Source organism: Pseudomonas graminis, assembly GCF_900111735.1.
Classification (GTDB): domain Bacteria; phylum Pseudomonadota; class Gammaproteobacteria; order Pseudomonadales; family Pseudomonadaceae; genus Aquipseudomonas; species Aquipseudomonas graminis.
On sequence record NZ_FOHW01000027.1, the window covers coordinates 20,224 to 75,718 of the forward strand.

The window sequence follows — 55,495 nt, forward strand, 5'->3', positions numbered from 1 at the left end:
AACCTGTGTGAGCCGGCTTGCTGGCGAAGGCGGTGTGTCAGTCGAAATGGACGGCACAGGTAGACCGCATTCGCGGGCAAGCGCGCTCCCACAGGCGGGCGGGGTCAACGGTTAATCGTTGCGCATCGCCCCGAAATACGCGCAGCCGCGCTGAACCTGGCCATTGACCCGCAGTTCGGCGGTCAGGTGCTGCACCGAACCGTTTGACGGATCCACACAGCGCAGCGGCGCGACGTAGAGCTCGACGTGTTGGTTGTTGGCGTCGGTGATCAGGTTGAAGCGGCCCTCGGGCATCTGCTCTTCCATGTACGGCACGGCGAACGGCTCTTTGCCTTCGCGCTCCAGCACCAGACCCTTGCCGCTGGCGTTGAGGTTCCACTTCGGACCGTTGCCGCTGGCATGAATCGTCAGGCGCTTGAAGTTGGGGTCCTCGCAGGCGCCGCTCGGGCGCTCGACGCGGTAGAGCTGATAGATGTCAGCCTGACCGTCACTGCCCTGGGCCTTGCTCGCGACGAAGTTGCCGCGTACATCGGCGAACGCCTTGCCACTCTTGTCCACCACCGAAGCGGCTTCCTGCAGGACGCCGGTATTGCCCTTGTCGGTCACTGCATAGCGGCGTTGTTCGTTGCATGGGGCGAAGAACAGTTTGCCGCCGTCACCGCTGAGGGTGCCTTGCATGCGGATCATGCCGGCCGTCGACACCTTGCTGTCGCTGGACGACATGGGCATCAATTGGCAGCCGGCAAACAGGGGCAACAAGGCGAACATCAGGGCGGAACGAGCAGCGGACATGGGGCGGTCTCCAGACAAGTGCCGCCACGTTACTCAGCCTGCTCGCTCATCACAAGGGGCGATTAGCCGACGCGATACGTCTGTCCGGTTTGTAGCCCTTCGACACTTTTTGCGTACGCCAACGCTACATCGGCTGCCGGAACGGGTTTGAAGCCGCGAAAGTAAGGCGCGTAACTGCCCAAGGCTTCGACCAGCACAGTGGGACTGACCGAGTTGACGCGCATGCCGCGGGGCATCTCGATGGCGGCGGCCCGCACGAACGCGTCGATGGCGCCGTTGACCAGGCTGGCAGACGCTCCGGTGCGAATCGGATCGACGCTGGTAATGCCGGTGGTGAAGGTGAACGAGGCGCCGTCGTTCGCAAATTCCCGACCGATCAGCAACAGATTCACCTGACCCATCAGCTTGTCGCGCAGGCCCAGGGCGAAGGAATCGGCGGTCATTTCGCCGAGCGGCGCGAAGGTGACATTGCCCGCCGCGCAAATCAATGCGTCGAACGGGCCTGTCCGTTCGAATAGTTTGCGGATCGAGTCGCTGTCACTAATATCGACGTGCTCGTCTGCGCCGGTTCTGCCGATGCGAACGATCTCGTGGCGTGGCGCCAACTCTTTCTCGATCGCCGAGCCGATGGTGCCGCTGGCGCCAATCAATAGAATTTTCATGATGCGGTTTTCCCCTGGTATGGATCAGGCGCTCAGTGTGAGTCGCCTTTTCCCACCGATACAGAGGCTAAACGGCAATCCCGGTTTGTCAGAAAGGAAACAATCATGAGCGAAATGGACGACCTGGCCGCGTTCGCGATGCTGGTGGAGGCCAACAGCTTCACCCTGGCCGCGCAATGGCTGGACACCAGCACCAGCCAACTGTCCAAGCGCATCAGCAAACTGGAAAAAAACTTCGGCGTGACGCTGCTCCATCGCACCACCCGCAGCCTGACGTTGACCTCGGCGGGCGCCATTCTGCTACCAGAAGCCCGCGCGCTACTGGCCCAACGCGACCGCGTCCGCGACGCCATGGCGTACCTGAGCGAAAGCCTGATCGGCACGGTGCGCCTGACCGTGCCGGTGTCATTGGGGGAAACCGTCTTCGAAGGCCTGCTCAGCGAATTTGCCCACACCTACCCCGACGTTCAAGTGGAACTGGACCTCAACAACCACTTCCGCGACATGCGCCGGGACGGCTTCGACCTGGGCATACGTTCCAGCGTGGGCATCGATGAACGCCTTGTGGCCAAGCCGTTGCTGTCGTTACAGGAACTGACCTGCGCCAGCCCGGACTACCTTGCCAAAAATGGCACCCCGCACACACCGGAAGAACTGCGCGTGCATCGATGCCTGCTCAACAGCCACCACAGCGGCCGCGAATCGTGGGATTACCACCAGAAACACGAACTGACCCGAGTCAATGTCCGCGGCACCTTCGCCAGCAACCACTATGGCCTCCTGAAAAAAGCCGCCCTGGTCGGCGCCGGCATCGCCCGCCTGCCGTCGTACATGGTTCATGAGGAACTGAAAGAAGGGCGACTGCATTGGTTGCTGCGTGATTACCAGACGCCGGTCTCATCGCTGTACCTCGTCCACCCCTTTGAAGGACGACTGCCGAGGCGGGTAAAAGTCATGGCTGACTACCTGACCGAATGGTTCGAGCGCAGCACGGCGGTGCTGGAAAAGCTCTGACGGCTTGGACCACTCGCCCCGCTGCTCGGGCGATAACAGAGCTGACGCAGAGCGTCACAGGATGCATTCCCACGCGGAGCGGGGGAACGATCATCAACAAGTCGAGTGGGGGGCGATCAGACAGTTTTAAACAATCAAAATTGATGGCGCAGCCACTGGCCTCTTCCCGGCTAAAGCCGGTCCCACGAAAAGCGGCGGCGTACACCCAGTAGGACCGGCTTCAGCCGGGAAGCCGTTGCCGTTGCTTTTGATCTTCGTACACAGAAGGTCCAGTCACCGCCAATCGCGACTTGGGTGCAGGCTGAACGCAGGTCTCGTGGAGTGGGCCGAGCCGCATGGATGCGGCGAGAGCGCCGTCAGGACATGGATGTCCGTTCGGCGCGGGCCTACGGAGCGAGACCGGAGTGAAGGAACCCTGACGAAGGAAGGGCCAAACCAGGAGCACAAAGCCCTTGGTTACTTGGGGCTTTATCAAGTAACTCGCCGAAGGCGAAACGTCTGCCCCCAGGCAGACGCCCTTGATCTTGCTTAAGATTCAACCGCCGAGATAAGCATCCCGCACTTTCGGATCGACCAACAACTCCGCCCCCGACCCCTGCATCACCACCCGGCCATTCTCCAGAACATAAGCACGATCAGCGATCTTCAACGCCTGATTCGCATTCTGCTCCACCAGAAACACCGTCACCCCATCCCGCCGCAACTGCTCAACAATCTCGAAAATCTGCTGAATAATAATCGGCGCCAGACCCAGCGAAGGCTCATCCAGCAACAACAGCTTCGGCTTGCTCATCAACGCACGCCCGATCGCCAGCATCTGCTGCTCGCCGCCCGACATCGTGCCGCCGCGCTGATTGAACCGCTCTTTCAGACGCGGAAACAACTCAAGCACCTTATCCATCTGCACCTGATAATCGGCCTTGTCGGTAAAGAACCCGCCCATCGACAGATTCTCCTCCACCGTCAGACGCGCGAACACACGACGACCTTCTGGCACCACCGCAATGCTCTTGCGCATGATCACCGACGACTCCAGACCGACCAGCTCCTCACCCATATAACGGATGCTGCCACTGTGTGCGCGCGGCGAACCGCACAGCGTCATCAACAGCGTCGACTTGCCCGCGCCATTGGCGCCGATCAGCGTGACAATCTCACCCTGCTGCACATCGATGCTGACACCGTGCAATGCCTGGATCTTGCCGTAAAACGTGGAAACGTTATCGAACTGCAGCATTTACGCTTCCCCCAGATAGGCTTTGATCACTTCAGGATTGTCACGGATCTGCTCGGGCGTGCCATCGGCCAGCGGTGTGCCCTGATTGATCACCACGATATGGTCAGAAATGCTCATGACCAGCTTCATGTCGTGCTCGATCAGCAACACCGTCGCGTTGTGCTCATTGCGCAACACACCGATCAGCGCTTTCAGGTCTTCGGTTTCTTTCGGATTCAGACCGGCCGCCGGTTCGTCGAGCATCAGAATGCGCGGGCGCGTCATCATGCAGCGGGCGATTTCCAGACGGCGCTGCTGACCGTAGGCCAGGGTGCCGGCAGGGCGGTTGGCGAATTCCTTCAGATCGACCGCTTCGAGCCAGTGCTCGGCGTACTCCATCGCCTCGCGCTCGCTCTTGCGATACGCGGGAGTCTTGAACAGGCCGGACAGGAAGTTGGTGTTGAGATGGCGATGCTGGGCCACCAGCAGGTTCTCCACCGCCGTCATCTCTTTGAACAGGCGCACGTTCTGGAACGTACGCACCACGCCTTTACGGGCGATTTCATGACCAGCCAGGCCTTGAATAGGCTCGCCGTCCAGCAGAATCGTCCCGGAGGAGGGTTTGTAGAAGCCCGTCAGGCAGTTGAACACGGTGGTCTTACCGGCGCCGTTCGGGCCGATCATCGACACAACCTGTTTCTCGTGGACGGTCAGACCGACACCGTTGACGGCCAGCAGACCGCCAAAGCGCATGCACAAGCCGGACGCTTGCAGAAGTGGACGGCTCATCAGCGCTCCCCCTTGAGTTTCATGACGGGACGCTGCATCGGCAGGAAGCCCTGGGGACGCCAGATCATCATCAGCACCATCAAGGCGCCGAAGCCGAGCATCCGGTATTCGCTGAATTCGCGAAGCAGTTCAGGCAACAGAATCATCACAACCGCGGCGAGGATCACGCCCAGCTGCGAGCCCATGCCACCCAGGACCACGATGGCGAGGATGATCGCCGACTCCAGAAAGGTGAACGACTCCGGCGTGATCAAACCCTGGCGCGCGGCGAAGAAACTGCCGGCGAAACCGGCGAATGCAGCGCCGAGGGTAAAGGCCGACAGCTTGATGATGGTCGGATTCAGACCCAGCGCGCGGCAGGCGATTTCGTCTTCACGCAGGGCTTCCCAAGCGCGGCCGATGGGCATGCGCAACAACCGGTTGATCACGAACAGCGCCAACAGCGCCAGCAGCAAGGCGATCAGGTAGAGGAAGATCACCTTGTTGATGGAGTTGTAGGGCAGGCCAAAGTATTCGTGGAACGTCTGCATGCCTTCTGCAGCCTTGCGCTCGAACGACAGGCCGAACAGCGTTGGCTTTTCGATGTTGCTGATGCCGTTGGGGCCGCCGGTGATGTCGGTCAGGTTACGCAGGAACAGGCGAATGATTTCGCCGAAACCCAGCGTCACGATGGCCAGATAGTCCCCGCGCAAGCGCAGAACCGGAAAGCCCAGCAGGAAGCCAAACGTCGCCGACGCCAGCCCCGCCAGCGGCAGGCAGATCCAGAAACCGAAGCCAAAGTAGTGCTGCAGCAGGGCGTAGGTGTACGCGCCCACGGCGTAGAAACCGACGTAGCCCAAATCGAGCAGACCGGCCAGACCCACCACGATGTTCAGGCCCAGGCCGAGCATCACGTAGATCAGGATCAGGGTCGCGATGTCCACCGCGCCGCGCGAGCCGAAGAACGGCCACACCAGCGCAGCGATCACCAGCGCGCCGAGGAACCAGCGCTGGGTCGAAGGCAGGGTCAGAAAGTTGCTGGTCTTGTCGGACATCAGCGGTTTCTGCGGACGCGAACGCCACATGGCGCTGATCTGTTCGTTGAACAGCACGCGCAGGAACATCAGAAACGCAGCGGCTAAAATCACCAGCACGGTGGTGGTACTGGCGCCGACCACCACGAGATTGATCCCGACGATGTCCAGTTTGAGCCCGAGGATCGGGTAAGCGACGGCCAGCACCAGCACTGCGCTGAAGAGGGCCGATTTGAGATTCCTGGTCATACTTTTTCAACCTCCGGACGGCCGAGCAGGCCGGTTGGCCGGAACAACAACACCAATACGAGAAGACCGAACGCCACCACATCCTTGTACTGGTCGCCAAAGATGTCGGCGCCAAAGGCTTCGGCGATGCCCAGCACCAGACCGCCGAGCATCGCGCCCGGGATACTGCCGATGCCGCCCAGTACCGCGGCGGTAAAGGCTTTGATGCCGACGAGGAAACCGGCGTTGGGGTTGATCACGCCGTACTGCATGCTCAGCAGGACCGCAGCGACCGCCGCCAGGGCGGCGCCGATGACAAAGGTCAGGGCGATGATGTTGTTGGTGTTGATCCCCAGCAGGTTGGCCATCTTGATGTCTTCGGCGCAGGCACGGCAGGCGCGACCCAGGCGAGAGCGGGAGATGAACCAGGTCAGACCGAGCATGGCCACCAGCGTAACGATGAAGATCAGGATCTGCATGTACGAGATCACCACTTCATGGTTGCTGCCGGGGCCGAAAACGAAGTTCCCGGGAATGAGGTTGGGGATCGATTTGTCTTTTGAGTCCTGCGACAACAGCACGGTGTTCTGCAGGAAAATCGACATGCCGATGGCGGAAATCAGAGGGATCAAACGGTTGCTGCCGCGCAGCGGGCGATAGGCAACTCGCTCGATGGCGTAACCGTAGGCGCTGGTCACCACAATACTCGCGACGAAGGCTGCGGTGATCAGCAGGGGCAGGCTGTCCAGGCCAAGCATGGTCAGACCGGCGAGGGCGATAAACGCCACATACGACCCGATCATATACACCTCGCCGTGGGCGAAGTTGATCATGCCGATGATGCCGTAAACCATGGTGTAGCCGATGGCAATCAAGGCGTAAGTGCTGCCAATGGTCAACCCATTAACCAGCTGTTGAAGAAAGTGATAGATATCTATCGGCATTGCTGAGTGCTCCTAAAAACCTGCCTGGTGTTTCACTGGTGAAGTCTTTTCCCGCTCGCGCGTCGTGATCTACGTCCGCGTCCGGCACGAGCCCAGTGGTTCACTGGTGCGGTTTCAAGATGTTCAGGGATCGGAATTCTTGTGAAATTCGCTGCCCGGCTAAAACAAAGCCCACTGCGGTTGCAGTGGGCTTCGGGTAAGCATGAAGGCTGCGTTATTTCACAGGGGCTTCAGTCTTGGTGCCATCTTTGTGCCAGGTGTAAACGACGAATTTGAAGTCTTTCAAGTCACCCTTGGCGTCGAAACTCAGGTCGCCAGTCGGGGTCTTGAAGGTACCGGCGTGGATGGCTTCAGCCACTTTCGCGGTGTCTTCGGACTTGGCGGTCTTGATCGCGTCGGCGATCACTTCCACGGCGGCGTAGGCCGGGAACACGAACGGACCGCTCGGGTCTTCTTTCTTCGCGGCGAATGCATCAACCAGCGCCTTGTTGGAAGGATCCTGGTCGAAGGATTTCGGCAGGGTGACCAGCAGACCTTCGGACGCATCCTGAGCGATCTGCGAAATGGACGCATTGCCCACGCCTTCCGGACCCATGAAGCCGGCTTTCAGGCCCTTTTCCTGTGCCTGACGCAGGATCAGACCCAGTTCAGGGTGGTAGCCGCCGTAGTAGACGAAGTCGACATTGGCTTGCTTCATCTTGGCGATCAGCGATGAGAAGTCTTTGTCGCCGGCATTGATGCCTTCGAACAGGGCGACTTTCACGCCGTCTTTTTCCAGGGTCTGTTTCACCGCGGTGGCGATGCCTTCACCGTACTGCTGTTTGTCATGGATGACCGCAACGATTTTCGGCTTGACCTGCTTGGCGATGTAGTCGCCGGCGGCCGGGCCTTGGGCGCTGTCCAGGCCGATGGTGCGGAAAATCAGTTTGTAACCGCGAGCGGTGATTTCCGGGCTGGTGGCTGCCGGGGTCACCATGATGATGCCTTCGTCTTCGTAGATGTCGGAAGCGGGCTGAGTGGAGCTGGAGCAGAGGTGACCGACCACGAACTTGACGCCGTCATTGACCACTTTGTTGGCGACGGCGACCGCTTGTTTCGGGTCGCAGGCATCATCGTATTCAACGGCTTCAAGCTTTTTGCCGTCCACGCCGCCTTTGGCGTTGATCTGCTCGATGGCCATCTTGGCACCGCTGAACTGCATGTCGCCGTATTGGGCCACAGCGCCGGTTTTAGGGCCGGCGATGCCGATCTTGATCGTGTCAGCTGCGAACGAGTGACTGGCAACCCCCGCCAGAACCAGTGCGGCAAACAGCTTGGAAATCTGATTAATACCCTTAGTCATGATGCTCCACTCTTGCGTTGTAGTTTTTATAATCCTGACGGCCAAAGCTGCAGGACCGGATTGAATCTCCAGGCCGCACCCCCAGCAACTGTACCGGAACAGTTTAGAGCGCCGGTCGAGCGCTTGAATAGCTGGCTGCGGGGGGCAAAACCTGTGGGTGTCGCTTAATCGACAGAAAGATACATAATCAAGCCGGCTGTTTCGCCCCCGTGGAGCGGCGAACCGGTCGGCTTGCGCGAACTTCCCTGCAATCAATCACTTGAATCCGGGTTTGTCGGTACGAAAGGCGGCGCTATCATTGCGTCGATTTCCAATACGGTGAAAACCCATGACGCAAGAACCTAGCACCCTCTATGCCAAACTGCTCGGCGAAACCGCTTCGATTACCTGGAAAGAATTGCAACCGTTCTTTGCAAAGGGTGCCCTGTTGTGGGTCGAGCCGACGCTGGATTTGATTGCCGTGGCGCAGGCATTTGCCGAGAACAGCGAGGCCCAGGTGGCCGCGTGGGTGAGCAGCGGGGAGGTCGGCAAGGTCTCTGAATCAAAGGCTCTGGATCTTTTGGAGCGCGATCCGCCGCTGTGGGCAGTGGTCGTCGCGCCTTGGGTGTTGATCCACGAAAGGGCGTAAGGCTGTTCTCCGCTCTAAAATGGTGCGTCGAATGATGGCGAAGTGGGTAGGGCGGTAACTCCCGGTGTGTGGCCGGTAGCGGAAACCCTCACCGACCGCGTGCTTCCTGTGCAAAAAGCGGTAACTCCCGGCGGGATGGTTTGGCGGGTCTTGCATGGGCCGGTATCAGCGGGGCGAATGTTCACAGACAGAGTGCCAAGGGGTAACTAGATTTCAGGCACGCCGGAAGCGTCAGCCGCGACAGCCTCCGATAACAAGAAAGAGATCGCCCCATGGATCAATCGACTCAGGCAAGGAACGCTTGGCGCGTTCTGTTTCTGCTGTTTCTGGCCAACCTCTTCAATTTTTTCGACCGCACGATCCCCGCGATTATCATCGAGCCCATTCGCAAGGAATGGCTGCTGAGCGACTTTCAGCTGGGCATCATCGGCACGGCATTCACGCTGGTGTACGCGGTCGCCGGTTTGCCTTTGGGCCGCATGGCTGACAACGGCTCGCGGCGCAAGTTGATGGGTTGGGGCCTGGCGGTGTGGAGTGGGCTGACGGCGGTGAATGGCCTGGTCGGCAGCTTCTGGGGGTTTCTGCTGGTGCGCATGGGCGTGGGTATCGGCGAGGCCAGCTACGCACCCGCGGCCAACTCGTTGATCGGCGATCTGTTCCCGGCCCACCGCCGTGCCCGGGCGATGGGCATTTTCATGCTCGGCCTGCCGCTGGGCCTGCTGCTGGCGTTTTTCACCATCGGCGCGATGGTCCAGGCGTTCGGCAGTTGGCGCGCGCCGTTCTTCATCGCCGCGGTGCCGGGGCTGGTTCTGGCGGTGTTCATGTTCTTCATTCGCGAGCCGGCCCGGGGCGCTGCCGAAAGCGTGGCCATTTCCCAGGAGAAAATCCACCGGCCGATCCGCCGCTTACTGTCGATCCCCACGTTTCGCTGGCTGGTGCTCGCCGGTCTGGCGTTCAACTTCGCCACCTACGCGTGCAACTCGTTCATGGTGTCGATGCTGCAGCGTTATTTTTTACTGCCCTTGCAGGAGGCCGCGATGGCCACCGGCATGATCGTCGGCGTGACCGGTCTCGTTGGCCTGACCGTCGGCGGCTGGGTCGCGGACAAGCTGCATCAGCGCTGGAGCAACGGGCGCCTGATGTTTGCCGCCATGAGCATGGTGGTCGCGACGCTGTGCACCGGTTATGCGCTGCACGCCGGGCGTATCGAGATCGGCGTGTTCGTCGGGGTGTTCAGCCTTGGCTGGCTGTTCTCCTACAACTTTTACACCTGCGTTTACACCGCCATTCAGGACGTGGTGCAGCCCCGGCTGCGCGCCACGGCCATGGCGCTGTTTTTTGCCGGCCTGTATCTGCTGGGCGGCGGGTTGGGGCCGGTGGTGGTGGGCCTGCTGTCGGACCATTTCGCCCACTCGGCCATGTACGCCGCGCAGGTCGAGCAGATGACCGAACCGTTCAAGGCGGTGGGGCTGCACGATGCGATGTACTTGATACCGGTGGCGTTGTTTTTCGCGCTGGTGTTTCTGGCGAAGGCGTCGACGTGTTTCAGCGTCGATGCGCAAAGGATGCGCGAGGGGATGGTGGCGGATGAGCCGGTGGGGCAGGGGGTGAAGCCGTCGGTGGCGTAGATGTCAGGTGGAGTGCGGACCTGTAGGAGCGTGGCTTGTCCCGCGATCGCGGTGTGTCAATTACAGATGCGGTAACTGACACACCGCAATCGCGGGCAAGCGCGCTCCTACAGGTTTTGTGTTCGCCGCAGATTCGCGGCGAACCTGTTTACCCCGCCACCAGCACCCGAATCGCTTCCAGACGCAGGGCGGCTTTTTCCAGCATGGCCAGGCCTTGCTCACGTTGTTCGCGCAACGCCGCCAGTTCGCTGTCGCGGACCGTCGGGTTGACCGCTTGCAGAGCCGTCAGCCGCGCCAGCTCTTCTTCGGTGTCTGCCGCCAGACGTCGCTGCGCTTCCGCCACACGTTCAGCGTGCTTCGGCGCGATCTTGCTTTCGGCGGCGTTGATCTGCGGATTGAGCACGTCACGCTGGGCCTGAATGAACTTGTTGGCGCTGGCCCGGGGCACGCTCTCCAGCTGGCCGTTCAGGGTGGTGAAAGACACACGCCCCGACAGGTCGTTGCCATTGCCATCCAGCAGGCAACGCAGCGCAGCCGGCGGCAGGTAGCGGCCCAGCTGCAGCGAGCGCGGCGCGACCACTTCACTGACGTAAAGCAATTCCAGCAACACGGTGCCAGGTTTCAGCGCCTTGTTCTTGATCAATGCCACGGCGGTGTTGCCCATCGAACCGGACAGCACCAGATCCATGCCGCCCTGCACCATCGGGTGTTCCCAGGTGATGAACTGCATGTCTTCGCGGGCCAGCGCCTGATTGCGGTCGTAGGTGATGGTCACACCTTCGTCGTCGCCCAGCGGGAAGCTGGCGTCGAGCATCTTCTCGCTCGGACGCAGGATCAGCGCGTTCTCCGAATGGTCCTCGCTGTCGATGCCGAACGCGTCGAACAGGGTTTCCATGTAGATCGGCAGAGTGAACTGGTCATCCTGCTCGAGGATGGCTTCCACCAGTGCCTCGCCTTCGCCCGCACCACCGGAATTCAGCTCCAGCAGACGGTCGCGGCCGGTGTGCAGTTCGCTTTCAAGGCGTACGCGTTCGTCGCGGGCCTCGTTCACCAAGGCCTGCCAGTCGTCCTCGTCACCGCCATCGAGCTGCGGTAACAGGCGCGGACCGAACGTATGTTGCAACGCGTTACCGGTAGGGCAGGTGTTAAGGAAAGCGTTGAGCGCTTCGTGATACCACTGGAACAGCCGCTCTTGCGGGCTGGTTTCCAGGTACGGCACGTGCAGCTCGATGATGTGCTTCTGGCCGATCCGGTCCAGACGACCGATACGCTGCTCCAGCAGGTCCGGGTGCGCAGGCAGATCGAATAGCACCAGATGATGGGAGAACTGGAAGTTGCGGCCTTCACTGCCGATTTCCGAACAGATCAGCACTTGGGCGCCGAACTCTTCGTCGGCGAAGTAGGCCGCCGCGCGGTCACGCTCGAGGATGTTCATGCCTTCGTGGAAGACTGTCGCCGGGATGCCGGAGCGAACGCGCAGCGCGTCTTCCAGGTCCATCGCGGTTTCGGCGTGGGCGCAGATGACCAGCACCTTCACGCGCTTGAGCATTTTCAGGGTGTCGATCAGCCAGTCAACGCGCGGATCGAAACGCCACCAGCGTTCTTCTTCACTGCTCTCGCCAGTGGCCTGGAAGCTGACTTCCGGGTACAGATCGGCGTGTTCGCCAATCGGTAGCTCCAGGTACTCAGCCGGGCAGGGCAGGGGATACGGGTGCAGTTTGCGCTCCGGGAACCCTTGCACGGCGGCGCGGGTGTTACGGAACAGCACGCGGCCGGTGCCGTGACGGTCAAGCAGTTCACGGATCAGACGGGCACTGGCTTCGGCGTCACCGGCAGCAACAGCGGTCAGCAGTGCTTCGGCTTCGGCCCCGAGGAAGCCACGGATGGTCTCGTTGGCTTTCGGCGACAACGTGCCTTTGTCCAGCAGCTCCTGAACGGCTTCGGCCACCGGGCGATAGTTTTCGCTTTCGGCGCGGAAGGCGTGCAGGTCATGAAAACGGTTCGGGTCCAGCAGGCGCAGACGGGCGAAGTGGCTGTCCTGGCCGAGCTGTTCGGGGGTTGCCGTCAGCAGCAGCACCCCGGGAATCACTTCAGCGAGTTGCTCGACCAGCGAGTATTCGCGGCTGGCCTTTTCTTCGTGCCAGACCAGGTGGTGGGCCTCGTCGACGACCAGCAGGTCCCAGCCCGCCGCGAACAGCGCATCCTGGGCTTTCTCGTCTTCAACCAGCCATTCCAGCGACACCAGCGCCAGTTGCGTGTCTTCGAACGGGTTGCTGGCATCGCTCTCGATGAAGCGCTCGGCGTCGAACAGCGCGACCTGCAGGTTGAAGCGGCGGCGCATTTCCACCAGCCACTGGTGCTGCAGGTTTTCCGGCACCAGGATCAGCACGCGGTTGGCGCGGCCCGACAGCAACTGGCGATGGATGACCAGACCGGCTTCGATGGTTTTACCCAGACCCACTTCGTCCGCCAGCAAGACCCGCGGCGCGATACGGTCAGCGACTTCACGGGCGATGTGCAGCTGGTGTGCGATCGGTTGCGCGCGCACGCCGCCCAGGCCCCAGAGCGAGGATTGCAACTGGCGGCTGGTGTGTTCGAGGGTGTGATAACGCAGGGAGAACCACGGCAGGGGGTCGATCTGCCCGGCAAACAGGCGGTCGGTGGCCAGGCGGAACTGGATGAAGTTCGACAGCTGGGTTTCCGGCAGGGTCACCGGCTGGTTTTGCGCGTTGAGGCCGTGGTAGACCAGCAGGCCGTCGACGTCGTCGACTTCGCGCACCGTCATCTTCCAGTTTTCGAAGTGGGTGATGGTGTCACCCGGCGAGAAGCGCACCCGCGTCAGCGGGGCATTGCGCAAAGCATACTGGCGCGTGTCGCCAGTGGCCGGATAGAGCACGGTCAACAAGCGGCCGTCCTGTGCCAGAACGGTGCCCAAACCCAGCTCGGCTTCGCTGTCGCTAATCCAGCGTTGCCCCGGTTGATACTGCTGCGACATGCTGCCTGACTCCCGCCTTGAAAAAGCCCACTATGTTAACGGAACAAGGCGCCCAGGCCAAAGCCACATTGTAAAAACCCCCGGATATAGTGGGCGGCGTACCTGAGGCGGGCACTTGCTGCGAAAAACATAGTCGAAACTCGCGCTTGAATCGGCTCAAGTCGACGAAACGGCAGCCGACAGCTTGATAACAGGAGACCATTACCATGCTGCCACCGCTGATCCCACTGAGCGCGGCCCCCGTGACTTCGCAGCTGGACCCGGTCAAACCCACCCCGGACATCCCGCCGGTAACGCCGACTCAAAAGAGTTCGAGCGAAACCAATATCGACATGGGCGAACGTGACCGCGAGCAGGCCGAATTGCTGCTGCGCGAAGAACAACGCCGCCATCAACGCCGCCGCAGCGACCGGCGCGTGGCTGACCGCCACCCCGACCTTCAAGAAGGCCCGGCCATCCCCGGCGATTTCCTCAACGCCGACGACACCGTGCCGGTTGTGCCGATCATCGACGACGAGCCGCGCCAGGGGCTGTGGGTCGACCTGAAAGTCTGAGGCGCTGGTCAGCGCCGCCTCGATTGCGCATTATTGGCGGCAACAGGTATTCACGAGCGATACGCGATGAGCGATGACGAAAAACTGGTAGACCTGAGCGCCGAACGCGCCAAGCGTGTGCACGACCTCAATGACAAACGGCTGAACGAAGTCCGAAGCGCTTTCGAGCAGGCCATGCCGCTGGGCAAGGGCAAGAAGAAAGCCAAGAGCAAACCGAAGAAACGCTGAACTGCCTGCCGTTCGTCCCCCGTCTGCCGGCTGCTGTATGCGATTCACGCCGGCATTGACCTGAGTCAATTTCTTCCGCTACCCCTCTGGTTAACCTGCGCCTATCAAACAGGCCCGGGCAGAAGGAGTGCGCATGTTTCTCGACCACGCAGTGATAGCCGGCGTCATGACGGTGGGGCTGATGATGGTGATTTACTCGAGCGTCGGACTGTTCATCTGGAGAGACTCACCCCGGCGCGGCAGACGCTGAGTTTTCTATAAAAGAGCACGCAAGGCATTTTGGGCAACTTCGGTTGCCCATTTTTTTGCGTGCTGATTGCTGCGGCGCCAGCTGCCGGATCCGGAATAAAAATGCTCTGCCCGCGCCGTCTCCCTCAACTCGGATAAGTACACCCTGCAGGAGCCGGCTTGCTGGCGAACGCATTTGTTCAGACGCTGGATGGGCGACTGCCAGATCGGGTTCGCCAGCAAGCCGGCTCAGAACCGCGTCAGCCGACGGTGATGGGCGGCAACTCGGCCAGGGTCACAGTCTGCAGCTTGCGTGGCGCGAGGATTTCGGCCTCGCCATCGACCACCAGTTCATCGTTCTGATTGAACACGCGGGTGGCGATGCGCACCCGGAATTTCGGCAGTTTCTCGAGGATTTCCAGGCGCACGGTCAAGGTGTCGCCGATCTTCACCGGCTTCTGGAAGGTCATTTGCTGACCCAGGTAAATCGTGCCCGGGCCAGGCAGTTCACAGGCCACCGCCGCGCTGATCAATGCGCCGCTGAACATACCGTGGGCGATGCGATCCTTGAACATGCTTTTGGCCGCGAACTCGGCGTCCAGGTGCACCGGGTTGCGGTCGCCGGACATTTCGGCAAACAGCTGGATGTGACGTTCTTCGACGGTTTGGCTGTAGCTGGCGGTCTGGCCGACTTCAAGGGCTTCGTACGGCGTGTTGGTGACTTGGGTCATGGGGTGTCCTGTGACAGTTGGGAAAGATGAACCACTGACGTCATTCGCTGCGGCGCGGCCTTGGCTGCTGCAGCGCCTGTTCAAGCCAGGCAAGCAGGTCACGGGTGACTTCTTCACGATTGATCTCCAGGAAAATCTCGTGACGCGCCTGCGGATAGACTTTCAGCGTAACAAACGGGTGGTCGGTGCCGCTCAGAGCGTCGGCCAGATGCGTGAGACGCTTGCCATCGCTCACCGGATCACATTCGCCCCCAATAATCAGGATCGGCAGTCCGGGATCGATCTGCGCCAGGTTCGAACGCTTGCTGATCTGCTGCAGGCCGCCGAGCAGGTCCAGCCACAACTGATTGGTGCAGCGAAAGCCACACAGCGGGTCGTTGCCGTACGCGTCAACCTCGACCGGGTCGCGGTTGAGCCAGTCATAGCAGGTGCGTACAGGCTTGAAGCGTTTGTTGAACGAGCCAAACGACAGGTGTTCGATCAACGCGCTGCGCCCCGTCGGCCCTTGCCGCCAGCGTTCAAAACGAGCAACCAGCGCCGCAGAGCGGTAGAACGTGACCGGATGGTAATTCGAGCCGCTGAGAATCGCCCCCTGCACACTGGCGCTGTGGTGCAGCAAATACCCCTGGGCGATGTAACTGCCCATGCTGTGACCGAGCAGGAAAACCGGCACGCCCGGATGGCGCACTGCAATCGACGCTTTGAGCGTGGCGAGGTCGCCGACCACTTTGTTCCAGCCGTCCTGATCGGCGTAATGACCCAGGGTGCCGTGGGAGGCCGAATGGCCGTGGCCCCGTTGATCGGCGGCATACAGGGCGAAACCTGCCCGCATCAATGCCACGCCCAGTCTGTCATAGCGCCCGCCATGCTCAGCCATCCCGTGGGAAAGCATGACCACCGCCCGGGCGTTGCCCATCGGCCTCCAGGCACGCACATAGAGACGAGAGTGATCTTGAGCGTCCAGCCAAAAAGCTTCGTGTTCCATCGCGTTTTCCTGGCCCCTGTAAAAAGTTGTCTCAAAAAACGCAGTGGCGAGCGCTTTGCTTGAGTGTATAGCGGTAGCCGGATGGCAGGCTGGTTACCCGCAAGATTCACACCGGTGATGACGTGGCGACGACTATTTGCCTTCTATGCCATAGCTGCTAACGTCCGGCAAACGCCCGTTTAAATACCACGGGGCCAGTACACTCAGGTAAGAGGATAAAAACAACATGCAACCTGAATTCTGGAACGACAAGCGTCCCGCTGGCGTTCTTTCTGAGGTGGATCTTCAGGCGTACACATCGGTGGTCGAGGTGTTCGAACGCAGTTGCCGCCAGTACGCCGATCGGCCGGCCTACAGCAACATGGGTGTCACCCTGAGCTACGCAGAGCTTGAGCGCCAATCGGCGGCGTTCGCCGGTTACCTTCAACAGCAGACTGACCTCAAACCCGGCGACCGCATCGCCGTGCAGATGCCCAACCTGATCCAGTACCCCATTGCCGTGTTCGGTGCCATGCGCGCCGGCCTGATCGTCGTCAACACCAACCCGCTGTACACCGCCCGGGAAATGCGCCATCAGTTCAAGGATTCCGGCGCGCGCGCACTGGTCTATCTCAACGTCTTCGGCAAGAACGTGCAGGAAGTGCTGCCGGACACCGACATCCAGTACCTTATCGAAGTGAAGATGGGCGACATGCAGTCGGCCGCCAAAGGCTGGCTGATCAACACCGTGGTCGAAAAGGTCAAGAAGCTGGTGCCGGCCTACCATCTGCCGCAGGCGATCCCGTTCAAACGTGCTCTAAAACTGGGCAAGGGCGATCGTCTGCAACGGGTGCCGTTGGCGCTGGACGACGTCGCTGTGCTGCAGTACACCGGCGGCACCACCGGTTCGCCGAAAGGCGCGATGCTGACCCATGGCAATCTGGTCGCCAACATGCAGCAGGTCTACGCCTGCATGCTGCAGCATGGGCCGGACGGGCTGCCGATCTTCAAGCAGGGCAGCGAGATCATGGTGGCGCCGCTGCCGCTTTATCACATCTATGCGTTCACCTGTAATTGCATGTGCATGATGGTCAGCGGCAATCACAACCTGCTGATCACCAACCCGCGGGACATCGGCGGCTTCATCAAAGAGCTGAAGAAGTGGAAGTTCTCGGCAATGATCGGGCTCAACACGCTGTTCGTGGCGCTGATGGACCATCCCGAATTCAAGAAACTCGATTTTTCAACGTTGCGCCTGACCAACTCCGGCGGCACCGCGCTGGTTAAAGCCACCGCCGAGCGCTGGCTGCAATTGACCGGCTGCTCGATCGTCGAGGGCTATGGCTTGACCGAAACCTCTCCCGTCGCCACCGCCAACCCCTATGGCACTCAGTCCAGGCTGGGCACGGTGGGCATGCCGGTGCCGGGCACCACGGCGAAGGTCATCAGCGACGACGGGGTTGAGCTGCCCCTGGGTGAGCGCGGCGAGCTGTGCCTCAAGGGGCCGCAAATCATGCTCGGCTACTGGAACAAGCCAGAGGCCACCGCCGAGGTGCTGGACGGCGAGGGCTGGCTGAAAACCGGCGATGTCGCGGTGATCGACCCGGACGGGTTCATCCGCATCGTGGACCGCAAGAAAGACCTGATCATCGTCTCGGGCTTCAACGTCTACCCGAACGAGATCGAGGACGTGGTCTCGCGGCACCCGAAAGTGGCGAACTGTGCGGTGATCGGCGTTCCGGACGACCGATCGGGCGAAGCTGTGAAGCTGTTCGTAGTGCCGAGGGATGCAACCCTGACCAGCGAGGAGTTGAAGGCATACTGCAAGGAGAACTTCACCGGCTACAAGATTCCCAAGCAGATCGTGCTGCGTGAGTCGTTGCCGATGACGCCTGTGGGGAAAATCCTGCGGCGTGAGTTGCGGGATATCGCCTGATCCGGCATTGCCTGATCCCTGAGCTTTAGCCACAGCTTTTTACCTGGCAAAAACGGCGTGATGATCACGCCGTTTTTTTGCCCGGCAGTTTGTTGCGGGGGGTTATCGGATCGCGTAAATGAACATCACCACGTAGGAGATTTCCGACATTTAGGTTCATTGCTCTAAACGTGACCGTGAAATATTCAAGAGTCAGCTATGTGACTGGAGAGCCCGTTTTTGGCTCTAGGCGGCCCTTGGCAAAGCTGATACGCTCGCCCCGCTTTTTGTACCATCGGTCAACAAAAAGTGGTTACTACAAAATTCCAAACACAAGAAATCATCGCATTAAGCGGTGTGTAGAAACGCTGTTGCTGAGGAGTCGGCTTTTATGCTCGAAAACTTCTGGAAGGATAAATATCCGACAGGTATCGCTGCCGATATCGATCCGGATCAGTATCCGAACGTACAGGCCGTATTGAAACAGTCCTGCGAGCGTTTCGCCAACAAACCTGCGTTCAGCAACCTGGGCAAGACCCTCACCTACGGCGAAATGTACGCGCTGTCCGGTGCCTTCGCTGCGTATCTGCAACAGCACACCGACCTGCAACCGGGCGATCGCATCGCCGTGCAGCTGCCCAACGTGCTGCAGTACCCGGTCGCGGTGTTCGGCGCCATTCGTGCCGGGCTCATCGTGGTCAACACCAACCCGCTGTACACCGCGCGGGAAATGGAACATCAATTCAACGACTCCGGCGCCAAGGCGCTTGTCTGCCTGGCGAACATGGCGCACCTGGCTGAAAAGGTCGTGCCCAAGACCGGCGTCAAGCACATCATCGTCACCGAAGTTGCCGACCTGCTGCCGCCGCTCAAGCGCCTGCTGGTCAACAGCGTCATCAAGTACGTGAAGAAGATGGTCCCGCCGTTCCATTTGCCCAAGGCAGTCAAATTCAACGACGTACTGGCCAAGGGGCACGGTCAGCCGGTGCAGGATGTGTCGCCGAACGGTGACGACGTCGCGGTGCTGCAATACACCGGCGGCACCACCGGCGTGGCCAAGGGCGCGATGCTCACCCACCGCAACCTGATCGCCAATATGCTGCAGTGCCGGGCGCTGATGGCGGCCAACCTCAACGAAGGCACGGAGATCCTGATCACGCCGTTGCCGCTGTACCACATCTATGCGTTCACCTTTCACTGCATGGCGATGATGCTGAGCGGCAACCATAACGTGCTGATCAGCAACCCGCGCGATCTGTCGGCGATGGTGAAAGAGCTGTCGAAGTGGAAGTTTTCCGGCTTCGTCGGGCTCAATACGCTATTCGTGGCGCTGTGCAACAACGCTGACTTCCGTAACCTCGATTTCTCCTCGCTGAAACTCACCCTCTCGGGCGGCATGGCCCTGCAAACCGCGGCGGCCGAGCGCTGGAAAGAAGTCACCGGCTGTTCTATCTGCGAAGGTTATGGCATGACCGAAACCAGCCCTGTGGCCTCTGTTAACCCTTTTCAGAAGATCCAGATGGGCACCATCGGCATTCCCGTGCCCTCGACCCTGTGCAAGACCATCAACGATGCGGGCGAAGAGCTGCCGTTGGGCGAAGTGGGCGAGCTGTGCATCAAGGGCCCCCAGGTGATGAAGGGCTACTGGCAAAACCAGGCCGCCACCGACGAGATGCTCGATGCCGACGGTTGGTTGAAGACCGGCGACATCGCGATCATCCAGCCGGATGGCTACATGCGCATTGTTGATCGCAAGAAAGACATGATCCTGGTCTCCGGCTTCAACGTGTACCCGAACGAACTGGAAGACGTGCTGGCGACCCTGCCGGGCGTTCTGCAGTGCGCGGCCATCGGTATCCCGGACGAGAAATCCGGTGAGGCGATCAAGCTGTTCGTGGTGTGCAAGCCGGGCACGACCCTGAGCAAGGATCAAGTCATGCAGCACATGCGCGCCAACGTCACGGCTTATAAAGTGCCGCGCAGCGTGGAATTCCGCGACGCCCTGCCGACCACCAACGTTGGCAAGATCCTGCGCCGCGAACTGCGCGACGAAGAATTGAAAAGACTGGCACTGAAAAAGCCCGCCTGAGTCAGTCCTGACCACCACAGACCCCGGCAGCGTGGTCGGCCTAACGGCCTCGGGTTTCGCCTTCGGCGAGTTACTTGATAAAGCCCCAAGTAACCAAGGGCTTTTGCTCCTGGTTGGGCCCCGACTTCGTCGGGGTTCCTTCACTCCGGTCCCGCTCCGTGGGCCCGCGCCGAACGGACATCCATGTCCTGACGGCGCTCTCGCCGCATCCATGCGGCTCGGCCCACTCCGCGAAACCTGCGTTCAGCCTGCACCCAAGTCGCGTTTGGCAGTGACTGGACTTTTTGCGTCCGAAGATCAAAAGCAGATCACAAGCTTCCCGGCTAAAGCCGGTCCCACAGACCTACTGCGCACCCACTGTAGGATCGGCTTCAGCCGGGAAGAGGCTGGTGTGATCGCCACATATTTTACTGGATGCACGCCCTGCTTTTAGTGGGACCGGCTTTAGCCGGGAAGAGGCCTGCATGACCGTCATTAATTTTTTGGCATAAACCCTCCGTGTGGAAGCCGTCACGACCTCGTGGGAGCGACCGGGGTGGCGCTCCACATTGCGCGCGAGGACTTACACCCTGCCCGTGAATGCCTTTGCGCCACAGACCTGCCTCCACCCCATCAAATCTGCGACAATCCGCGCCCTGCATTCAGATAGAAAGATTCCGCGCCCTGATGACCGACGATTCGACCTCCATCGACCAACTCTTCAAGAACCTCGACCACGCGATGATCAGCGATCGTCATCGCTTGCGCCGGCAATTGCATGAGCTGCGCAAGAAACCGGACGAGACGAAGCTGGCGCAGTGGGTTGAGCGCGTGCAGGCATCGTGCGCCCGTGTGGTGAGTCGCGCGCAAAGCGTGCCGACCATGCGCTACGACGAAAACCTGCCGATCGCCGCCAAGCGCGACGAGATCAAGAAGGCGCTGCTGGAACATCAGGTGTTGATCATCGCCGGCGAAACCGGCTCGGGCAAAACCACTCAGTTGCCGAAAATCTGCCTGGAAATCGGTCGCGGGCAGCACGGACTGATCGGCCACACCCAGCCACGTCGAATCGCAGCACGCAGCGTCGGCAGCCGGGTCGCCGAAGAAATCGGCACGCCGCTGGGCGGGCTGGTGGGGTACCAGGTGCGCTTCGAAGACCAGAGCGACGAAAACACCCTGATCAAGCTGATGACCGACGGCATCCTGCTCGCCGAAACCCAGCACGACCGCTTTCTTGAGCGCTACGACACGATCATCGTCGACGAAGCCCACGAACGCAGCCTGAACATCGACTTCCTCCTCGGCTACCTGAAAACCCTGCTGCCCCGTCGCCCGGACCTGAAGGTCATCATCACCTCGGCGACCATCGACCTCGAACGTTTCTCGGAGCATTTCGACAAGGCGCCGGTCATCGAAGTCTCGGGCCGCACTTTCCCGGTGGAGACGTGGTACCGGCCGATGACCGCCCAGCAGGACGAAGAGGGCAACAGCATCGAGGAAGACCTGACCGTCGATCAGGCGATTCTCGCCACGCTGGACGAGCTGGCCGCCTTCGAACGCAGCGAGCGCAAGTCCCCCGGCGATGTGCTGGTGTTTCTGCCCGGCGAGCGAGAGATTCGTGACGCCGCTGAAATGCTGCGCAAGGCGCAACTCAAGCACACCGAAATCCTGCCGCTGTATGCGCGCCTGTCGCCGGCCGAACAGCAGCGAATTTTCCAGTCGCACCCGGGCCGTCGTGTGGTGCTGGCGACCAACGTTGCCGAAACCTCGCTGACCGTGCCGGGCATTCGCTACGTCATCGACACTGGCACCGCGCGCATCAGCCGCTACAGCTACCGCGCCAAGGTGCAGCGTCTGCCCATCGAAGCGATTTCCCAGGCCAGCGCCAACCAGCGCAAGGGCCGTTGCGGCCGGGTCGAGCCGGGCCTGTGCGTGCGGCTGTATAGCGAAGAAGATTTCCTCTCGCGGCCTGAATTCACCGATCCGGAAATTCTGCGCACCAACCTCGCGGCGGTCATCCTGCAGATGCTCCACCTGCGACTGGGCCAGATCACCGATTTCCCGTTCATCGAGCCGCCGGATGGCAAGGCGATCAGCGACGGCTTCAACCTGTTGCAGGAGCTGTCAGCGGTCGATCGCGAGAACAACCTGACGCCCATGGGCCGTCAACTGGCGCGCCTGCCGGTGGACCCGCGCATGGGCCGCATGTTGCTCGAAGCGGCGAAGCAGGGCAGCTTGCAGGAAGTGCTGATCGTTGCCAGCGCAATGTCAATTCAGGACCCCCGCGAGCGTCCGCCGGAGCGTCAGCAGGCCGCCGATCAGGCCCACGCCCAGTGGAAAGATCAGGACTCCGACTTCGCCGGGCTGGTCAATCTGTGGCGCGGTTTCGAAGAGCAGCGCCAGGCCCTGACCGCCAGTCCGCTGCGTAATTGGTGCCGTCGTAATTTCCTCAACTACCTGCGCCTGCGCGAATGGCGTGACTCCCATCGTCAACTGAGTTTGATCTGCCGCGACCTGCAACTGACGGTCAACAAAGAGCCGGCCGATTTCCCGAAATTTCACAAGGCGGTGCTCTCGGGCCTGCTCAGCCAGATCGGCCAGAAGACCGAAGACGGCGACTACATGGGCGCGCGTCAGCGGCGGTTCTGGGTGCATCCGTCGTCGGGGCTGGGCCGCAAGCGCCCGCAATGGATCATGGCCGCCGAGCTGGTGGAAACCACCAAGCTGTATGCGCGCATGGTGGCGAAAATCGAGCCGGACTGGATCGAGCCGCTTGCCGGGCACTTGATCAAGAAAAACCACTTCGAACCCCATTGGGAGAAGAAGCGCGGCCAGGTCGTTGCCTTCGAGCAGATCACCCTGTTCGGCCTTATCGTCGTTGGGCGTCGTCCGGTGCATTTCGGGCCGATCGATCCGGCGGTGTCCCGCGAGTTCTTCATCCGCGAAGGGCTGGTGCGCGGTGAAATCCAGTCCCGGGCCAAATGCCTCTCAGCCAATGCCAAATTGCTGGAGCAGCTCGACGAACTGGAAGCCAAGGCACGTCGGCGCGACATTCTGGCCGACGAAGAAACGCTGTACCGCTACTACGACGAACGCTTGCCGGCGGAGATTCACCAGACCGCGACGTTCGACGCCTGGTACCGGATGGAGAGCCAGAAGAACCCGCAGTTGCTGATCATGCGCGAGGAAGATGTGCTCGCCCGAGAGGCCAGCGAGGTCACCGCCAATCAGTACCCGGACACCTTGAGAATTGGCGAACTGACCTTATCGCTGACTTATCACTTCGAACCGAACCATCCGCGCGACGGCGTGACCCTGCGGGTGCCGGCGCCGCTGTTGCTGTCGTTGCCGGCCGAGCGCCTGGAATGGCTGGTGCCAGGGCTGCTGGAAACCAAATGCGTGGCGCTGGTGCGCAACCTGCCCAAGGCGCTGCGCAAGAATTTCGTGCCGGTGCCGGACTTTGTCAAAGCCGCCTTGCAGCGGATGGTCTTCGCCGAAGGCTCGTTGCCTCAGGCACTGGGCCGCGAGTTGTTGCGCATGACTGGCGTGCGGGTGACCGACGAAGCGTGGGCCGAAGCGGCGCAACAGGTGGAAAGCCACCTGAAAATGAACCTTGAAGTGGTCGATGCCAACGGCAAGTTCCTCGGCGAAGGCCGTGAGCTGGATGAGCTGACCGCGCGGTTCGCCGAGGCCGGTCAGGCTGCATTGGCGGTGCCCCAATCGGCGAAAGGCCAGCAGCCGGTCGAGGCCAAGGGCTTTGCCGCGGTGGCCGAAAAGACTCAGCAGAAGATCGCCGGGCTGTCGATGACGGTGTATCCGGCGCTGGTGGAAGAGGGCGGTGCGGTCAAGGAAGGGCGTTTCTCGACCCAGGCCGAGGCCGAATATCAGCACCGTCGAGCGCTGCAACGGCTGTTGTTGCAGCAACTGGCCGAGCCGACCAAGTTCCTGCGCAGCAAGCTGCCCGGCCAGACCGAGCTGGCGTTGCTGTACCGCGACCTGGGTCGGGTCGATGCGCTGATCGAAGACATCCTGCTGGCGAGCCTCGACAGCTGCATCCTTGAGGGTGAAGCGACGTTGCCCCGAGACGGCGCCGGCCTGCTGTCGCTGGCCGAGCGCAAGCGTGGCGGTCTGACCGAACATGCGGAGCGGCTGGCAAGGCTCACGCTTGAGATTCTCAAGCTGTGGCATGGCCTGCAAAAGCGCTTCAAGGGCAAGATCGATCTGGCCCAGGCCGTGGCCCTGAACGACATCAAAGGCCAGCTGAGCAAGCTGGTGTATCCCGGCTTCGTCCGCGAAACCCCGGCGTTGTGGCTCAAGGAACTGCCGCGTTACCTCAAGGCCGTCGAACTCCGTCTTGAGAAACTCGGCAGCCAGGCACAGAAGGACCGGGTCTGGAGTATCGAACTGGGCAATCTCTGGGCGCAGTACCAGACCCGCGCCGACAAACATGCTCAGGAAGGCAAGCGCGATCCGGAACTGGTGGTGTATCGCTGGTGGATGGAGGAATACCGCGTCTCGCTGTTCGCGCAGCAGCTGGGGACGAAAGTGCCGATCTCTGACAAGCGCCTGAACAAGCAGTGGACCCAGGTCGAGGGGTGATTTCCTCCGCGCGGCGGCTTGCTTCTGCCGAAGGCGTAGGAGCGTGGCTTGTCCCGCGATCTGGTGCGCAGCATCAGCCCAGCCGGAAATCCGGTTTTGGCGGGCGATACACGACCCCCAGGTTTACGGCCGCTGCGCGACCGATCGCGGGACAAGCCACGCTCCTACAGTGAGCGTCACGCGTGTACGTTTACCCCGATAGCGCGAAATGGCGGCCGTTATGGCAAACTTCGCGGCTAAACTTCATAGCGTCATAAAACATCCGTCGTCCGCCAAGCGGGTTGCTGCCTCGTTGCATTGGGACCTTCGTTCCAGATCGCCAACGCCCCCGCTTGTGCTGGCTGTTCAGCTGCTGCCTTCAATGAGCTGCTTTTATCTCGAGAGGAACGACCGTGTACGAAGTCGTGATCAGTGGCACCGGGCTTTTCACCCCCGCCAACAGTATTTCCAACGATGAGCTGGTGCAGTCTTTCAACACTTACGTTGCCCGGTTTAACGCCGAAAATGCCGCCGCTATCGAAGCGGGAGAGATTCAGGCACTGACGGAATCCAACGCGGCGTTCATCGAAAAAGCCAGCGGCATCAAAAGCCGGTACGTGATGGACAAGGACGGCATTCTCGACCCCCAGCGCATGAAGCCGCGCCTGCCCGAGCGCTCCAATGACGAATGGTCGATCCTCTGCGAGATGGGCGTTGCGGCGGCCAAGCAGGCCCTGCAGCGCGCTGGCAAAACTGCAGCCGACATCGACGGCGTGATTGTCGCCTGTTCGAATCTGCAACGCGCGTACCCGGCGATCTCCATCGAAATCCAGGCGGCGCTGGGCGTTCAGGGCTTCGGCTTTGACATGAACGTGGCGTGCTCATCGGCCACGTTCGGCATTCAGGCAGCATGCAACAGCGTCAAGCTGGGCCAGGCCCGCGCGCTGTTGGTCATCAGCCCGGAGATCTGCACCGCTCACCTCAATTTCCGCGACCGTGACAGCCACTTCATCTTCGGTGATGCCGCCACGGCGGTGGTGGTCGAGCGCGCTGACCTGGCGACCTCAAAGCATCAGTTCGACATCGTCGGCACCAAGCTGCTGACCACGTTCTCCAACAACATCCGCAACAACTTCGGTTTCCTCAACCGCACGGCGGAAGAGGGCGAAGGCAAGTCGGACAAGCTGTTCGTGCAGGAAGGCCGCAAGGTGTTCCGCGACGTCTGCCCGATGGTCGCCGAACTGGTGGCTGCGCACCTGGACGAGAACCAGCTGAATATCGGCGACGTGCAACGGTTCTGGCTGCATCAGGCCAACCTGAGCATGAACCACCTGATCGTGAAAAAACTGCTGGGCCGTGACGCCTCGGTCGAAGAAGCACCGGTGATCCTCGACCGCTACGCCAACACCAGCTCCGCAGGTTCGGTGATCGCGTTTCACGAGTACCAGGACTACCTGCCAAGCGGCGCGCTGGGTGTGCTCAGCTCGTTCGGCGCCGGGTATTCGATTGGTAGCGTGATTCTGCGCAAGAAATAACGCTCGCGGAATGACCGCGGTTGCTGACGTAGGCGCGTGGCTTGTCCCGCGATCTGGCGCGCAGCGGCAGCAACACAATGAATGCGGTGTGTCAGCAAGAATGGCGTGGCGAGGTTTAACGACTGCTGCGTAGCCGATCGCTGGACAAGCCACGCTCCTACAGAGTTCGGCGTATGGCATCGCAACAAAAAAGCCCGGCGTTGCTCTGTCGGAACGGATGAGGGGGATCCGACAGGGCAACGGCGGGCTTGAGTTCTGTAGCAGCTTCAAACGGCAGGAGCACGCCGCTTGAAGCTTTCAGCTTGTAACTTGCAGCAGTCTCTCTTAAAACTTCGCCAGCACGTCCAGTTGCAGCGTGTTGGCATCCTGATCACGCGGCAGCGCAGAAGTCGCGAAGTCCGCTTTGGTCAGGAAGTACGTCGCGCCGACCGCGAAGTTCTTGTCGATGTCGTAGGAAATGGCCAGCTTGTGACCGCGCGAACCGGTAGTGCCGTTGGCGAAGTCGGAGTCGGTGAAAGCACCCACCACAGCGTTACGCTGGGTATCGCGGTAGTTGTAGTCCAGACCGAAACCGAACACCTTGGTTTTCACACCGGCCAACCAGGCGGTGTCTTCGTCGCTGTTGGTGGCGCTGTTGACCACGTACTGACCGTACAGGCCGACCGGTACCACGAAGCCTGTCAGGTCCAGTTGACCGAAGCCTTCATACAGGCGGAAGTCGGTGGTGTTGTTGCCGTTGATGCTCAAGCCACAGAACGTGGTGCTGGTGCTGGCAGCGGCCGGATTACAGTCGTTGGAGTTTTCGTAGTTGTAGACCGAACCGCCGACCGTCATCTTCACGTTGTCAGTGATGGCGATTCGCGTACCCAACTGAGCCGCGTTCAGGCGCAGGTCGTTCTTGAACTGCGTCCCTTCACCGCTGATGTTGTCCTTGAGGGTGTAAGTACCGGCGCTGCCGAACAGCTCGAAGCCCTTGTTGATCGGCAGGCTGTAAGTGGCAGCCAGACCTTCAGGGTTGATGTCGTTGTCCCAGATCACGTCGCCTTCGCTGACCCATGGCTGAGCCATCTTGCCGGCGATGACGTGCAGGTTCTGGATGGCAGTCGGGTGGTAGTCGATGAAGCCCTGATCCAGCCACAGGTCTTTCTTGGTGAAGTAGTCGTTCTGGTCAACGTTGGTCGAGTTGGCCTTGTTATCGCCACCGGTGGCGATGCGGATACCGGTGCTGACCTGCGGGTTGATCTCGCTGTAGGCGCCGAGACGCACACGGATACGCTGACGGTTTTTGTCCTGGCTGTTGTTCTGGTCGTCGATCTTGACCGTCTCTTGTCGAACGCGGACGTCGCCTTTGAATTGAGTCTTTGCTGCCCAGGCCACTTTCTGTTCGAAGGCAGACAGTTCGGAGGACTTGGCAGTGGTAGCGGCGGCGATCTGGTCGGACGTGGCTTTCTGGGCCTGTTGCTGAGCCAGCTGGTCTTTGGTCAGCTCGGTTTGCAGTTCGGCGTATTGGGCAGGTGAAATCGAGCCGTTGGCCTTGAGCATGTCGAGCAGTTTTGCGTCGACTGCGGCACTGGCCGGAACGCTCATGGCCAGCAGCACACCACCACACAGGGCTGCCGCAGTTTTCGTGTAAGCAAGACGCATATCAATCTCCGTAATCGAGAAGGGATGACCGAATCATCCGGGGATCAACCGACCAAAGGCGGGCGGGGAAAAGTCCGAATCCTTAGAACCTCTGGCTCTAAAAACAGGCGCCAGTATTGCCAGCGTTTATGACGAAACAGTGGCGAAGTGATGTCATGTCGATGACATGTGAAAATTTCGTTGGACCTGCGGGCTAGAGCGGCGGCGTGCGTAAATTCATGTGCAGCACTTATGAATAGGTGATACTTCGCAACACGTTGCGTGACCTGGAGTGGCGAGATGTCGTTACACCGTTTGGATAAGTTGTCGGACCTTGCACCTGAACAGTGGGACGCCCTGATACCTGGCGACTCGCCCTTTCTGCGCCATGGCTTTCTCAGTTCGCTGGAAGACAGCGGCAGCCTCGGGCCGCGTTCCGGCTGGCGCGCCGAGCACTTGCTGCACTACGAGGGTGAGCGACTCATCGCTGCTCTGCCGGCGTACCGCAAGTGGCACTCTTACGGCGAATACGTGTTTGATCACGCCTGGGCCGACGCCTGCCGTCGTGCCGGTCTGGCCTATTACCCCAAGCTGTTGGTGGCCGTGCCGTTCAGCCCGGTAAGCGGGCCGCGCTTGTTGGCGAAGACGCCCGAAGATGGCCGCGAACTGCTCGCCTGCCTGCCGGGCTATGCCCAGGGCGAGGAGCTGTCCAGCGTTCACGTCAACTTCACCGACCCGGTTGCCGACGCCTTGCTTGCCGAACAACCCGGCTGGCTGCAGCGCATCGGCTGTCAGTACCACTGGCAGAACCGAGGCTATCGGGATTTTCAGGATTTCCTCGACGCCTTGAGCTCACGCAAGCGCAAGCAGATGCGTAAAGAGCGCGAGCAAGTGGCAGGGCAGGGCTTTGATTTCGACTGGCTCGAAGGGCACGAGCTGAGCGAGGCGCATTGGGATTTCGTCTACGCCTGCTATTCCAATACCTACGAGGTGCGTGGGCAAACGCCCTACCTCACGCGGGAGTTCTTCAGCCTGGTCGCCGAGCGCATGCCCGAGGCGATTCGCGTGGTGCTGGCGCGACAGGGCTCACGCCCGGTGGCAATGGCGTTCAGCCTGATCGGCGGCGACAGTTTTTACGGCCGCTACTGGGGCTGCCTGGCCGAGTTCGACCGGCTGCACTTCGAGACCTGTTTCTATCAGGGCATGGATTACGCGATCGCCCACGGCTTCAAGCGCTTCGACGCCGGCGCCCAAGGGGAGCACAAGTTGATACGCGGCTTCGAGCCGGTCATCACCCACTCGTGGCACTACCTGGCGCACCCGGGATTACGAGAAGCGGTAGCGGATTTTCTGACCCAGGAACGGGCGGGGATCCTGGCCTACGCCGAAGAAGCGCGCGGGGCGTTGCCGTATCGGCAAGCCGAGTAGATTCAGCGGGCGGCGAATCCACCTACCGATCTGAATCCAACACAGGTGCGAGGTTTTGACCGGGATCAACTGTAGGAGCGCGCTTGCCCGCGATTGCGGTGGGTCAGCTGAATACCCGGTGGCTGACACACTGCGTTCGCGGGCAAGCGCGCTCCTACAAGTGATTTGCGCCCTCCGTTAATCCGCGCTCCTGTGGGTGATCCGCGCTTGACGCCCAACTCGCAGGTGGGAAATCGCAGGGTCATATGGAGCGGATCGAGTTCTGCTTCTGCCCGAAGGGCGTAGGAGTGCGCTTGCTCGCGATTGCGATGGGTCAGCTGAATATCCGGTGGCTGACACACTGCGTTCGCGGGCAAGCGCGCTCCTACAGGTGATTTGCGCCCTCCGTTAATCCGCGCCTCTGTGGGTGATCCGCGTTGGGCGACCACCCCGCAGGTGTGAAATCGCAGGGTCATATGGAGCGGATCGAGTTCTGCTTCTGCCCGAAGGGCGTAGGAGCGCGCTTGCCCGCGATTGCGGTGGGTCAGCCAGATATCCAGTGGCTGACACTCTGCGTTCGCGGGCAAGCGCGCTCCTACAGGGATTTTGTGTCGTTTATTAGTTCGGCGACCGTCTTGGGGATGGCTGGCGAAGGTGATTGTTCAGCCACCTCAGAGGCGAATGACAGATTGGGTTCGCCAGCAAGCCGGCTCCTACGGTTCGCGCGGTGTCTTGATCAATCGACCCCGACAAACCCGCCGGTCTGATGCGCCCACAACCGCGCGTACAAACCTTTGTGCGCCAGCAGCTCGGCGTGGGTTCCGCTCTCAGCGATGACGCCGTTCTCCAGCACGATCAGACGATCCATCCGCGCGATGGTCGACAGCCGGTGAGCGATCGCGATCACCGTCTTGCCCTGCATCAGGGTTTCCAGGCTCTCCTGAATCGCCGCTTCCACTTCCGAGTCCAGCGCTGAGGTTGCTTCGTCCATGATCAGGATCGGCGCGTCCTTGAGCAGCACGCGGGTGATGGCGATGCGCTGACGCTGACCGCCGGACAGCTTCACGCCGCGCTCGCCAACATGTGCGTCCAGCCCGGTGCGGCCTTCGGAATCCGTTAGCAGCGGAATGAACTCGTCGGCGCGGGCCTTGCGCATGGCTTCCCACAATTCAGCGTCGGTCGCATCGGGTTTGCCATAAAGCAGGTTGTCGCGGATCGAGCGGTGCAACAGCGACGTGTCCTGGGTGATCATGCCAATGTGTGAGCGCAGGCTTTCCTGAGCGACGTGGGAAATGTCCTGATCGTCGATCAGGATCCGCCCGCCTTGTACGTCGTACAGGCGTAGGAGGAGGTTAACCAAAGTCGATTTACCCGCGCCCGACGGCCCGATCAAACCAATTTTCTCGCCCGCCTTGATGTCCAGGTTCAGGCCATGAATCACGCCCTTGCCCTTGCCGTACTGGAAGTTGAGGTCCTGGAATTTCACCTCGCCTCGGCTGACGGCCAGTTTCGGCGCAGCGTCCCGATCGGTAATGCCCACTGGCTGCGCGATGCTCTGCAGACCGTCCTGGACCATGCCGATGTTTTCGAAAATGCCGTTGACCACCCACATGATCCAGCCGGACATGTTGACGATCCGAATCGCCAGACCGGTCGCCAGCGCAATCGCGCCCACGGAAATCAAAGACTGGGTCCACAACCACAAGGCCAGGCCCGTGGTGGTGACAATCAGAATGCCGTTGAGCGTGGTGATCACGGTGTCCATTTCGGTGATCACGCGGCCTGCCAGCTGGGTTTTCTCGGTCTGTTCGCTGATCGCTTCGCGGGCGTACTGCTGCTCCGAATTGGTGTGGGCGAACAACTTGAGCGTCGCGATGTTGGTGTAGCCATCGACGATGCGGCCCATCAGTTTCGAACGCGCGTCTGAAGAAATGACCGACCGAGCCTTCACCCGCGGCACGAAGTACCACAGCGCCAGAATGAACGCGATGATCCAGCTCAGCAGCGGAATCATCAGGCGCCAGTCAGCCTCGGCAAACAGCACCAGCGCGCTGATCGAATAGATCAGCACGTGCCACAACGCGTCCACCGACTGCACCGCCGAGTCACGCAGCGCGTTGCCTGTCTGGACGATGCGTTGGGCGATGCGCCCGGCGAAGTCGTTCTGGAAGAAATTCAGGCTCTGCTTGAGCACGTAACTGTGGTTCTGCCAGTTGATCATGCTGGTCATGCCGGGGCTGATGGTCTGATGCACCAGCAGGTCATGCAGGGCAACAAAGATAGGCCGCAGCACCAGCGCGACGACGACCATCCACGTCAGCTCGAACGCATGTTCGCGGAAGAAATTCGGGTTGGGCGTGCCCTGGGCAAGGTCGATGATGCGGCTCAGGTAGCTGAACAGCGAGACTTCGATCAGCGCGCCGATCAGTCCGACCACCAGCAGCGCGGCAAAGCTGGGCCACACCTGACGCAGGTAATACAGATAGAACGAGGCGACGGTGTTGGGCGGGGCGGCGGTGGGGGCTTCGCGGAATATATCGATCAGCTGTTCGAAACGGCGATAGAGCATTGGCAATGACGCCCACGCTTGAGCGGGCTCTCCTTTGGATGGGGATTGGATACAGCGGCTTGAGAGCAGCTCGGGATAGTCATCCGATCAGACCACATGGAAACGCGATTGCTCACGCTGAATCAAGGGGCCCGGTCCTTAAAATGCAAAAGCCGGGCAGGCGCCCGGCTTTTAGGCTTGCGGCAAGCTTAGTTCACGCGCTTGGCCGTCTTGATCAGGATCGGGTCAAGCGGCACGTTCTGCATTCCGCCCTTGTTGCCGGCCTGCGCATTGACGATCTGGTCAACGACGTCCATGCCCTTGACGACTTTGCCGAACACCGCGTAGCCGTAGTCACGGGCGCCGTGGTCGAGCATCGCGTTGTCCTTAACGTTGATGAAAAACTGGCTGGTGGCCGAATTCACTTCCGAGGTCCGTGCCATGGCGACAGTGCCGCGCACGTTGTGCAGGCCGTTATCGGCTTCGTTCTTGATCGGGTCGTTGGTGGGCTTCTGTTGCATCTGCGCGGTGAAGCCGCCGCCCTGAGCCATAAAGCCCGGGATGACGCGGTGGAAAATGGTGTTGTTGTAGAAGTTGCTGTCGACGTACTTGAGGAAGTTCTGGGTGCTGACGGGCGCCTTGTCCTGGTTCAGCTCGATTTCCACATCGCCGAAGCTGGTGTTCAGCACAACGTGAGGCGCCGGAGCGGCCATCAAATGACCGGCGAACAACACGGCAGCGGCGGAGAGGGCAATTTTCTTCAGCATGGGCAGAGTCCTGAAATTGATGTCGACTGCGAAAAAACAGGACGTAAGGGAAGCACGTTTGCGGGAATTTGGACAGTGGGGGCGTGGCGTTCCTCGTTTTACTGGGACCGGCTTCCGCCATCCCAGTGATTGCACGCATTGTTCTTGTGGGACCGGCTTCAGCCGGGAAGGGGCCAGTGTGAATACCCTCACCCTTGCGGTGCGACGCCCGACGCTTTCCCGGCTAAAGCCAGTCCTACTGATTAACGCTTTCTTCACAGCGTCTGCTGCTGGACTGAGGGGACTGATTTATTTACAGCGCTTCACCGTAAATTAATCTGTCCCCGGATAGAGCCTATTCAAAGCATCTGCTGCGGCGCCGGGAAGGGCGCATCCAGCGGCGCGGTGTCGAAACTCTGAATCAGATCAATCAGGATCTGCGTCGCAGGTCCCAGAGGTTTGTCCTTGCTGGAGTAAAGAAAAAACGTAGGGTGTCGGCTGCCGCCTTTGTCCAGCGGCAGGATTTTCAGCAGCCCATCTTGAATCTCCCGCTCAATGATGTGGCGGGGCAGCCAGGCAAAGCCCAGCCCGCTGCTCACGAACGCAGCAGCCGTCGCAAGGCTCCCGACCGTCCAGCGCTGTTCGGCACCGAGCCAGCCGACGTCGCGCGGCTGATTGCGCCCGGAATCACGAATCACCACCTGCAACTGACTTTCCAAGTCCTGAAAATTCAGCTCGCGTTGCAACTGATGCAGGGCATGCCCGGGGTGAGCGACGGCGACGAACTCCACCTTGCTCATCTCATTGCCGAGATAACCCGGAATGCTGAAGCCGCTGATGGCGAGATCGGCTACACCTTCCAGCAACACTTCCTCGACGCCCGACAGCACTTCCTCACGCAGCCGCACCCGACATCCGCGGCTCTGCGGCATAAAGGCTGTCAGGGCCCGGACCAGTCGCGTGTTCGGGTACGCAGCGTCGACCACCAACCGCACCTCGGCCTCCCAGCCCTGTTCCATGTGGTGGGCCAGGTCTTCCAGCTGGCTGGCGTTCTTCACCAGTTGCCGCGAGCGCCGCAACAACACCTCACCGGCCTCGGTCAGCACGGCTTTGCGGCCGTCGATGCGCAACAGCGGAACGCCGAGCTGGTCCTGCATCCTGGCGACGGTGTAGCTGACCGACGACTGCGAGCGGTGCAGCGCTTCGGCGGCCTGCGCGAAGCCGCCATGGTCGACAACGGCTTGCAGCGTGCGCCATTGATCAAGGGTGACGCGGGGCGCTTTCATCTCTCGCTCCTGTTGTCCTAAGCTGGCGGTCCCTGAATGGAGACTGCCCCATGAAAAGAATCTGTTGTGTGCTGCTGGCGATGCTGCCGATGAGCGCGTTCGCCTACCCCATCGACGTCGAGAAAGACATCAAGGGCGTGCAGGTCGACTACAACAGTCATGACGTCGCCTACGACATCGGCAACATCACCCTGAATAACTTTGGCGATGTCCCGGCCAAGTGCAGCGTGGTCTTTCGCAACGGTCCGGAAGCCCCGCGCACGCGCCGGGTCCAGGTCGCGCCAAAGAGCAGCACCGAAGTGACCGCCAAGTTCACCCGCGACATCGTCAAGCTGCGCATCTCCCTGAGCTGCGAGCCTCTGTAACCCGCGCGTCAGACTCGACGGAGCGTACTTCGGCTTCGGCGATAAAACAAATTCTTAGATGGGTTCGGGTCGATAGTCGGCTTCTTTGATCGAGACGCCGGCCGCAGAGAGGGCAGGGAGATGTGCGTTCTCGTACTGTAATGACATGCACCACGTCTCTTAATCGCCCGTTAATCCCGCCGCCCGATGATGCTCGCGTTCATCGACACTCCATTGGCACTCCTTCGCTCCTGAGTGCATTGCCCGATCGACCTGCAGGAATGCGCCGGGTCGATCGGGTTTTTTCTTTCCGGGTCAGACAACGCCGCAAACGGTGGACCCGCCGACCCGTTCAATAGACACGCCATGGCCAACCGGCTAAGGTCGCCGCCTTCAAAAAAGGGGCGACCATGGGCTATCTACTTTTCGTGACGCTGATTCAAGCGTTTTCCTTCAGCCTGATCGGCGTCTATCTGGCCGGGCACGTCGACAGCTACTTCGCCGTGCTGCTTCGCGTCGTGCTGGCCGGTCTTGTCTTCATCCCGCTCACACGCTGGCGTAGGGTCGAGCCGTCATTCATGCGCGGCATGCTGTTGATCGGTGCGCTTCAGTTCGGCGTCACCTACGTCTGCCTGTACCTGAGCTTTCGCGTGCTGACGGTCCCCGAAGTGCTGCTGTTTACCATCCTGACGCCGCTCCACGTCACGCTGATCGAGGATGCCCTCAATCGGCGCTTCAATCCGTGGGGCCTGTTGGCGGCATTGGTCGCGGTGCTCGGTGCGGTGATCATCCGCTACGACCGGGTTGATCCGAATTTCCTCGGCGGCTTTCTGCTGCTGCAAGTGGCGAACTTCACCTACGCGGCGGGCCAGGTGCTCTACAAACACCTGGTGGCCCGCCATCCCAGCGATCTGCCGCACTACCGCCGCTTCGGCTATTTCTACCTCGGTGCCCTGGCCGTGGCGTTGCCGGCGTTTCTGCTGTTCGGCAATCCGCAGCATTTGCCGGATGCGCCTCAACAGTGGGTGGTGTTGCTGTTCCTCGGCCTGTGTTCCACCGCGCTCGGCATGTACTGGTGGAACAAAGGTGCGTGCCTGGTCAACGGCGCCACATTGGCGGTGATGAATAACCTGCACGTGCCGGTGGGGCTGCTGATCAATCTGTTGATCTGGGGGCAGAACGAGGACTTGGGCAAGCTGTTTTTGGGCGGGCTGGTGATTGTTTCATCGGTGTGGATCAGTCGCCGCGGTCTTGTTCAACGCCGGGCTGTTCTCTGAAACAGCCGGGTTAGACGCCCGCGTCAATGACATTAACGAGGGTGATGTTAGATATCTTCATGCTTGGTTTTTCATGTTGGGTTCAACCGAATAGATTGGCCCCAACGAAACGACTTAACCAACTTACCAGCAACTATCCGGAGATCTACATCATGAAAAAGTCCATCGCTTTCGGCTTCGCATTGTCCATCCTGGCTACGGGTTCTGCATTCGCCAGCTCAGAGCACATTAACCAACGCGCTATTGTTAACGCTTCCAGCGCTACCGTTCTGGACAGCAAAGTCGCCAGCAAAGAGGCCGTCAAGCCTTTCGCTATCCAGATTTCCGGCACCGTGACCGTTGCTGAAAACCGCAAAGAGTTTGGTTCTAGCTACCAGCGTGATCGTTAATTCCTTGGGTGTTACAAGACTCAAAATAAAAGCCCGGCAGATGCCGGGCTTTTTTTTGTTTTAATTTCTTTTTATTCATGAGCGCGTCGGCTATCGCCCGGCGCTTCAGCACGATTCTCCAGACTGTAATCTCGCATCACGTCAGCAATGCGCAGGTGGTAATCATCGAATACTTGCCTACGCCCCGTAAGTTGCGCCGCACGATGCAACTCAAGGCCGCGCCACCGTTTAATGGCTTCCTCATCACGCCAAAATGACAGCGACAGAACTTTTCCTGGCTCACTCAGGCTCTGATAACGCTCCACTGAAATGAACCCATCCAAACCTTCCAGCAATGGCTTCAGTTCAGCCGCAAGATCAAGATACCGCTGGTATTGCTCCTCATGTGGCCACGCTTCAAAAATAACGGCGATCATTGTTGAGTCTCCCGGCTGCAATGGAAATAAGGAATCCGAGCATTGAGCGAGGGCAAGTAGCGCCATTGATGAGCGCGGACAGCGGTGGTGGGCTGTCTACGCAATAGCTCTGAAACCGCTTCAGAGGCAATACACAAAGCGAGTTGCTGGCCTGGGCATTCATGTCTGCCTGAGCCAAAGCTGAATATTCGACGGTGTGACCGTGTGAGCAAAAAGTTGTCAGGATCCGGGTTTGCGCAAGGATCCCTGTTCGCCGAAGCCAGTAACAAAAGAACCGTATCCCCGGCCTTCAGGACGCTGCCTTCGATAACACACTGTTCGGCAACGAACCGCCGTGTGTTTTGTATGGGGCAGTCGTGGCGCGCCGCCTCGGCTACCCACTCTGCAATACGCGCCGGTTGTTGAGGGGGTTCAAACAGGTCGGGGTTACGATGAATTGCTATGAGGGTGTTGCCGATCAAGCCTGCGGTGGCCTCGCAGGTCTGTGACAACAGGCCGATCAGATTAGCGATCAATGCGTCTCTGTCTCTCCAGCCCGTCACGTCACATTCCCTCAACACGTGGCTCATGAAGCGACTTCTTTCATCCTCGCAAAGCAGCAACTCTGCGAACAGTTGACTCAACCGAGTCGCTCCGGCATCGGCCTCATCCAGCTTGGTCTTGTCGCTTAAGGGGGAAAGGCAGCCCACAAAATTCTGGGTCAGGGTAACAACTTCACGTAACTGAGTGAAAGGAACGCCCATCAAGGTTGCCATGACGGATACGGGCAACGTCCACATCAATTCATTGAGGGCGTCGACCGGGGTATTGAGGGACTCGAACACCTGCGACACAATTTCTGCGATGTTTTCGTCATGCACAGAAGCCAAAGCGGGCGCAATGGCCATTCTTGGACACTGGTGTTCAGCTCCCTCGTTCATGCGCATGAGACGACCGAAAATACGACCCGCGGCGCCCTGTGCAATTGCGAGAGGAACCGGCTCATCAAGAGGACGGACTCGACAGTCCGAATGTTTCAGAATGGCCTCTACGGCACTGGCATCACTGGCGATCCACAGGCGTAGATCTGCATCGAACAACAGCCCCTTTCGTTGCCTTAAACCTGCGTAATAAATATAAGGGTCGGCATGGCTGGCTGCTTCAAACGGCGTCATTTCTGAAAGTCCTGTTCACAAAGAACGGCTAATATCCGGCACTGCGCACGTTAACGATTCGTTCAGGAACGAAATATGGACTCCCCAGGCAATGACACCGCCATTTCAAGGGTCGCCGGCGCAATCGCCGAACCAGCAAGGACGAAGATGCTCTGTTCGTTGATGGATGGGCATGCACGTACAAGCACAGAAATGGCTGTCATCGGCGACGTAAGTGCCTCTACCGCAAGCGCGCATTTGGCAAGGCTCAAAGAGGACGGGCTGGTGAAGCTGCACACGCAGGGCAGGCATCGGTATTACAGTCTGGCGGACGCAGACGTGGCCAGAGCGATTGAGGCCCTCATGGTGATCAGTCAGAAGCCGGAAACCCGGTTCGTCCCGAATACCCCGGGTCGACTGCAAATCGCACGAACCTGTTATGACCACATGGCGGGTTCATTGGCTGTAAAACTGCACGATTGTTTCCTCGAGTCAGGCTGGCTGACCATGTCAGCCCCTGACGACGGTAATTATCAACTCACTGTCAGCGGCGAAAAAGCGATGGCCGACCTGGGGCTCGATGTGGAGACAGTCAGGGCGCAGCGACGTCGCTTCGCCTGCTCATGCCTGGATTGGAGCATGCGCCGCCCGCATCTCGCCGGAGCACTGGGTGCCGCCTTCCTGCACATAGCGACCAGCCGCAAATGGGTTATTCAAGACCTTGACAGTAGGGCACTGGCGTTGACGCCAAACGGAAAGAAAGAGTTCTCCGTTCGATTCGGGGTCAGCACTGAAAACAATGCGCCTTAGCTGTGCTTGGGCGTTAAGCGCTGCCCGGTTGCTGCAGACTTTGATTCGACGACATCTTCTCCAACCCAATCCGTAAATCCGCCCCGCTTGGCTGTTGATAAACCCCCAGCCCGAACTCCGGCAGCACGGCCAGCAGGTAATCAAAAATATCCCCCTGAATGCGCTCGTAGTCACCCCAACTGGTGGTGCGGGTGAAGCAGTAGATTTCCAGCGGAACGCCCTGGGCCGTGGCCTCCATCTGGCGGACCATGCAGGTCATGTCCGGGTGGATATCGACGTGGCTTTTCAAGTACGCCAGCGCGTAGGCGCGGAACGTGCCGATGTTGGTGATACGGCGGCGATTGGCCGACATTTCTGCGACGTTGCCCTGGGCTTCATTCCACGCTTTGAGCTCGGCTTTTTTGCGGCCCATGTAGTCGGTCAACAGGCGAACCTGGGTCAGCTTCTGTTCTTCTTCATCGGAGACGAAGCGCACGCCGCTGGCATCGATGAACAGGCTGCGCTTGATCCTGCGCCCGCCGGACTGCTGCATCCCGCGCCAGTTCTTGAACGACTCGGACATCAAGCGCCAGGTTGGGATCGAGACGATAGTCTTGTCGAAATTCTGCACCTTCACGGTGTGAAGCGTGATATCCACCACGTCGCCGTCGGCACCGACCTGTGGCATCTCGATCCAGTCGCCGACCCGCAGCATGTCGTTGCTGGTCAGCTGCACGCTGGCAACGAAGGAGAGCAGGGTGTCTTTGTAGACGAGCAGAATCACCGCTGACATCGCGCCGAGGCCGGAAAGCAGCAGCAACGGCGATCGGTCGATCAACGTGGCAACGATGATGATCCCGGCGAACACGTAAAGGATCATTTTCGTCAGCTGCACGTAGCCCTTGATCGAGCGGGTGCGGGCGTGTTCGGTGCGCGCGTAGATGTCCAGCAGGGCGTTGAGCAGCGCGCCGACGGTGAGCATGAGGAAGAGGATGGTGAACGCCAGCGCGATGTTGCCGAGCACGTGATTGGCGGCAGTGCTGAGGTTCGGGACCAGATTCAGCCCGAATTGAATCACCACCGAGGGCGTGACCTGGGCCAGTCGGTGAAAGACTTTGTTGTGCAGAAAATCGTTGAGCCAGAACAACGACGGCTGCCGGCTCAGGGCTTTCATGGCGTAAAGGATCATCCATCGCGCCAGCCGCCCGAGGGCGAAAGCCGCGACGAGCAGTAACAGCAATCCGGTGATCGTGCGCAGCATTGGCTGGTTTTCCAGCAGCGTCCAGATTTCCTGGGCGCGTAGCCAAAGCGAATGGGTGTCCATGGGCGCTGGATCTCCTGATCAGAAATGGGGGGCGCGATTAGAGCATTGATAGGGAAGCGAGGGCAGGGTAGGGCAAATCCGGTAACAAAATAGGCCCTTTGAGCTAAAGAGACTCGGCGAATCCGGCTTAAACCGGTACCCTATGCGACTGTTTTTTTGTATTACGCCGAGGTAACACCCGTGTTCTCCCAATTCGCCCTGCACGAACGCCTGCTAAAAGCCGTGGCCGAACTCAATTTCGTCGAGCCAACGCCTGTGCAAACAGCGGCCATTCCGCTGGCGCTGGAAGGACACGATCTACGGGTGACGGCGCAGACCGGCAGCGGCAAGACTGCCGCGTTCGTATTACCGATGCTCAATCGCCTGATGGGCCCGGCCAAGGTTCGCGTCGACATCCGCGCCGTGATCCTGCTGCCGACCCGCGAGCTGGCCCAGCAGACGCTCAAGGAAGTGGAGCGTTTCTCCCAGTTCACCTTCATCAAGGCCGGCCTGATCACCGGCGGCGAAGATTTTAAGGTCCAGGCCGCCATGCTGCGCAAGGTGCCGGACATCCTCATCGGTACGCCGGGTCGCCTGCTGGAGCAACTCAACGCCGGCAACCTCGACCTCAAGCAGGTTGAACTGCTGGTCCTCGACGAAGCCGACCGCATGCTCGACATGGGCTTTGCCGAAGACGTCGAGCGTCTGGCTGGCGAATGTGCCAATCGTCAGCAGACCATGCTGTTCTCGGCCACCACCGGTGGTTCGGGCCTGCGCGAGATGATCGGCAAAGTCCTGAAAGACCCGCAGCATTTGCAGGTCAACAGCGTCAGCGAACTGGCTCCCGGCACTCGTCAGCAGATCATCACCGCCGACCACAACGTGCACAAAGAGCAGGTCCTCAACTGGCTGCTGGCCAACGAGACCTACCAGAAAGCGATCATCTTCACCAACACCCGCGCCATGGCCGACCGTATTTATGGCCGCCTCGTGGCGCTCGAGTACAAGGCGTTCGTGCTGCACGGCGATAAAGACCAGAAGGATCGCAAGCTGGCGATCGACCGTCTGAAGCAGGGCGGCGTCAAGATCCTGGTGGCGACCGATGTCGCGGCCCGTGGCCTGGACGTCGACGGCCTGGACATGGTCATCAACTTCGACATGCCGCGCACCGGCGACGATTACGTTCACCGCATTGGCCGCACTGGCCGTGCCGGTGGCGAAGGTCTGGCGATCTCGCTGATCACTCACGGTGACTGGAACCTGATGTCCAGCATCGAGCGCTACCTGAAGCAGAAGTTCGAGCGCCGCACGATCAAGGAAGTCAAAGGCACCTACACCGGACCTAAGAAGGTCAAGGCGTCGGGCAAGGCTGTCGGCGTGAAGAAGAAAAAAACCGATGGCAAAGGTGACAAGAAGGGCGACAAAAAGAAAGCTGTCGCCAAGGGGCCGACCAAACGCAAGTCGGTAAACCGTCCGAAGGCCGAGCCTTTGGTCAGCCAGGACGGGATGGCGCCGCTGAAAAAGCGCGTCACGCGTCCGCCGGTCGCTGAATAAGCCCCTCCTGCCTCCCGGCCAGCCCGCTGAACGGCTGGCCCTCCACTGGGTCACAACCACTGAGCATCAAGCCCGTTGACCGGATGTCACGGGTATTGCCCTGTTGGCCCACTGGAGGTTGAAACATGTCTAAACGATACGACTGGGACCTGATCGAGCGTCTGTTGCACCACGTGCAAAACAGCGTCGCAATCGCCGATGCATCAGAAACCCACGCCGCAGAATTGAGAACGTTGTTGCTCGAACGCGGGTTCATTGCTGCCCACACCAGCGGTGCAGGCGGGCATGGCGAAGGCGCTACCCTTACGCCTCGAGGCGCGAGCTTGCTGGCGATGATCGACAGCAGCATTCCGGGCAATGACCATCCGCGTCAGGTGCTGGATGAACAGGGCGATGCGCTGGACCCGGAGACCTTTGACGAGGTGGCCTCCAAGGCGCAAATCGCCTGACCCAAGGAGCGTCCTGATCAGGACGCTTTTTTCATGCTCTTGTAGCAACTCAAATCCGTGAAGTCCTTGCGCACATCGGCGATCTTCGCCAGCAACTTCTGCCGCTGATCAGCCGTGCTCTGCGCCATCAGATCCGCAATCAACGAAATCGCTGCCTGCTCGGTATGGTCGTAGGTCGCGCGGTATTCAGGGGTCCAGAAGGTCTGACGGTCTTGCAGAAGGCTGGCGATTTTTTGATCGAAATCGGCGGCGTTACGCTGTTTCACCGCCGCCAGCAATAGCGACTGCCAGTGGGCGCGGTTATCGATCCACAGGCGGTTTTGCTCACCCAGCGACGTCGACCATTGCATCACCCGCCCCTGCTGCGCGGCATTCAGTTTGCCCATCCACGGCGTCAGACGTTTCTCCATGCGCTGAGCGCGTTCACTGATCTGCTTGTCCAGCGGCTGGTCGACGAACTCGTCCTCATGCTTGCGCAGGTCCTTGGCGAACGCTGTCTGCATCTCGCCCACTTGCTGATCGTCCAGCTGACGCAGCAGCTCGACCGCCGAAGGCGTGATTTCTTTGGAGAGGGTGGCGATGGCTTGCCGCGCTTCGGCGGTGCGCGCCTTGAGCTGCTCCTGATTGACCTGGTTGTTTTCGACCATCCCTTGCAGACGGTCCAGCCAGTCTAGGTAACCGGGGATCTGGGTGGTGCAGTGCCAGCTCAAGTGCTCTTTCAAACGCTCGTCGAGCCAGTCTTTCTGCGACGCGTTCATGTCCAGGTAGTCGTTGAGCGACCAGGGAATGATGAAGTCCAGATGCCGATACGTCAGACCAATCTGACTGCACCCCGCCAACAGTGTCAGGCTCAGCCACAGCGAAATAAAGGTCTTCAACACAATGCCCATGACTGCTCCTTGCCGGTTCGTCTCCCCGTTATAGAGCAAGTCAGGTCACGGCGGTTCAACCCATCAGAAAAACGAGCGCACGACCTTCAGCGTCACGGTGCCTTCGCACTGAGGATTGTGCCCGCTGTAAGCGCTGCAATCGGCGCCGGTGAGGCTCGAACCGCTGTACATCAAGTTCATGTCCATGCCCAGCACGGGCCGCGACACATTGAACGACCAGTCGCTGTAGGCATTGACCACGCCGCCGCCGTCGATGATTGAAGGCGAATCGAGCTGGTGGTTGCCGTACTGCATGCGCAGGTCCAGGCCCAGCGGAATCATGCTGCCCAGGTCGAGGAACAGGGTGCTGTCCTGGCGACCGGCGTCAGTGCTGAAGGCAGTGCCGATGCGGCTGTCGAAAATCCGGAAACCGGCGTAGAGCTCGTGGCTGTCGAGCTGGTCGGTGTTCGGGTAGCTGTAGCGAATGACGCCAAGCTCATAGCCGAGTGTTTTGTCGAAGGGCTTTTTGAACCCCATGTAGGAGTCCACCTCCAGCGCAGTGTCGGGGGTCAGCCCTGCGCTGGGCGACCATTGCCCGAAGTAGAAACCGCTGTCGTGGGTGAGGTCGAGCCCGCCGTGGAACTTCGAATCCGCACCGCTCGGCGTCACCAGGCCCTGGGCCATGGTGCGGCTGGGCGTGGTGCCAAGCTTGAGGCTGAAGTCGCCCAGCTCCCGCTCGATGACCTGAGCGCTGGCGGCGTGATGCATGAGGGCGGCGCAGGTAAACACCGCACCGGTCCAACGGTTGAAACAGCGAGCATAAGGCATGCTTCACTCCTTTCAGGTTTCGGAGGAGTGGGTCGAAGGTATCTATCCGGGAGCCGAATGGCCCGACAAGAACCGCGATCTAGAGCGCCGCAAGGATACCGCCGATTGGCGTTATCTCGCGACCATTGGTCGATTCGATGCAGATGCGCTGAACGTTGCGATCAGTTCGCCACGGAAATCAGCTGATTGACGACGATCAAGGCCTGGGGGAACGAGGGGTAGCCGCTGGTGGCGACATCGAGTTTTTCGTACCTGGCACGGTACTCGCGGGCCTTGTCCTGATCGACCATACCGGCCCGTTGAGCCTGCAGGGCGATGGCCAGCGGGTAGTTGCGATCGGCTGAATCATTGAGCCTGGCATCGATCTGTTTAGGGCTGGCGTTCTGACGCAAGAGCAGTATCGCCTGGTAAAACTCCGCCTCGCCGGTCGTGTCTTCCCTTGCTGCCCTCTCAAGCAAAGCGCTGGCGAGTTCGTCGTTTTCGGCGCGGCGTTCGTTGATCAGCAGCTTGGCCTGAAGCATGTCGTTCTGGTAAAGCAGATAGTCGGCGCGGCAGGGGCTGCCTGCCACCGAGTTGTCACAACCGTGGCTCGCACAGCCGGTCAGCCCGAGGCTTAGCAGGGCGCCGATGATCATCCGTTTGTTCATGTCGGTTTCCGCAGAGACTTCAGAAGTTCAGGGCATCGTCCGCTCTATCCCATGACCCATACGCAGCGCGATGAATGAGCAGTCATGTGACGAGAGTAAAGCAGAGCTTTGTGAAGCGGGGGAGCGATAGACCTGGCGCCTTGTGATCAAAGCGCCTGGATGTCGACCGCGGAGGCGGGAGAAAATTTACTTTTTGCCGAGGGAGATCTGTTTGGATGGGCCGAAGGTCTGGCCGCTGACACCTTTGGCGATCTGCTGGATCTCGCCACCGGATTTCAGGAAAGCTGCAATTTGCGCGTTGATCGAATCGCTGGTCTCAACGGCAGGAGCTGGCTTGGCTTTCGAGTTGGATGCTTTTACACGCATGGCTGCTATCGACCTATGTAAATTTAATACGGCCGGCCATCCTATCGGAATTGGCCGCAAATTGCTTGGGTATTATCCGATGAGGGGAGGGCCAGCGGTCGTGAAGGGCTGCGTAAACGTTTCCTGAAAAGAGCGGCTAAATGACTGTTTTAATTGCGATGTTCAATCCGGCGTTCTGTTGAATAAGACCAGCGTTGAAGGCTGCGGTCAGGCTCGTCGACCTGACGAATGGCTCGAGCCGTGCACCGGCTCTGCTGTGTCGCTCACCAACGGATTGATTTCCAGCGTGCCGAAGTCGGCGCCGGATGTCGGTACGAAATGCCCGCCGGAATGCCCGCCCGAATTCGGGTAGAATGCCGCCCACGTAACGAGGGTATCTGGACATGGCTTTAGTCGGGCGCTACAACAGTTTGCAAGTGGTTAAACACACCAACTTCGGTTTATATCTGGACGGGGCGCAAGATGGCGAAATTCTGCTGCCCAATCGATATATCCCCAAAGATATTCCCAGCGAAGATGAAGACTGGCTCAACGTCTTCATTTATCTGGACAGCGATGACAAGTTAATCGCCACCACCGAGAAACCCAAGGTTCAGGTCGGTGAATTCGCCAGCCTCAAAGTGGTTGAAGTCAACAGCATTGGCATCTTTCTGGATTGGGGACTGCCCAAGGATCTGCTGCTGCCATACTCGGAAGAAAAGCAGCCGCTGAAGGCCGGGGACTACTGTGTGGTGCATGTCTACCTCGACAAGCACACGCGCCGCATCACGGCGACAACGCGTCTTGATCGTTATCTGGACAAGGTGCCTGCCAACTATACAGTCGGGCAGGAAGTGGACTTGCTGGTGGCTGAAGAAACCGCGATGGGTTTCAAGGCGATCATCAACAACAAGCACTGGGGCCTGATTCACAAGAACGAAGTGTTCAAGTTCCTGCGGTCCGGCAAACAGGACAAAGGCTTCATCAAGGAAGTGCGCAGCGACGGCAACATCAGCCTGAGTCTGCAGCCAGTCGGCGAACAGCTTGCCAGCAGCCTCAACGCGCAGATCCTCGGCAAGTTGCGTGACAACAACGGCGTATTGCCTGTCAGCGACAAGAGCGATCCTCAGGTCATCAGCAACCTGTTCGGCGTCAGCAAGGGTAACTTCAAGAAAGCGATCGGCGCGCTCTACAAACAGGGCCAGATCGTCATTCACGCCGACCGTATCGAACTGGTCTGACGTGACATTCGACTGCAGCGCCGGGCATTCGGCGCTGCAGCGTTTTGCTTAGCCTTGCCGGATCACTTCTGCACGAAGCTGGCGAAGCTCAGGTTCGCGCCATTCGGGCGCATGTCCTTCAAATACGAATCCTTGTCGGCCGAGAGCTCCAGGCTCACGGTGGACTTGCGCTTGCCTTCGTTGCGAACCACCACCGCATCTTTCTGATCACGCAGGAACTTGGTCGTCACCTTCAGGTGAATCAACTCATCGGTGCTCGGCGTGTGCAGAAGCAGATGCAGCCACTCGTACTGACCCACCGCCAGACGGCTCATGGGCAAATCAAACCACCAGATACTGCGCTTGGGGTCGAGCACGGCGAAGTGCGTGTTATTGGTGCCGAGCACGGCGCCGCCGAGCTGTTCATTACGGCGCGCAATGGCCTGCTGCTTATCGAGTTTCATAACATTCCTGGATCACGGTCTCGTCAACCTGGCCCGACGCCCTGAGCGCCGCCGGTTCGGTCGCGCATTCTCCGGGGTTCTCGGGCAAACATAAAGGCAAAATTGGCCGCGGCCATTCGCGGCCTTCGACAGGGACGCGGAGCGTCCCGGGCTGCATTCCCACGCAGAGCGTGGGGACGATCAAATGTCAGCGTCTGAACGGGCCTCTTCCCGGCTAAAGCCGGTCCCACTAAAAGCAACGCGTGCCTTCGGTGGCCCAGGCGACGCGCCCGTAGGACCGGCTTCAGCCGGGAAGCTCTTGATCCGCTTTTGATCTGCTTTTGATCTTCGTACGCAAGAAGTCCAGACACCACAAATCGCGACTTTGGTGCAGGCTGAACGCAGGTCTCGCGGAGTGGGCCGAGCCGCATGGATGCGGCGAGAGCGCCGTCAGGACATGGATGTCCGTTCGGCGCGGGCCCACGGAGCGAGACCGGAGTGAAGGAACCCTGACGAAGGAAGGGCCAAACCGAGAGCAAGCACCTTTGGTTACTTGGGGTGCTTTTCCAAGTAACTCGCCGAAGGCGAAACATCTCTGCCTTTAGGCAGAGCACTAATCGACGCGGCTTCGCGAATTAATTGAACCTCTGATTCCCCGCTCCGGTCAGTTCTAGTGTCGAGTTAATGACATCCTATTCTCACCCTGGAGTGAACCCTATGAGCAGCACCGGCGATAAAGTCAAAGGCATGGCTAACGAAGCAGTAGGCAACGTCAAGCAGGGCGTCGGCAAAGTGACCGACAACGACAAACTGCGTGCCGAAGGCAAAGCGCAAGAAATCAAAGGCGAAGTCCAACAGTCCGTTGGCGAAGCGAAAGACGCTGTGAAAAAAGGCGTCGACAAGGTCTAAAACCCTTGCGCCTAGAGCTAGCGAGCTCCAGGCGACCCGATTTGCGACACCATAACGGCCATCCTCTGATGGCCGTTATTGTTTGCGTCCCCGACCGCCTGAAACACATCAACGGTAGCCAACACCCCGGGCACCCTGTAAAAAGCCAGCCCGTTCGGGCAACTGACGGAATTTCAACGCGATTGCCCGCTCGTATGCATACCGCTTGTAGATACCCTTGAATCAATAACCGTGCTTCGGCTACATCTGTGTCGCGAAAGGAGACGCCATGATATTCCCGGACTTGCGCCAGCTCAGCATCAAGACAGTGTTGGTCAGAACGGTCAAAGAGTTTGTCGATGACGAGATGTCGACGTACGCCTCCGCGCTGGCCTACCAGATGCTGTTTTCGCTGTTCCCGTTCCTGCTCTTCCTTATCGCCCTGATCGGCTTCCTGCACCTGCCGGACTTTTTTAGCTGGCTGCGATTGCAGTCTGAACTGGTCCTGCCGCCGCAAGCACTCGACCAGGTCAATCCGGTCATCGACCAGCTGCAACAGTCCAAGGGCGGATTGCTGTCGATCGGTATCGTGATCGCGCTGTGGACAGCCTCGGCTGGCGTGCGACTGATGATGAGCGCCATGAACGCTGCGTATGACGTGGTCGAAGCGCGCCCGGCCTGGAAGCGCATCCCGCTGTCGGTGTTCTACACCATCGGCATCGCCGGCATGCTGCTCACGGTAGCCGCGCTGATGGTCACCGGCCCGGTGGTCATGAACTGGCTTGCCTCGCAGATCGGCATGGAAGACTTCATTGTCACGCTGTGGACGATTCTCCGCTGGCCACTGATCATCATCCTGCTGATGGTCGCGGTGGCGATCATGTATTACGTCATGCCCGACGTTAAACAGAGCTTCCGCTTCATCACCCCGGGCTCAGTGCTCGCGGTGGTGGTGTGGATCGTCGCGTCGCTGGGCTTTGCCTACTACGTCAAAACCTTCGCCGACTACAACGCGATGTACGGCAGCATCGGGGCGATCATCGTGTTGCTGCTGTATTTCTATATCTCGGCAGCGGTGTTGTTGCTGGGTGCCGAGATGAACGCCGTGATCGAGCACATGTCTGCCGAAGGTAAAGAGAAGGGCGAGAAGGAAGAGGGCGAGCGCGATGGCACGGCCGATTTTAATACGGTGCACCTCAAGCAGCACGTTTCGGGTCTCGGCCGCGATCACAGCCATGACCACGACTACACCCCAACGCCGCCGGTGCTGAAGACCGACAAGTTCTGATAACGCTCATGGCAAAGGCGCCCGCTGGTGGCGCCTCTGTCCGATGCAGAGGGCCCGCAATGATTCGCGAAATACTGAAAATGGGCGACGAGCGCTTGCTGCGCATCGCACCACCTGTCCCTGAATCGATGTTCGGTTCCCGTGAGCTGAAGACACTCATTGAGGACATGTTCGAGACCATGGAAAGCGTCGGCGGTGTCGGCCTGGCTGCGCCGCAGATCGGGATTGACCTGCAGCTGGTGATCTTCGGTTTCGAGAGCAGTGATCGTTATCCGGATGCCGAAGCGGTCCCCCAGACCATCCTGCTCAATCCTTTGATCACGCCGCTGGAGCAAACCCTGGAAGAGGGCTGGGAAGGCTGTCTGTCTGTGCCAGGCCTGCGCGGTGTGGTCGATCGCTACGAGCACATCCGTTACGAAGGTTTCGACCCCGATGGCAAGCTCATTCAGCGGGAAGCCCGGGGTTTCCATGCGCGGGTCGTCCAGCATGAATGCGATCACCTGATCGGCCGGTTGTACCCGTCACGCATTACCGACTTCAGCCGCTTCGGATTCATCGAAGTGCTGTTCCCGGGGATGGACCCGAACTCGGACGAGTGACGGCGGCTCCGGTCAACGGAGTTTTTTGGGCAGATGAGTACCATGTGGGAGTGACCGGGGTGGCGGGTCAATCAGTACTGCGCACAAGCGATATCAACCGCTTGGTCTGCCGATAACGCGCCAGCCGTGCGGCCAGTTCCTGTGGCAAATGCTGAACCTCAAGGAAGCCAAGCCGCTGATAAAACCCGCGCAACTCAGGCTCACAGAATAACCAGACGTTTCCTTCAACCGACGTCAGCGCTGCCTTGACCAACCCCGCCGCAATACCTCGTCCACGCTCGCTCGGCGCAACAAACAGCCCGGTCAACCAGTGCCCGCCAGCCACCGGCGTCAGGCACAGGGCGCCAATAATGTCCGGCTGGCGCGCCACCCACACCTGCGCCTCACCCTTGGCGCGCATGGGCGATTGATGGGCGCGGTAGAACTTCTCCAGCAATGGGCGCTGCACGTCGGGAAGGGGCAAAAACTGAATGTCGGGCATCTGCGGCAGGCGTCGGAGAAAGGGTGGATTCAGCGCATCGTTCTACCGTCATAACCAATCGATCTACAAGTTTTTCCTGCGCCGTTGCACAACCGGTTATCAGCCCGAATGCAGGAACCGGCAATGCCCCACTATCTGGATGACGCGCAGCGCGAAGAGATCAAGCGCCTGCGTGCAAGCTTTACAGGCCGCACGGAATGGCCGACCTGGTTGCTGCTGATCGGTGTGTACGCAGGCTGGCCGACGTTATTGCTTGCCAGCCCGCATCTGGGGATTTGGCCTACGACGCTGCTGATGATTCCGCTGCTGGTGCTGTGGATGTCGGTGCAACACGAGGTGCTGCACGGCCATCCCACGCGTTCGTTGCGACTGAACAAGGTGCTCGGTTACGCGCCTTTTGCGGTCTGGTACCCGTACACGCTGTATCGCGATACCCATATGCAGCATCACTGTGATGAAGACCTGACCGTCCCCGGTCGCGACCCGGAAAGCCGCTATCTGAGTCAGCTGCAATGGGAACAGACCGGCAGGCTGATGCGTTTGTTGCGCTGGCTCGACAAGACGCCGCCGGGCCGTCTGGTGTTTGGCGTGCCGTTGGCGCTGAGTAGCCTGATCGTCGGCGAAACCCGTCGATTGCTGCGTGGCGAGCGTCAGGCCTGGGCGATGTGGTCGACCCATGGTGGATTGCTGGTGCTGATGTTTTTATTCATCGAGCATTACGCCGCGATCTCGGCCCTGCATTACGTGATTTTTTGCAGCGTACCGGCGCTGGCGGTGTCGATGGTTCGCTCTTATTACGAGCACCGTCCCGGTGAGCAACCTCAGGAGCGCACCGTCATCAATGAGGCCTCGTGGCCGTGGGCCTGGCTGTTCCTGAATCTGAATCTGCACCTCGTCCACCACGACTTGCCCGGCCTGTCGTGGTATCACATGCCCGTCGTGTATCGGGCGCGGCGCGAGGAGTGGCTGGCTCGCAGTGGCGGATTTCTGGTGGCCGGTTACGCGGAACTCTTTCGTCGCCACAGCTTCAATCCTATCGACAGCCCGCAACATCCCTATGTCTGAAGACCCCAGGTCTGATGAGGAATACCGAACATGCCCCAAGGCTTCGCCGAACTGTTGATGTACGTCGCGCCGCTGCGCGTTCAGCAGGCGCAAGAGCAGTGGCTGAGCCGCGTGCTGGAAATCCTCGGCGTGCAGCGTCTCGATGCTCAAGACCCGGAATTGAAAACGCTGTGGCTGTCGCCGCACTTGCTGCTGACGCAAACCTGCGGTTATCCGCTGATGACGGAATTGCAGGGCAAGGTGCAGGTGGTCGGTCGTCCGGTTTATCAGCTGCCCCATAGCGACGGTGGCAACCATTGCAGCCTGTTGGTGGCCCTCGAGGACGATCCGCGTCAGTCCCTCGTCGAGTTCAGGGGCAGTCGTGGCTTGCTGAATTCACGGGATTCCAATTCCGGCATGAACCTGTTCCGCCACGCCCTGGCGCCGCTTCAACAGAATGGGAAGTTCTTCGCTGACGTCACGCTCACCGGCGGACATCGCAACAGTCTCGCCGCGATCAAAGCGGGCGATGGCGATCTGGCCGCCATTGACAGCGTCACCTTCGACTACCTGGCCCGCGATGCCAGCGAGGAAGTGGCTGGCGTGAAGGTGATTGCTCGAACGGCGGAGGGGCCGTGCCTTCCCTACATCACCCGCCTTGGCGCCGATGCTGATGCCATCCGCGCGGCGATGAATCAAGTGCTCAGCGAACTCCCCGATGTCGCCCACGTGTTGGCGATCAGCGAGGTGCTGCCGGCGAGCGAGGCCGATTACCAAGTGCTGCTCGACTACCAACTGCAGGCTGCATCCCTGGGGTTGCAATTGCTTTAGTTATTCCGTAGTGATCTATAAGAATCACTTTTAAGTATTTTTACTGCATAACCGCCCTTGTTAGCATGGCCTCTCGGAAAGTCCCGAACACAGAAATTTCAGGGCAGGGGATGTCTTATGGCTGGCGCCGACGTTATGCATCGCCACTACCTCAGCGAGCTGTTCGTTCAGCACTACGGGTGGCTGTGCGTTCGCTTGCGCCGGCTGCTCGACTCCGAGCAGAGCGCTGAAGACGTCGCCTCCGAAACCTTCCTGCAACTGCTGGCTTCGCCCAACGTTGTGCCGATTCGTGACCCGCGCGCGCTGCTGACCACCATCGCCCAACGCCTGGTATATGAGCGCTGGCGGCGGCGCGATCAGGAGCGCGACTATCTGCAAGGCCTGTCCCAAGAGGCAGCGACCCCATTTGCCTCGGCAGAAAGCCACGCCGCCACGCTGCAGATGCTTGACCTTCTGGATCGCCGCCTTGATCGCCTGCCTGCGAAGATCAAATCAACCTTTGTGCTCTCCCGTCGCGGCGGGCTGACCTATCCTGAGATTGCCGCGCAGTTGGGCATTTCGCAGCGCTCAGTGAGCGACTACATGGATAAGGCTGAAACCTGTTGCCGTCGCGCTTGTCTGGAATAGAGCGTGTGCTGTGCCCGGCCAACTGTGCCAACCCGATTGAGCTCCCCCATCCCCGAGCGACGAGAGACATCCATGACACCAATCAAAAAACTGCTGGGCGGCTCGCTGCTGGCACTGGCTGCCCTGACGGGCTCGGCGTACGGCGCAGAGAAAACCGCGCCGATTCATTTCGGCGACATCACCTGGGAGAGCGGCAGCCTGATCACCGAAATCCTGCGCACCATCGTGGAAAAAGGCTACGGCTATCCCACCGACAAGTTGCCCGGCAGCACGGTGAGTCTGGAAGCGGCGCTGGCGAAGAACGATATTCAGGTGATCGGTGAAGAGTGGGCCGGACGCAGCCCGGCGTGGGTCAAGGCGGAGGCCGAAGGCAAGGTTCACGGCCTTGGCAACATCGTCAAAGGCGCAACCGAAGGCTGGTGGGTGCCGGAATTCGTCATCAAGGGCGACCCGGAGCGGGGCATCAAACCGCTGGCGCCTGACCTGAAATCGGTGTCGGACCTGCCCAAATACAAAGACGTGTTCAAGGACCCGGAATCCCCGGACAAGGGCCGCTTCCTCAACAGCCCGACCGGCTGGACGTCAGAGATCGTCAACACTCAGAAGCTCAAGGCCTACAAGCTCAACGACAGCTACGTGAACTTCCGCACCGGGTCGGGCGCGGCGCTGGATGCTGAAGTCGCATCGTCGATCCGCCGCGGCAAGCCGGTGTTGTTCTACTACTGGTCACCGACGCCGCTGCTGGGTCGCTTCAAACTCATCAAGCTGGAAGAGCCGCCGTTCAACGAAGCAGCCTGGAAAACCCTCGCCGACGCCAGCAACCCCAACCCGATCGGCTCCAGCTCCCTCGCTGCCCACCTGGCGATTGGCGTGTCTGAACCGTTCCGGCAGCAGTACCCGGATCTGGTGAGCTTTTTCGAGAAAGTGGACCTGCCCATCGACGAGCTGAACAAAACCCTTGGCGAGATGAGCGAGAAGCGTCAGGAACCGAGCGTCGTGGCGAAAAGCTTCCTGAAAGATCACCCGGAAGTCTGGACCGCCTGGGTACCGGCTGAGGTCGCCAGCAAGGTGAAGGCGGGGCTGTAAGCGCTCTCTCTTCAAGCTGTGGGACAAGCGGGCTCCCGCTTGTCCCGCAGGCAATCCTTTCCCGTAAGAATGAGCTTGCTCGCGAAGAGGACGGAACATTCGCTGAATCTCCAGTGGCTGTACTGACGTCTTCGCGAGCAAGCTCACGCCTACAGTGATCGGGTGTAAATTACCCCCCCACGCAACCACTACCGCGACCGACAACCCTGACTGGCGACGATGCCTGCCGTGCGCCAAGCTCAAGGCGTGTAACGATCCTCTCGCGAGCCCGCGATCATGAACACGTTATTGACCCTCCTGCACACCGAACGCCTGATCCTGCGCGAACTCACTCCCGACGACACCCCGGCGCTGGCGCAAATCCTTGGCGATGCCGAGGTGATGCGCCATTCGGTGGCGGGCGTGTTGTCGGAAAAGGCGACGGGCGAGTTCATCGACTGGTGCCGGATTTCCTACCGTGAACGCGGCTTCGGTCCGTGGGCGGTGGTGGAGAAATCTACCTCAACCCTGGCCGGTTTCTGCGGTCTCAATGCCGAGCGTGTGGATGACAAGGACGAGATCGAACTTGGCTATCGACTCGCAACCGGGTTCTGGGGGAAAGGCCTGGGCACCGAAGCGGCGCGCAGCGCTCTGGCTTATGGTTTTGAAGAGCTGCAGGTGCCGTCGCTGATCGCCATCGTTCAACCGGCCAATGTCGCGTCGGTGAAGGTGATTCAAAAGCTCGGGTTCGGCGGGTTCGTTCACAGTCAGTACCATCGCCAGGGCGTAAGGATCTACCGCATGACCGCGCAGCAATGGGCGCTGGGTGGTTCAGAGGAATTGGCTTGAGACCTTCCCGGCTAAAGCCGGTCCCACAAAGTACGCGATCCCAGTGGGACCGGCTTTTTCAAGACTCCGTAGGACCGGCTTTAGCCGGGAAGAGACCAGCGCAGGCACTCTTGATTGTGTGGCGTGACATCCGACGCCTTCCCGGCTAAAGCCAGTCCTACAAGTTTCCCTGCGCAGCCGGGATGGATATGTCGCCCCTCAACTGTTAGCGTCCAGCAGACAATCAAAGCGTTGATCACCGATAAAAAAGTCGCCGGGAGAGGACATGGGATATTGCAGATCGACAGCAATGACGATGATGAAGGCGTCACTCGGGCTGACCCTGGTGGGGGTGATGGCCCTGCAGAGCGTGGCACTGGCCGGCGAAACCGCGCCCGCGCCGGTGGCCGCAGATCCCGCGCTGACCTTCGTTCAGGAGCGGCATCTGGGTGAAAGCCTGGGCTGGCTGGGTTACCAAGTCGCCTCCCACACGGTGACCTTCGCCACGATCGTCGAGACCGTCGGCCGCACCAAGGCGCAGGAAATCGTGCAGGACGAACTGCAAAGCCTGCAGCCGCAGTATCAGCAGGAATGGGACCGCAACCTCGCCGCCGCCTACGCCGCATCCTTCAGCCCTGAAGAGCTGAAGGCACTGGACGCCGCTGACCCGGCGCCAGATGTCGCCAACAAATTCCGCAACAAGCAGCGCGATGTCGGCGCTGACATGAAGGACCGTTCCAGCGAGCTGCTAAAGGTTTACGTGTCCACCGCGCTGGACAATGCACTGAAAAAAGCCAAGCCTTGAGCGCACGTTTTATCTGAAGCGTTTTTTTGATCACCCCCCGTCACGAAGGAAAGGAGAGACCATGGACCCGTTCATGCAAGCGGCCATTGATGAAGCGCAGAAGGGCCTGGACGAAGGCGGTATTCCGATCGGTTCGGTCATCGTCCACGACGGCAAGATCATCGGCCGCGGCCACAATCGTCGCGTCCAGGAAAGCAGCGCCATCAAGCACGGCGAAATGGACGCCTTCGAAAACGCTGGCCGACAGCCCGCCCGCGTTTACCGCGAAGCCACGCTCTACACGACCCTGTCGCCCTGCGCGATGTGCAGCGGCGCGATCCTGCTGTACGGCATCCGCAAAATCATCGTCGGTGAGCATGAGACGTTCATGGGTGAAGAAGAATTGCTCAAGTCCCGAGGCGTGGAAGTGAATGTGCTGCACGACGAGACCTGCGTGGGTCTGATGAAGCAGTTCATCGCGGACAAGCCTGAGCTGTGGAATGAGGATATTGGCGAGTAGTCAGTGTCAGGCCTTGATTCGCGCCGTCCCGAACAACTGCACCTGCTGCAACCGCCCGTCGCGTTCGGTCAGGCGCAACGGCGCAGTGCCGCCGGGCATCACCACTTCCACCAAACCCGCTTGAACCCAGCCGCAGAACCAGGCCGCCGACGCCACCGCGCTGGCGCTGGTGCCGGAGGACGCCGTCGGGCCTTCGCCGCGTTCGAACACGCGTGCCGCGATGCGGTTCGGTCCCAAGCGTGCAGCCCATTGCAGATTGACCCCGCCAGGGCAGGGGTCGCCGCTTCCTGATTCGCCGGCGACGAAGGCGATACGGGTCAGGGCAGCGTTCAACTCGGGCTCGTGAAGGTCTTCGAAGCTGGGCAGATCATCGACATCCGTCACCAGCGTGACGCAGTGCGGATTGCCCACCCTGACGAACACGCTGGTCTGCCATCCCGGGTGCAAGGCTGCTATGGGTTCGATCCGGTTAACTTCCCGATCATTGAGCATCGCACTGCCGACTCCGGCTCCTGTCGCGGCTACTGCCTGCGGACCGAAACCAGGCGCGCCGATGTCCAGCCAAAAGCCGTTCACGTCCTCGACTGTCGCCGCGACCGCCTGCGTTGCGACAGGGCTGAGCGAATCAGCATTATCGTGATGAACGCGCAGGGCGAACGGCGCGCTGCCGGTGATAAGGGCTGAGTCGGTCAGTGACTGGGCGAAGATGGTCAGGCCGTTGCCGCTGCGCTCAGCGAGGGTGCCGTCGGTGTTGACGATCAACAGGTCGAACGGCGCGGTGTCCTGAAAGGGGCCCACCAGAAGACCGTCCGAGCGATGAGATTTGCTGCCGGATGGACGCTGGCCAGCGGGCCAGTCACAGATCGCCGCAA

53 protein-coding genes (1 of these 53 cut by a window edge) are annotated in these 55,495 nt (G+C 60.1%); 29 read left to right on the plus strand and 24 right to left on the minus strand.

Going from position 1 to position 55,495, the window contains the following annotated elements:
* Nucleotides 1-111: 111 nt before the first annotated feature.
* Together BMY98_RS18710 and BMY98_RS18715 are read right to left on the minus strand one after the other, a co-directional pair.
* Complete coding sequence (locus BMY98_RS18710; protein ID WP_074891641.1) at nucleotides 112-792, minus strand: hypothetical protein; 681 nt, start codon at nucleotides 790-792, stop codon at nucleotides 112-114.
* 62 nt (nucleotides 793-854) lie between these two features.
* Complete coding sequence (locus BMY98_RS18715; RefSeq protein WP_074891643.1) at nucleotides 855-1,454, minus strand: short chain dehydrogenase; 600 nt, start codon at nucleotides 1,452-1,454, stop codon at nucleotides 855-857.
* Nucleotides 1,455-1,559: 105 nt separating this feature from the next.
* Here BMY98_RS18715 and BMY98_RS18720 point away from each other — a divergent pair, with 105 nt between their 5' ends.
* Nucleotides 1,560-2,468 carry a LysR family transcriptional regulator gene (locus BMY98_RS18720; RefSeq protein WP_074891645.1) on the plus strand — a complete coding sequence of 303 codons (909 nt, stop codon included), beginning with the start codon at nucleotides 1,560-1,562 and terminating at the stop codon, nucleotides 2,466-2,468.
* Nucleotides 2,469-3,003: 535 nt separating this feature from the next.
* On the opposite strand, the gene BMY98_RS18725 is transcribed toward BMY98_RS18720, so the two are convergent.
* The 5 genes from BMY98_RS18725 to BMY98_RS18745 form a co-directional block, all read right to left on the minus strand.
* The gene (locus tag BMY98_RS18725; protein ID WP_065992624.1) at nucleotides 3,004-3,705 is read right to left on the minus strand and encodes an ABC transporter ATP-binding protein; all 702 of its coding nucleotides are present in this window, start codon (nucleotides 3,703-3,705) and stop codon (nucleotides 3,004-3,006) included.
* On the minus strand, nucleotides 3,706-4,473 hold the full coding sequence (gene livG / locus BMY98_RS18730) for a high-affinity branched-chain amino acid ABC transporter ATP-binding protein LivG (RefSeq protein WP_065992627.1): 768 nt from the start codon (nucleotides 4,471-4,473) through the stop codon (nucleotides 3,706-3,708).
* Nucleotides 4,473-5,735 (minus strand): high-affinity branched-chain amino acid ABC transporter permease LivM, encoded by a 1,263-nt coding sequence (locus tag BMY98_RS18735; protein ID WP_074891647.1) that lies wholly within the window; start codon nucleotides 5,733-5,735, stop codon nucleotides 4,473-4,475. Before BMY98_RS18735 ends, livG begins: the two co-directional genes overlap by 1 nt.
* Entirely contained in the window at nucleotides 5,732-6,658 is a 927-nt protein-coding gene (gene livH, locus BMY98_RS18740; protein ID WP_074891649.1) for a high-affinity branched-chain amino acid ABC transporter permease LivH, read from the minus strand. The genes BMY98_RS18735 and livH overlap by 4 nt, the downstream gene beginning before the upstream one ends.
* Nucleotides 6,659-6,872: 214 nt before the next feature.
* Nucleotides 6,873-8,000 (minus strand): branched-chain amino acid ABC transporter substrate-binding protein, encoded by a 1,128-nt coding sequence (locus BMY98_RS18745; RefSeq protein ID WP_074891651.1) that lies wholly within the window; start codon nucleotides 7,998-8,000, stop codon nucleotides 6,873-6,875.
* Between the two features lie 328 nt (nucleotides 8,001-8,328).
* On the opposite strand from BMY98_RS18745, the gene BMY98_RS18750 reads away from it, so the two are divergent.
* Nucleotides 8,329-8,628: a DUF2288 domain-containing protein gene (locus BMY98_RS18750; protein ID WP_074891653.1), complete on the plus strand. Its 300-nt coding sequence runs from the start codon at nucleotides 8,329-8,331 to the stop codon at nucleotides 8,626-8,628.
* Between the two features lie 272 nt (nucleotides 8,629-8,900).
* Nucleotides 8,901-10,256 carry a spinster family MFS transporter gene (locus BMY98_RS18755; RefSeq protein ID WP_074891655.1) on the plus strand — a complete coding sequence of 452 codons (1,356 nt, stop codon included), beginning with the start codon at nucleotides 8,901-8,903 and terminating at the stop codon, nucleotides 10,254-10,256.
* Between the two features lie 148 nt (nucleotides 10,257-10,404).
* On the opposite strand, the gene rapA is transcribed toward BMY98_RS18755, so the two are convergent.
* On the minus strand, nucleotides 10,405-13,251 hold the full coding sequence (gene rapA, locus BMY98_RS18760; RefSeq protein WP_074891657.1) for an RNA polymerase-associated protein RapA: 2,847 nt from the start codon (nucleotides 13,249-13,251) through the stop codon (nucleotides 10,405-10,407).
* A 206-nt stretch (nucleotides 13,252-13,457) separates the two neighbouring features.
* On the opposite strand from rapA, the gene BMY98_RS18765 reads away from it, so the two are divergent.
* The 3 genes from BMY98_RS18765 (at nucleotide 13,458) to ccoM (ending at nucleotide 14,283) form a co-directional block, all read left to right on the plus strand.
* On the plus strand, nucleotides 13,458-13,805 hold the full coding sequence (locus BMY98_RS18765; protein ID WP_074891659.1) for an aspartate-semialdehyde dehydrogenase: 348 nt from the start codon (nucleotides 13,458-13,460) through the stop codon (nucleotides 13,803-13,805).
* A 66-nt stretch (nucleotides 13,806-13,871) separates the two neighbouring features.
* Entirely contained in the window at nucleotides 13,872-14,033 is a 162-nt protein-coding gene (locus BMY98_RS27355) for a hypothetical protein (RefSeq protein ID WP_166650630.1), read from the plus strand.
* A gap of 133 nt (nucleotides 14,034-14,166) precedes the next feature.
* Nucleotides 14,167-14,283, plus strand: coding sequence for a cytochrome c oxidase subunit CcoM (gene ccoM / locus BMY98_RS27835; RefSeq protein WP_281248193.1), 117 nt, complete (start codon nucleotides 14,167-14,169; stop codon nucleotides 14,281-14,283).
* Between the two features lie 238 nt (nucleotides 14,284-14,521).
* On the opposite strand, the gene BMY98_RS18770 is transcribed toward ccoM, so the two are convergent.
* Both BMY98_RS18770 and BMY98_RS18775 read right to left on the minus strand, forming a co-directional pair.
* Nucleotides 14,522-14,992: a MaoC family dehydratase gene (locus BMY98_RS18770; RefSeq protein ID WP_074891661.1), complete on the minus strand. Its 471-nt coding sequence runs from the start codon at nucleotides 14,990-14,992 to the stop codon at nucleotides 14,522-14,524.
* A gap of 40 nt (nucleotides 14,993-15,032) precedes the next feature.
* Entirely contained in the window at nucleotides 15,033-15,977 is a 945-nt protein-coding gene (locus BMY98_RS18775; protein WP_074891663.1) for an alpha/beta hydrolase, read from the minus strand.
* Nucleotides 15,978-16,203: 226 nt separating this feature from the next.
* Between BMY98_RS18775 and fadD2 the strand changes: the two genes are divergently transcribed.
* From fadD2 to BMY98_RS18795, 4 genes are all read left to right on the plus strand, one after another.
* Nucleotides 16,204-17,892 (plus strand): long-chain-fatty-acid--CoA ligase FadD2, encoded by a 1,689-nt coding sequence (gene fadD2, locus BMY98_RS18780; RefSeq protein ID WP_074891665.1) that lies wholly within the window; start codon nucleotides 16,204-16,206, stop codon nucleotides 17,890-17,892.
* Between the two features lie 370 nt (nucleotides 17,893-18,262).
* Complete coding sequence (fadD1, locus tag BMY98_RS18785; RefSeq protein WP_074891667.1) at nucleotides 18,263-19,960, plus strand: long-chain-fatty-acid--CoA ligase FadD1; 1,698 nt, start codon at nucleotides 18,263-18,265, stop codon at nucleotides 19,958-19,960.
* Between the two features lie 666 nt (nucleotides 19,961-20,626).
* Nucleotides 20,627-24,538 (plus strand): ATP-dependent RNA helicase HrpA, encoded by a 3,912-nt coding sequence (gene hrpA, locus BMY98_RS18790; protein ID WP_074891669.1) that lies wholly within the window; start codon nucleotides 20,627-20,629, stop codon nucleotides 24,536-24,538.
* Nucleotides 24,539-24,930: 392 nt separating this feature from the next.
* Nucleotides 24,931-26,052 (plus strand): beta-ketoacyl-ACP synthase III, encoded by a 1,122-nt coding sequence (locus BMY98_RS18795; RefSeq protein WP_074891672.1) that lies wholly within the window; start codon nucleotides 24,931-24,933, stop codon nucleotides 26,050-26,052.
* A 324-nt stretch (nucleotides 26,053-26,376) separates the two neighbouring features.
* Here the strand turns inward: BMY98_RS18795 and BMY98_RS18800 are convergent, their stop codons facing one another.
* Nucleotides 26,377-27,696 (minus strand): putative porin, encoded by a 1,320-nt coding sequence (locus tag BMY98_RS18800; protein WP_074891674.1) that lies wholly within the window; start codon nucleotides 27,694-27,696, stop codon nucleotides 26,377-26,379.
* A 279-nt stretch (nucleotides 27,697-27,975) separates the two neighbouring features.
* On the opposite strand from BMY98_RS18800, the gene BMY98_RS18805 reads away from it, so the two are divergent.
* Nucleotides 27,976-29,103 carry a GNAT family N-acetyltransferase gene (locus tag BMY98_RS18805; RefSeq protein ID WP_074891676.1) on the plus strand — a complete coding sequence of 376 codons (1,128 nt, stop codon included), beginning with the start codon at nucleotides 27,976-27,978 and terminating at the stop codon, nucleotides 29,101-29,103.
* Nucleotides 29,104-29,818: 715 nt separating this feature from the next.
* Here BMY98_RS18805 and BMY98_RS18810 read toward each other — a convergent pair.
* From BMY98_RS18810 to BMY98_RS18820, 3 genes are all read right to left on the minus strand, one after another.
* Entirely contained in the window at nucleotides 29,819-31,651 is a 1,833-nt protein-coding gene (locus tag BMY98_RS18810) for an ABC transporter ATP-binding protein (RefSeq protein ID WP_074891678.1), read from the minus strand.
* Between the two features lie 188 nt (nucleotides 31,652-31,839).
* Nucleotides 31,840-32,397, minus strand: a complete 558-nt coding sequence (locus BMY98_RS18815) for a peptidylprolyl isomerase (RefSeq protein WP_074891680.1) — start codon at nucleotides 32,395-32,397, stop codon at nucleotides 31,840-31,842.
* Nucleotides 32,398-32,735: 338 nt separating this feature from the next.
* Nucleotides 32,736-33,662, minus strand: a complete 927-nt coding sequence (locus tag BMY98_RS18820; RefSeq protein WP_074891682.1) for a LysR family transcriptional regulator — start codon at nucleotides 33,660-33,662, stop codon at nucleotides 32,736-32,738.
* Between the two features lie 50 nt (nucleotides 33,663-33,712).
* On the opposite strand from BMY98_RS18820, the gene BMY98_RS18825 reads away from it, so the two are divergent.
* The 3 genes from BMY98_RS18825 (at nucleotide 33,713) to BMY98_RS18835 (ending at nucleotide 35,672) form a co-directional block, all read left to right on the plus strand.
* Nucleotides 33,713-34,027: a 3-phosphoglycerate kinase gene (locus tag BMY98_RS18825; protein WP_074891684.1), complete on the plus strand. Its 315-nt coding sequence runs from the start codon at nucleotides 33,713-33,715 to the stop codon at nucleotides 34,025-34,027.
* Between the two features lie 389 nt (nucleotides 34,028-34,416).
* Nucleotides 34,417-35,283, plus strand: coding sequence for a carboxylate/amino acid/amine transporter (locus tag BMY98_RS18830; RefSeq protein WP_074891686.1), 867 nt, complete (start codon nucleotides 34,417-34,419; stop codon nucleotides 35,281-35,283).
* A gap of 152 nt (nucleotides 35,284-35,435) precedes the next feature.
* Nucleotides 35,436-35,672, plus strand: coding sequence for a hypothetical protein (locus BMY98_RS18835; RefSeq protein WP_074891688.1), 237 nt, complete (start codon nucleotides 35,436-35,438; stop codon nucleotides 35,670-35,672).
* A gap of 71 nt (nucleotides 35,673-35,743) precedes the next feature.
* On the opposite strand, the gene BMY98_RS18840 is transcribed toward BMY98_RS18835, so the two are convergent.
* On the minus strand, nucleotides 35,744-36,088 hold the full coding sequence (locus tag BMY98_RS18840) for an antibiotic biosynthesis monooxygenase family protein (RefSeq protein ID WP_074891690.1): 345 nt from the start codon (nucleotides 36,086-36,088) through the stop codon (nucleotides 35,744-35,746).
* Nucleotides 36,085-37,242, minus strand: a complete 1,158-nt coding sequence (locus BMY98_RS18845) for a cytochrome P450 (RefSeq protein ID WP_074891692.1) — start codon at nucleotides 37,240-37,242, stop codon at nucleotides 36,085-36,087. Before BMY98_RS18845 ends, BMY98_RS18840 begins: the two co-directional genes overlap by 4 nt.
* A 75-nt stretch (nucleotides 37,243-37,317) precedes the next feature.
* Between BMY98_RS18845 and BMY98_RS18850 the strand changes: the two genes are divergently transcribed.
* Nucleotides 37,318-38,031, plus strand: a complete 714-nt coding sequence (locus BMY98_RS18850) for an ArsR/SmtB family transcription factor (protein WP_074891694.1) — start codon at nucleotides 37,318-37,320, stop codon at nucleotides 38,029-38,031.
* A 13-nt stretch (nucleotides 38,032-38,044) separates the two neighbouring features.
* On the opposite strand, the gene BMY98_RS18855 is transcribed toward BMY98_RS18850, so the two are convergent.
* Nucleotides 38,045-39,334 carry a mechanosensitive ion channel family protein gene (locus tag BMY98_RS18855; RefSeq protein WP_074891696.1) on the minus strand — a complete coding sequence of 430 codons (1,290 nt, stop codon included), beginning with the start codon at nucleotides 39,332-39,334 and terminating at the stop codon, nucleotides 38,045-38,047.
* A gap of 180 nt (nucleotides 39,335-39,514) precedes the next feature.
* Between BMY98_RS18855 and BMY98_RS18860 the strand changes: the two genes are divergently transcribed.
* Both BMY98_RS18860 and BMY98_RS18865 read left to right on the plus strand, forming a co-directional pair.
* Nucleotides 39,515-40,867, plus strand: a complete 1,353-nt coding sequence (locus BMY98_RS18860; RefSeq protein ID WP_074891698.1) for a DEAD/DEAH box helicase — start codon at nucleotides 39,515-39,517, stop codon at nucleotides 40,865-40,867.
* A gap of 125 nt (nucleotides 40,868-40,992) precedes the next feature.
* On the plus strand, nucleotides 40,993-41,316 hold the full coding sequence (locus tag BMY98_RS18865; RefSeq protein WP_074891700.1) for a hypothetical protein: 324 nt from the start codon (nucleotides 40,993-40,995) through the stop codon (nucleotides 41,314-41,316).
* A 17-nt stretch (nucleotides 41,317-41,333) separates the two neighbouring features.
* Here BMY98_RS18865 and BMY98_RS18870 read toward each other — a convergent pair whose 3' ends face one another.
* Both BMY98_RS18870 and BMY98_RS18875 read right to left on the minus strand, forming a co-directional pair.
* Nucleotides 41,334-42,206 (minus strand): DUF6279 family lipoprotein, encoded by an 873-nt coding sequence (locus BMY98_RS18870; RefSeq protein WP_074891702.1) that lies wholly within the window; start codon nucleotides 42,204-42,206, stop codon nucleotides 41,334-41,336.
* 63 nt (nucleotides 42,207-42,269) lie between these two features.
* The gene (locus tag BMY98_RS18875; RefSeq protein WP_074891704.1) at nucleotides 42,270-43,013 is read right to left on the minus strand and encodes a TorF family putative porin; all 744 of its coding nucleotides are present in this window, start codon (nucleotides 43,011-43,013) and stop codon (nucleotides 42,270-42,272) included.
* Between BMY98_RS18875 and BMY98_RS26940 the strand changes: the two genes are divergently transcribed.
* Nucleotides 43,012-43,203 (plus strand): hypothetical protein, encoded by a 192-nt coding sequence (locus BMY98_RS26940; RefSeq protein WP_139214537.1) that lies wholly within the window; start codon nucleotides 43,012-43,014, stop codon nucleotides 43,201-43,203. The genes BMY98_RS18875 and BMY98_RS26940 overlap by 2 nt on opposite strands.
* Here the strand turns inward: BMY98_RS26940 and BMY98_RS18880 are convergent.
* A complete protein-coding gene (locus tag BMY98_RS18880; RefSeq protein ID WP_074891706.1) occupies nucleotides 43,175-43,660 on the minus strand; it encodes a hypothetical protein in 486 nt (161 codons plus the stop codon). The genes BMY98_RS26940 and BMY98_RS18880 overlap by 29 nt on opposite strands.
* A 186-nt stretch (nucleotides 43,661-43,846) precedes the next feature.
* The gene (locus BMY98_RS18885) at nucleotides 43,847-44,026 is read right to left on the minus strand and encodes a hypothetical protein (protein ID WP_037012170.1); all 180 of its coding nucleotides are present in this window, start codon (nucleotides 44,024-44,026) and stop codon (nucleotides 43,847-43,849) included.
* A gap of 383 nt (nucleotides 44,027-44,409) precedes the next feature.
* On the opposite strand from BMY98_RS18885, the gene BMY98_RS18890 reads away from it, so the two are divergent.
* Nucleotides 44,410-45,246: a CvfB family protein gene (locus tag BMY98_RS18890; RefSeq protein WP_074891708.1), complete on the plus strand. Its 837-nt coding sequence runs from the start codon at nucleotides 44,410-44,412 to the stop codon at nucleotides 45,244-45,246.
* Nucleotides 45,247-45,308: 62 nt separating this feature from the next.
* On the opposite strand, the gene BMY98_RS18895 is transcribed toward BMY98_RS18890, so the two are convergent.
* Nucleotides 45,309-45,689, minus strand: a complete 381-nt coding sequence (locus BMY98_RS18895) for a hypothetical protein (protein ID WP_074891710.1) — start codon at nucleotides 45,687-45,689, stop codon at nucleotides 45,309-45,311.
* Nucleotides 45,690-46,385: 696 nt separating this feature from the next.
* Between BMY98_RS18895 and BMY98_RS18900 the strand changes: the two genes are divergently transcribed.
* The 3 genes from BMY98_RS18900 to def all read left to right on the plus strand — a co-directional run bounded on the left by BMY98_RS18900 (nucleotide 46,386) and on the right by def (nucleotide 48,443).
* Complete coding sequence (locus BMY98_RS18900) at nucleotides 46,386-46,577, plus strand: CsbD family protein (protein ID WP_074891712.1); 192 nt, start codon at nucleotides 46,386-46,388, stop codon at nucleotides 46,575-46,577.
* Between the two features lie 268 nt (nucleotides 46,578-46,845).
* Complete coding sequence (locus BMY98_RS18905) at nucleotides 46,846-47,844, plus strand: YihY/virulence factor BrkB family protein (RefSeq protein ID WP_074891714.1); 999 nt, start codon at nucleotides 46,846-46,848, stop codon at nucleotides 47,842-47,844.
* A 59-nt stretch (nucleotides 47,845-47,903) separates the two neighbouring features.
* Nucleotides 47,904-48,443, plus strand: a complete 540-nt coding sequence (gene def / locus BMY98_RS18910; protein ID WP_074891716.1) for a peptide deformylase — start codon at nucleotides 47,904-47,906, stop codon at nucleotides 48,441-48,443.
* A 67-nt stretch (nucleotides 48,444-48,510) separates the two neighbouring features.
* Here the strand turns inward: def and BMY98_RS18915 are convergent, their stop codons facing one another.
* Nucleotides 48,511-48,924 carry a GNAT family N-acetyltransferase gene (locus BMY98_RS18915; protein ID WP_074891717.1) on the minus strand — a complete coding sequence of 138 codons (414 nt, stop codon included), beginning with the start codon at nucleotides 48,922-48,924 and terminating at the stop codon, nucleotides 48,511-48,513.
* Nucleotides 48,925-49,047: 123 nt separating this feature from the next.
* On the opposite strand from BMY98_RS18915, the gene BMY98_RS18920 reads away from it, so the two are divergent.
* From BMY98_RS18920 to BMY98_RS18950, 7 genes are all read left to right on the plus strand, one after another.
* Nucleotides 49,048-49,989 (plus strand): fatty acid desaturase, encoded by a 942-nt coding sequence (locus BMY98_RS18920; RefSeq protein WP_074891719.1) that lies wholly within the window; start codon nucleotides 49,048-49,050, stop codon nucleotides 49,987-49,989.
* Between the two features lie 30 nt (nucleotides 49,990-50,019).
* A complete protein-coding gene (locus tag BMY98_RS18925; protein WP_074891721.1) occupies nucleotides 50,020-50,799 on the plus strand; it encodes a phosphate/phosphite/phosphonate ABC transporter substrate-binding protein in 780 nt (259 codons plus the stop codon).
* A 117-nt stretch (nucleotides 50,800-50,916) separates the two neighbouring features.
* The gene (locus BMY98_RS18930) at nucleotides 50,917-51,426 is read left to right on the plus strand and encodes a sigma-70 family RNA polymerase sigma factor (protein WP_074891723.1); all 510 of its coding nucleotides are present in this window, start codon (nucleotides 50,917-50,919) and stop codon (nucleotides 51,424-51,426) included.
* 72 nt (nucleotides 51,427-51,498) lie between these two features.
* Nucleotides 51,499-52,512, plus strand: a complete 1,014-nt coding sequence (locus BMY98_RS18935) for an ABC transporter substrate-binding protein (protein WP_074891725.1) — start codon at nucleotides 51,499-51,501, stop codon at nucleotides 52,510-52,512.
* A 276-nt stretch (nucleotides 52,513-52,788) separates the two neighbouring features.
* Nucleotides 52,789-53,340 (plus strand): GNAT family N-acetyltransferase, encoded by a 552-nt coding sequence (locus BMY98_RS18940; RefSeq protein WP_074891727.1) that lies wholly within the window; start codon nucleotides 52,789-52,791, stop codon nucleotides 53,338-53,340.
* A 289-nt stretch (nucleotides 53,341-53,629) separates the two neighbouring features.
* Nucleotides 53,630-54,124, plus strand: coding sequence for a hypothetical protein (locus BMY98_RS18945; RefSeq protein WP_074891729.1), 495 nt, complete (start codon nucleotides 53,630-53,632; stop codon nucleotides 54,122-54,124).
* Between the two features lie 61 nt (nucleotides 54,125-54,185).
* The gene (locus tag BMY98_RS18950; protein ID WP_074891731.1) at nucleotides 54,186-54,623 is read left to right on the plus strand and encodes a nucleoside deaminase; all 438 of its coding nucleotides are present in this window, start codon (nucleotides 54,186-54,188) and stop codon (nucleotides 54,621-54,623) included.
* A gap of 6 nt (nucleotides 54,624-54,629) precedes the next feature.
* On the opposite strand, the gene BMY98_RS18955 is transcribed toward BMY98_RS18950, so the two are convergent.
* Nucleotides 54,630-55,495 carry the 3' portion of a diaminopimelate epimerase gene (locus BMY98_RS18955; protein ID WP_074891733.1) on the minus strand. The gene runs 136 nt beyond the window's last position, so only the last 866 of its 1,002 coding nucleotides appear in the window; its start codon lies off the right edge, out of view; the stop codon is at nucleotides 54,630-54,632.

Bases quoted from the DNA above. Each gene is read 5' to 3' on its own strand.
- BMY98_RS18930 (WP_074891723.1), top strand. From the start codon at position 50,917: ATGGCTGGCGCCGACGTTATGCATCGCCACTACCTCAGCGAGCTGTTC.
- BMY98_RS18870 (WP_074891702.1), bottom strand. From the start codon at position 42,206: ATGGGCATTGTGTTGAAGACCTTTATTTCGCTGTGGCTGAGCCTGACA.
- fadD2 (WP_074891665.1), top strand. From the start codon at position 16,204: ATGCAACCTGAATTCTGGAACGACAAGCGTCCCGCTGGCGTTCTTTCT.
- BMY98_RS18900 (WP_074891712.1), top strand. From the start codon at position 46,386: ATGAGCAGCACCGGCGATAAAGTCAAAGGCATGGCTAACGAAGCAGTA.
- BMY98_RS18875 (WP_074891704.1), bottom strand. From the start codon at position 43,013: ATGCCTTATGCTCGCTGTTTCAACCGTTGGACCGGTGCGGTGTTTACC.
- BMY98_RS18845 (WP_074891692.1), bottom strand. From the start codon at position 37,242: ATGACGCCGTTTGAAGCAGCCAGCCATGCCGACCCTTATATTTATTAC.
- fadD1 (WP_074891667.1), top strand. From the start codon at position 18,263: ATGCTCGAAAACTTCTGGAAGGATAAATATCCGACAGGTATCGCTGCC.
- BMY98_RS18735 (WP_074891647.1), bottom strand. From the start codon at position 5,735: ATGACCAGGAATCTCAAATCGGCCCTCTTCAGCGCAGTGCTGGTGCTG.
- BMY98_RS18805 (WP_074891676.1), top strand. From the start codon at position 27,976: ATGTCGTTACACCGTTTGGATAAGTTGTCGGACCTTGCACCTGAACAG.
- livG (WP_065992627.1), bottom strand. From the start codon at position 4,473: ATGAGCCGTCCACTTCTGCAAGCGTCCGGCTTGTGCATGCGCTTTGGC.
- livH (WP_074891649.1), bottom strand. From the start codon at position 6,658: ATGCCGATAGATATCTATCACTTTCTTCAACAGCTGGTTAATGGGTTG.
- BMY98_RS18865 (WP_074891700.1), top strand. From the start codon at position 40,993: ATGTCTAAACGATACGACTGGGACCTGATCGAGCGTCTGTTGCACCAC.
- BMY98_RS18840 (WP_074891690.1), bottom strand. From the start codon at position 36,088: ATGATCGCCGTTATTTTTGAAGCGTGGCCACATGAGGAGCAATACCAG.
- BMY98_RS18940 (WP_074891727.1), top strand. From the start codon at position 52,789: ATGAACACGTTATTGACCCTCCTGCACACCGAACGCCTGATCCTGCGC.
- BMY98_RS18755 (WP_074891655.1), top strand. From the start codon at position 8,901: ATGGATCAATCGACTCAGGCAAGGAACGCTTGGCGCGTTCTGTTTCTG.
- BMY98_RS18950 (WP_074891731.1), top strand. From the start codon at position 54,186: ATGGACCCGTTCATGCAAGCGGCCATTGATGAAGCGCAGAAGGGCCTG.
- BMY98_RS18820 (WP_074891682.1), bottom strand. From the start codon at position 33,662: ATGAAAGCGCCCCGCGTCACCCTTGATCAATGGCGCACGCTGCAAGCC.
- BMY98_RS18765 (WP_074891659.1), top strand. From the start codon at position 13,458: ATGCTGCCACCGCTGATCCCACTGAGCGCGGCCCCCGTGACTTCGCAG.
- hrpA (WP_074891669.1), top strand. From the start codon at position 20,627: ATGACCGACGATTCGACCTCCATCGACCAACTCTTCAAGAACCTCGAC.
- BMY98_RS18815 (WP_074891680.1), bottom strand. From the start codon at position 32,397: ATGCTGAAGAAAATTGCCCTCTCCGCCGCTGCCGTGTTGTTCGCCGGT.
- BMY98_RS18830 (WP_074891686.1), top strand. From the start codon at position 34,417: ATGGGCTATCTACTTTTCGTGACGCTGATTCAAGCGTTTTCCTTCAGC.
- BMY98_RS18935 (WP_074891725.1), top strand. From the start codon at position 51,499: ATGACACCAATCAAAAAACTGCTGGGCGGCTCGCTGCTGGCACTGGCT.
- def (WP_074891716.1), top strand. From the start codon at position 47,904: ATGATTCGCGAAATACTGAAAATGGGCGACGAGCGCTTGCTGCGCATC.
- BMY98_RS18800 (WP_074891674.1), bottom strand. From the start codon at position 27,696: ATGCGTCTTGCTTACACGAAAACTGCGGCAGCCCTGTGTGGTGGTGTG.
- BMY98_RS18890 (WP_074891708.1), top strand. From the start codon at position 44,410: ATGGCTTTAGTCGGGCGCTACAACAGTTTGCAAGTGGTTAAACACACC.
- rapA (WP_074891657.1), bottom strand. From the start codon at position 13,251: ATGTCGCAGCAGTATCAACCGGGGCAACGCTGGATTAGCGACAGCGAA.
- BMY98_RS18885 (WP_037012170.1), bottom strand. From the start codon at position 44,026: ATGCGTGTAAAAGCATCCAACTCGAAAGCCAAGCCAGCTCCTGCCGTT.
- BMY98_RS18925 (WP_074891721.1), top strand. From the start codon at position 50,020: ATGCCCCAAGGCTTCGCCGAACTGTTGATGTACGTCGCGCCGCTGCGC.
- BMY98_RS27355 (WP_166650630.1), top strand. From the start codon at position 13,872: ATGAGCGATGACGAAAAACTGGTAGACCTGAGCGCCGAACGCGCCAAG.
- BMY98_RS18770 (WP_074891661.1), bottom strand. From the start codon at position 14,992: ATGACCCAAGTCACCAACACGCCGTACGAAGCCCTTGAAGTCGGCCAG.
- BMY98_RS18775 (WP_074891663.1), bottom strand. From the start codon at position 15,977: ATGGAACACGAAGCTTTTTGGCTGGACGCTCAAGATCACTCTCGTCTC.
- BMY98_RS18810 (WP_074891678.1), bottom strand. From the start codon at position 31,651: ATGCTCTATCGCCGTTTCGAACAGCTGATCGATATATTCCGCGAAGCC.
- BMY98_RS18725 (WP_065992624.1), bottom strand. From the start codon at position 3,705: ATGCTGCAGTTCGATAACGTTTCCACGTTTTACGGCAAGATCCAGGCA.
- BMY98_RS18855 (WP_074891696.1), bottom strand. From the start codon at position 39,334: ATGGACACCCATTCGCTTTGGCTACGCGCCCAGGAAATCTGGACGCTG.
- BMY98_RS18745 (WP_074891651.1), bottom strand. From the start codon at position 8,000: ATGACTAAGGGTATTAATCAGATTTCCAAGCTGTTTGCCGCACTGGTT.
- BMY98_RS18710 (WP_074891641.1), bottom strand. From the start codon at position 792: ATGTCCGCTGCTCGTTCCGCCCTGATGTTCGCCTTGTTGCCCCTGTTT.
- BMY98_RS18895 (WP_074891710.1), bottom strand. From the start codon at position 45,689: ATGAAACTCGATAAGCAGCAGGCCATTGCGCGCCGTAATGAACAGCTC.
- BMY98_RS18945 (WP_074891729.1), top strand. From the start codon at position 53,630: ATGACGATGATGAAGGCGTCACTCGGGCTGACCCTGGTGGGGGTGATG.
- BMY98_RS18850 (WP_074891694.1), top strand. From the start codon at position 37,318: ATGGACTCCCCAGGCAATGACACCGCCATTTCAAGGGTCGCCGGCGCA.
- BMY98_RS18825 (WP_074891684.1), top strand. From the start codon at position 33,713: ATGAAAAGAATCTGTTGTGTGCTGCTGGCGATGCTGCCGATGAGCGCG.
- BMY98_RS18835 (WP_074891688.1), top strand. From the start codon at position 35,436: ATGAAAAAGTCCATCGCTTTCGGCTTCGCATTGTCCATCCTGGCTACG.
- BMY98_RS18880 (WP_074891706.1), bottom strand. From the start codon at position 43,660: ATGAACAAACGGATGATCATCGGCGCCCTGCTAAGCCTCGGGCTGACC.
- BMY98_RS18715 (WP_074891643.1), bottom strand. From the start codon at position 1,454: ATGAAAATTCTATTGATTGGCGCCAGCGGCACCATCGGCTCGGCGATC.
- BMY98_RS26940 (WP_139214537.1), top strand. From the start codon at position 43,012: ATGCTTCACTCCTTTCAGGTTTCGGAGGAGTGGGTCGAAGGTATCTAT.
- BMY98_RS18750 (WP_074891653.1), top strand. From the start codon at position 8,329: ATGACGCAAGAACCTAGCACCCTCTATGCCAAACTGCTCGGCGAAACC.
- ccoM (WP_281248193.1), top strand. From the start codon at position 14,167: ATGTTTCTCGACCACGCAGTGATAGCCGGCGTCATGACGGTGGGGCTG.
- BMY98_RS18920 (WP_074891719.1), top strand. From the start codon at position 49,048: ATGCCCCACTATCTGGATGACGCGCAGCGCGAAGAGATCAAGCGCCTG.
- BMY98_RS18905 (WP_074891714.1), top strand. From the start codon at position 46,846: ATGATATTCCCGGACTTGCGCCAGCTCAGCATCAAGACAGTGTTGGTC.
- BMY98_RS18915 (WP_074891717.1), bottom strand. From the start codon at position 48,924: ATGCCCGACATTCAGTTTTTGCCCCTTCCCGACGTGCAGCGCCCATTG.
- BMY98_RS18720 (WP_074891645.1), top strand. From the start codon at position 1,560: ATGAGCGAAATGGACGACCTGGCCGCGTTCGCGATGCTGGTGGAGGCC.